This window comes from Streptomyces telluris (genome assembly GCF_024519335.1).
Classification (GTDB): domain Bacteria; phylum Actinomycetota; class Actinomycetes; order Streptomycetales; family Streptomycetaceae; genus Streptomyces; species Streptomyces telluris.
On record NZ_JANIID010000002.1, the window covers coordinates 229,664 to 287,334 of the forward strand.

Annotated in this window: 43 protein-coding genes, 1 pseudogene and 1 riboswitch (2 of these 45 running past the window's edge); of the genes and pseudogenes, 20 read left to right on the forward strand and 24 right to left on the reverse strand. The window is 72.8% G+C overall.

From position 1 onward, the window contains the following. On the reverse strand, positions 1 to 315 hold the beginning of the coding sequence (mnmA, locus tag NQU55_RS03070; protein ID WP_168092078.1) for a tRNA 2-thiouridine(34) synthase MnmA. Its footprint begins 843 nt before the window's first position; the window shows 315 of its 1,158 coding nt (coding positions 1–315); its start codon is at positions 313 to 315; its stop codon lies beyond the left edge, outside the window. 478 nt (positions 316 to 793) lie between these two features. Here mnmA and NQU55_RS03075 point away from each other — a divergent pair, with 478 nt between their 5' ends. Next, positions 794 to 1,453 (forward strand): N-acetylmuramoyl-L-alanine amidase, encoded by a 660-nt coding sequence (locus tag NQU55_RS03075; protein ID WP_168092079.1) that lies wholly within the window; start codon positions 794 to 796, stop codon positions 1,451 to 1,453. On the opposite strand, the gene NQU55_RS03080 is transcribed toward NQU55_RS03075, so the two are convergent. Next, complete coding sequence (locus NQU55_RS03080; RefSeq protein WP_168092080.1) at positions 1,446 to 2,615, reverse strand: cysteine desulfurase family protein; 1,170 nt, start codon at positions 2,613 to 2,615, stop codon at positions 1,446 to 1,448. The genes NQU55_RS03075 and NQU55_RS03080 overlap by 8 nt on opposite strands. Before the next feature lie 82 nt (positions 2,616 to 2,697). Next, a complete protein-coding gene (locus NQU55_RS03085; protein WP_168092081.1) occupies positions 2,698 to 3,672 on the reverse strand; it encodes a helix-turn-helix transcriptional regulator in 975 nt (324 codons plus the stop codon). 106 nt (positions 3,673 to 3,778) lie between these two features. Between NQU55_RS03085 and NQU55_RS03090 the strand changes: the two genes are divergently transcribed. After that, positions 3,779 to 4,369, forward strand: a complete 591-nt coding sequence (locus NQU55_RS03090; RefSeq protein WP_168092082.1) for a TIGR03086 family metal-binding protein — start codon at positions 3,779 to 3,781, stop codon at positions 4,367 to 4,369. A gap of 114 nt (positions 4,370 to 4,483) precedes the next feature. Here the strand turns inward: NQU55_RS03090 and NQU55_RS03095 are convergent, their stop codons facing one another. From NQU55_RS03095 to NQU55_RS03135, 9 genes are all read right to left on the reverse strand, one after another. Continuing rightward, positions 4,484 to 5,317, reverse strand: coding sequence for a thioesterase family protein (locus tag NQU55_RS03095; protein WP_168092083.1), 834 nt, complete (start codon positions 5,315 to 5,317; stop codon positions 4,484 to 4,486). Positions 5,318 to 5,395: 78 nt separating this feature from the next. Then, positions 5,396 to 6,055 carry a trimeric intracellular cation channel family protein gene (locus NQU55_RS03100; RefSeq protein WP_168092084.1) on the reverse strand — a complete coding sequence of 220 codons (660 nt, stop codon included), beginning with the start codon at positions 6,053 to 6,055 and terminating at the stop codon, positions 5,396 to 5,398. A 38-nt stretch (positions 6,056 to 6,093) separates the two neighbouring features. Then, positions 6,094 to 7,125 (reverse strand): ABC transporter ATP-binding protein, encoded by a 1,032-nt coding sequence (locus NQU55_RS03105; RefSeq protein ID WP_168092085.1) that lies wholly within the window; start codon positions 7,123 to 7,125, stop codon positions 6,094 to 6,096. 11 nt (positions 7,126 to 7,136) lie between these two features. Next, a complete protein-coding gene (locus NQU55_RS03110; protein WP_168092086.1) occupies positions 7,137 to 8,240 on the reverse strand; it encodes an ABC transporter ATP-binding protein in 1,104 nt (367 codons plus the stop codon). After that, positions 8,237 to 9,235 (reverse strand): ABC transporter permease subunit, encoded by a 999-nt coding sequence (locus tag NQU55_RS03115; protein ID WP_168092087.1) that lies wholly within the window; start codon positions 9,233 to 9,235, stop codon positions 8,237 to 8,239. The genes NQU55_RS03110 and NQU55_RS03115 overlap by 4 nt, the downstream gene beginning before the upstream one ends. A 128-nt stretch (positions 9,236 to 9,363) precedes the next feature. Beyond that, positions 9,364 to 11,136, reverse strand: a complete 1,773-nt coding sequence (locus NQU55_RS03120; protein WP_168092088.1) for an ABC transporter substrate-binding protein — start codon at positions 11,134 to 11,136, stop codon at positions 9,364 to 9,366. Between the two features lie 133 nt (positions 11,137 to 11,269). Next, positions 11,270 to 12,268, reverse strand: coding sequence for an ABC transporter permease (locus tag NQU55_RS03125; RefSeq protein ID WP_256789622.1), 999 nt, complete (start codon positions 12,266 to 12,268; stop codon positions 11,270 to 11,272). 280 nt (positions 12,269 to 12,548) lie between these two features. Beyond that, on the reverse strand, positions 12,549 to 13,316 hold the full coding sequence (locus tag NQU55_RS03130; RefSeq protein ID WP_168095494.1) for an enhanced serine sensitivity protein SseB C-terminal domain-containing protein: 768 nt from the start codon (positions 13,314 to 13,316) through the stop codon (positions 12,549 to 12,551). 142 nt (positions 13,317 to 13,458) lie between these two features. After that, the gene (locus tag NQU55_RS03135) at positions 13,459 to 14,256 is read right to left on the reverse strand and encodes an enhanced serine sensitivity protein SseB (protein ID WP_168095493.1); all 798 of its coding nucleotides are present in this window, start codon (positions 14,254 to 14,256) and stop codon (positions 13,459 to 13,461) included. A 288-nt stretch (positions 14,257 to 14,544) separates the two neighbouring features. Between NQU55_RS03135 and NQU55_RS03140 the strand changes: the two genes are divergently transcribed. Next, a complete protein-coding gene (locus tag NQU55_RS03140; RefSeq protein ID WP_168095492.1) occupies positions 14,545 to 15,093 on the forward strand; it encodes a hypothetical protein in 549 nt (182 codons plus the stop codon). Between the two features lie 16 nt (positions 15,094 to 15,109). Here NQU55_RS03140 and NQU55_RS03145 read toward each other — a convergent pair whose 3' ends face one another. Next, positions 15,110 to 15,820: an AAA family ATPase gene (locus tag NQU55_RS03145; RefSeq protein ID WP_168095491.1), complete on the reverse strand. Its 711-nt coding sequence runs from the start codon at positions 15,818 to 15,820 to the stop codon at positions 15,110 to 15,112. A 165-nt stretch (positions 15,821 to 15,985) separates the two neighbouring features. After that, positions 15,986 to 16,093, forward strand: a riboswitch (glycine riboswitch). 150 nt (positions 16,094 to 16,243) lie between these two features. Between NQU55_RS03145 and gcvT the strand changes: the two genes are divergently transcribed. The 4 genes from gcvT to NQU55_RS03165 all read left to right on the forward strand — a co-directional run bounded on the left by gcvT (position 16,244) and on the right by NQU55_RS03165 (position 20,682). Then, entirely contained in the window at positions 16,244 to 17,359 is a 1,116-nt protein-coding gene (gene gcvT / locus NQU55_RS03150; protein ID WP_168095490.1) for a glycine cleavage system aminomethyltransferase GcvT, read from the forward strand. A 100-nt stretch (positions 17,360 to 17,459) separates the two neighbouring features. Then, entirely contained in the window at positions 17,460 to 17,840 is a 381-nt protein-coding gene (gene gcvH / locus NQU55_RS03155; protein ID WP_168095489.1) for a glycine cleavage system protein GcvH, read from the forward strand. A gap of 45 nt (positions 17,841 to 17,885) precedes the next feature. After that, a complete protein-coding gene (gene glyA / locus NQU55_RS03160) occupies positions 17,886 to 19,148 on the forward strand; it encodes a serine hydroxymethyltransferase (RefSeq protein ID WP_168092862.1) in 1,263 nt (420 codons plus the stop codon). 151 nt (positions 19,149 to 19,299) lie between these two features. Then, entirely contained in the window at positions 19,300 to 20,682 is a 1,383-nt protein-coding gene (locus tag NQU55_RS03165; RefSeq protein WP_168092863.1) for an L-serine ammonia-lyase, read from the forward strand. 83 nt (positions 20,683 to 20,765) lie between these two features. Here NQU55_RS03165 and NQU55_RS03170 read toward each other — a convergent pair whose 3' ends face one another. Continuing rightward, positions 20,766 to 21,623, reverse strand: a complete 858-nt coding sequence (locus NQU55_RS03170) for an SCO4651 family lipoprotein (RefSeq protein WP_168092864.1) — start codon at positions 21,621 to 21,623, stop codon at positions 20,766 to 20,768. A 174-nt stretch (positions 21,624 to 21,797) separates the two neighbouring features. On the opposite strand from NQU55_RS03170, the gene NQU55_RS03175 reads away from it, so the two are divergent. Continuing rightward, the gene (locus NQU55_RS03175; protein ID WP_168092865.1) at positions 21,798 to 22,355 is read left to right on the forward strand and encodes a ricin-type beta-trefoil lectin domain protein; all 558 of its coding nucleotides are present in this window, start codon (positions 21,798 to 21,800) and stop codon (positions 22,353 to 22,355) included. Here the strand turns inward: NQU55_RS03175 and cutA are convergent. After that, complete coding sequence (gene cutA, locus NQU55_RS03180; RefSeq protein ID WP_168092866.1) at positions 22,342 to 22,677, reverse strand: divalent-cation tolerance protein CutA; 336 nt, start codon at positions 22,675 to 22,677, stop codon at positions 22,342 to 22,344. The two genes, NQU55_RS03175 and cutA, sit on opposite strands and share 14 nt — an antisense overlap. Before the next feature lie 78 nt (positions 22,678 to 22,755). Here cutA and NQU55_RS03185 point away from each other — a divergent pair, with 78 nt between their 5' ends. After that, positions 22,756 to 23,067 (forward strand): hypothetical protein, encoded by a 312-nt coding sequence (locus tag NQU55_RS03185; protein WP_168092867.1) that lies wholly within the window; start codon positions 22,756 to 22,758, stop codon positions 23,065 to 23,067. A 62-nt stretch (positions 23,068 to 23,129) separates the two neighbouring features. On the opposite strand, the gene NQU55_RS03190 is transcribed toward NQU55_RS03185, so the two are convergent. The 4 genes from NQU55_RS03190 to NQU55_RS03205 all read right to left on the reverse strand — a co-directional run bounded on the left by NQU55_RS03190 (position 23,130) and on the right by NQU55_RS03205 (position 26,603). Beyond that, complete coding sequence (locus NQU55_RS03190) at positions 23,130 to 23,345, reverse strand: EF-hand domain-containing protein (protein ID WP_058046371.1); 216 nt, start codon at positions 23,343 to 23,345, stop codon at positions 23,130 to 23,132. Between the two features lie 384 nt (positions 23,346 to 23,729). Further along, positions 23,730 to 24,338 carry an ATP-binding protein gene (locus tag NQU55_RS03195; RefSeq protein ID WP_372504622.1) on the reverse strand — a complete coding sequence of 203 codons (609 nt, stop codon included), beginning with the start codon at positions 24,336 to 24,338 and terminating at the stop codon, positions 23,730 to 23,732. Between the two features lie 206 nt (positions 24,339 to 24,544). Beyond that, positions 24,545 to 25,312, reverse strand: coding sequence for an enoyl-CoA hydratase/isomerase family protein (locus NQU55_RS03200; RefSeq protein ID WP_168092869.1), 768 nt, complete (start codon positions 25,310 to 25,312; stop codon positions 24,545 to 24,547). 118 nt (positions 25,313 to 25,430) lie between these two features. Continuing rightward, entirely contained in the window at positions 25,431 to 26,603 is a 1,173-nt protein-coding gene (locus NQU55_RS03205; protein WP_168092874.1) for a L,D-transpeptidase, read from the reverse strand. Positions 26,604 to 27,077: 474 nt separating this feature from the next. Here NQU55_RS03205 and glgX point away from each other — a divergent pair, with 474 nt between their 5' ends. From glgX to NQU55_RS03225, 4 genes are all read left to right on the forward strand, one after another. Next, on the forward strand, positions 27,078 to 29,483 hold the full coding sequence (gene glgX / locus NQU55_RS03210; RefSeq protein WP_168092870.1) for a glycogen debranching protein GlgX: 2,406 nt from the start codon (positions 27,078 to 27,080) through the stop codon (positions 29,481 to 29,483). Positions 29,484 to 29,517: 34 nt separating this feature from the next. Continuing rightward, complete coding sequence (locus NQU55_RS03215) at positions 29,518 to 31,419, forward strand: ABC transporter ATP-binding protein (protein ID WP_168092871.1); 1,902 nt, start codon at positions 29,518 to 29,520, stop codon at positions 31,417 to 31,419. Continuing rightward, on the forward strand, positions 31,416 to 33,281 hold the full coding sequence (locus tag NQU55_RS03220) for an ABC transporter ATP-binding protein (protein WP_168092872.1): 1,866 nt from the start codon (positions 31,416 to 31,418) through the stop codon (positions 33,279 to 33,281). The genes NQU55_RS03215 and NQU55_RS03220 overlap by 4 nt, the downstream gene beginning before the upstream one ends. A 417-nt stretch (positions 33,282 to 33,698) precedes the next feature. Then, positions 33,699 to 35,993: a M4 family metallopeptidase gene (locus tag NQU55_RS03225; RefSeq protein ID WP_256789635.1), complete on the forward strand. Its 2,295-nt coding sequence runs from the start codon at positions 33,699 to 33,701 to the stop codon at positions 35,991 to 35,993. A 168-nt stretch (positions 35,994 to 36,161) separates the two neighbouring features. Here the strand turns inward: NQU55_RS03225 and glgP are convergent, their stop codons facing one another. Then, positions 36,162 to 38,789 (reverse strand): alpha-glucan family phosphorylase, encoded by a 2,628-nt coding sequence (glgP, locus tag NQU55_RS03230; protein WP_168093003.1) that lies wholly within the window; start codon positions 38,787 to 38,789, stop codon positions 36,162 to 36,164. 717 nt (positions 38,790 to 39,506) lie between these two features. Between glgP and NQU55_RS03235 the strand changes: the two genes are divergently transcribed. The 4 genes from NQU55_RS03235 (at position 39,507) to glgB (ending at position 47,796) form a co-directional block, all read left to right on the forward strand. Beyond that, a complete protein-coding gene (locus tag NQU55_RS03235; RefSeq protein ID WP_206329339.1) occupies positions 39,507 to 41,504 on the forward strand; it encodes an alpha-1,4-glucan--maltose-1-phosphate maltosyltransferase in 1,998 nt (665 codons plus the stop codon). Beyond that, positions 41,501 to 43,234 carry a maltose alpha-D-glucosyltransferase gene (gene treS / locus NQU55_RS03240; protein WP_168093005.1) on the forward strand — a complete coding sequence of 578 codons (1,734 nt, stop codon included), beginning with the start codon at positions 41,501 to 41,503 and terminating at the stop codon, positions 43,232 to 43,234. The genes NQU55_RS03235 and treS overlap by 4 nt, the downstream gene beginning before the upstream one ends. 322 nt (positions 43,235 to 43,556) lie before the next feature. Beyond that, positions 43,557 to 45,158, forward strand: coding sequence for a maltokinase N-terminal cap-like domain-containing protein (locus NQU55_RS03245; RefSeq protein ID WP_168093006.1), 1,602 nt, complete (start codon positions 43,557 to 43,559; stop codon positions 45,156 to 45,158). Between the two features lie 148 nt (positions 45,159 to 45,306). Further along, complete coding sequence (gene glgB / locus NQU55_RS03250) at positions 45,307 to 47,796, forward strand: 1,4-alpha-glucan branching enzyme (RefSeq protein ID WP_256789639.1); 2,490 nt, start codon at positions 45,307 to 45,309, stop codon at positions 47,794 to 47,796. 135 nt (positions 47,797 to 47,931) lie between these two features. Here the strand turns inward: glgB and NQU55_RS03255 are convergent, their stop codons facing one another. Further along, on the reverse strand, positions 47,932 to 49,596 hold the full coding sequence (locus NQU55_RS03255) for an MFS transporter (RefSeq protein ID WP_168093007.1): 1,665 nt from the start codon (positions 49,594 to 49,596) through the stop codon (positions 47,932 to 47,934). A 256-nt stretch (positions 49,597 to 49,852) separates the two neighbouring features. On the opposite strand from NQU55_RS03255, the gene NQU55_RS03260 reads away from it, so the two are divergent. Then, positions 49,853 to 50,455, forward strand: a complete 603-nt coding sequence (locus tag NQU55_RS03260) for a TetR/AcrR family transcriptional regulator (RefSeq protein WP_168093008.1) — start codon at positions 49,853 to 49,855, stop codon at positions 50,453 to 50,455. Here NQU55_RS03260 and NQU55_RS03265 read toward each other — a convergent pair. From NQU55_RS03265 to NQU55_RS03275, 3 genes and pseudogenes are all read right to left on the reverse strand, one after another. Next, entirely contained in the window at positions 50,388 to 52,505 is a 2,118-nt protein-coding gene (locus tag NQU55_RS03265; RefSeq protein ID WP_168093009.1) for a coiled-coil domain-containing protein, read from the reverse strand. The two genes, NQU55_RS03260 and NQU55_RS03265, sit on opposite strands and share 68 nt — an antisense overlap. A 1,290-nt stretch (positions 52,506 to 53,795) precedes the next feature. Next, positions 53,796 to 53,868: pseudogene (locus tag NQU55_RS03270) on the reverse strand (VOC family protein); the annotation flags it as partial. A gap of 82 nt (positions 53,869 to 53,950) precedes the next feature. Next, positions 53,951 to 55,390 (reverse strand): cation:dicarboxylate symporter family transporter, encoded by a 1,440-nt coding sequence (locus NQU55_RS03275; protein ID WP_256789642.1) that lies wholly within the window; start codon positions 55,388 to 55,390, stop codon positions 53,951 to 53,953. 225 nt (positions 55,391 to 55,615) lie between these two features. Between NQU55_RS03275 and NQU55_RS03280 the strand changes: the two genes are divergently transcribed. Both NQU55_RS03280 and NQU55_RS03285 read left to right on the forward strand, forming a co-directional pair. Then, positions 55,616 to 57,346 (forward strand): sensor histidine kinase, encoded by a 1,731-nt coding sequence (locus NQU55_RS03280; protein ID WP_168093151.1) that lies wholly within the window; start codon positions 55,616 to 55,618, stop codon positions 57,344 to 57,346. Further along, on the forward strand, positions 57,343 to 57,671 hold the 5' end (the start) of the coding sequence (locus NQU55_RS03285; RefSeq protein WP_168093150.1) for a response regulator. The gene runs 370 nt beyond the window's last position; 329 of the gene's 699 nt are visible here — the first part of the coding sequence; the start codon lies at positions 57,343 to 57,345; its stop codon lies off the right edge, out of view. Before NQU55_RS03280 ends, NQU55_RS03285 begins: the two co-directional genes overlap by 4 nt.

Genomic DNA, 57,671 nt, shown 5'->3' on the forward strand with positions numbered 1-57,671 from the left:
GTACTCGGCGACGAAGTCCTCGACGACGTCCTCGCGGAAGCGCTCCGCCAGGTCCCAGCAGTAGAAGGGGATGCCGATGACGTCCGCGGCGCGGCGGGCGTCGCGGGAGTCCTCGATGGTGCAGCAGCCGCGCGCGCCCGTCCGGAAGGACTGCGGGTTCGCGGACAGCGCGAGGTGCACGCCGGTCACGTCGTGCCCGGCCTCGGCGGCGCGGGCCGCGGCGACGGCGGAGTCGACACCGCCGGACATGGCGGCGAGCACGCGGAGCCCCTTGCGGGGGGCGCGGAGGTCGGGGGCACCGGGAAAGTCAGTCATAGCCCTACCAGGGTACGGGGACGGCTCGCGCCGTGGCTCCCGGGTTTGTGCGGGACCGTCACGGCGGGACGGACAGCGCCCGGCGGGCCCGGGGACCGACGGCGCCCGCCCGGCAGAGGACGGATCGGCAGGGGACGGATCGGCACCGCCGGACCGCGCCGTCCCGCTTGCCCACCGTCGCGGCGGAAGATCCTGCCGGGCCCCGCACCCAACGCAGTCCGCCGGCGCCCGGCCGGCATGAGGCCGCTCGGCACCGCCGGACCGCGCCATCCCGCTTGCCCGCCGTCGCGGCGGGAGATCTTGCCGGGACCGGCGCTCTCCTTCCGCCGCAGCGGCGGAGCACCCCCACAGCGCTGCCCGGCGGTGACCGGTGCGCGCAAGGGCGGACAAGGGCGGACAGGGCCGGGAACCAGCCAGGGGCTCGTACGCGTTTTCGGGTGCGGACGGGCAGGCAGGTACGCCGGAGGCGGGGGCGCGGGTGGAAGCGGACGGGGAGCGGGCGCCGGGGGTCTCGCGGCGGCGGCTGCTGATCGGAGGTGCGGGCACCCTCGTGGTCGCCGGCGCCGCGGGGTACGCAGGCCGCGACGGGATCAGGCGCTGGTGGTGGCGGGCCTCCGGCAAGGAGAGGCCGCGGACGGACGGCGCCGTCGACCACCCGGGCGCCGAGTGGGTCGCCGCGTCGTCGGCGAACTGGCGCCGTGCCGAGCGGCCGGACGACTACGCCGTCGACCGCATCGTCGTGCACGTCGTCCAGGGCGGGTACGGCGATGCCCTCCGCGTCTTCCGCGACCCCCTGCACGAGGCCGCCGCGCACTACGTCGTGCGCAAGGACGGGCACGTCGCCCAGACCGTCCGCGAGCTGGACGTGGCCTTCCACGCCGGGAACCGCCGGTTCAACGAGCGCAGCATCGGCATCGAGCACGAGGGCTACGTGGACCGGCCCCGCGGCTTCACGGACGCCATGTACGCCTCGTCCGCCCGCCTCGCGGCCGGGATCTGCGCCCGCTACCGGATCCCCGTGGACCGCACGCACATCGTCGCCCACTCCGAGGTCCCGGGGACCGACCACACCGACCCCGGGCCCCACTGGGACTGGGAGCGGTACCTGCGGCTCGTACGGGAGGCCCCGGTCAGCTGAGGCCCGCCGAGCGGGCCCGCTCGACCACCGGGCCGATGGCCTGCGCGACGGCCGCGACGTCCGCCTCCGTGGAGGTGTGGCCCAGCGAGAAGCGCAGGGTGCCGCGGGCCAGGTCCGCGTCGGTGCCCGTGGCGAGGACGACGTGGCTCGGCTGGGCCACGCCCGCCGTGCACGCGGAGCCCGTGGAGCACTCGATGCCCTGCGCGTCCAGGAGCAGCAGCAGGGAGTCGCCCTCGCAGCCGGGGAAGGAGAAGTGGGCGTTGGCGGGGAGCCGGCCGGCGGGGTCGGGGTCGCCGCCGAGGACGGCGTCCGGGACGGCCTCGCGGACGGACGCGATCAGGCTGTCGCGCAGCGCGCCGACCTCGCGCGCGAAGTCCGCGCGCCGTGCGGCGGCGAGCTCGCCCGCGACGGCGAAGGCGGCGACGGCGGGCACGTCGAGCGTCCCGGAGCGCACGTGGCGCTCCTGGCCGCCGCCGTGGAGCAGCGGCACGGGCGCGTACCGGCGGCCCAGGAGGAGCGCGCCGATGCCGTACGGGCCGCCGATCTTGTGTCCGCTGACGGTCATCGCGGCCAGCCCGGACGCGGCGAAGTCGACGTCGAGCTGGCCGACGGCCTGCACGGCGTCCGCGTGCAGCGGGACGTCGAACTCGGCCGCGGCGGCGGCGAGTTCGTGCACCGGCATGACGGTGCCGATCTCGTTGTTGGCCCACATGACGGTGGCCAGGGCCACGTCGGCGGGGTTGCGGGCGAGGGCCTCGCGCAGGGCGTCGGCGTGCACCCGGCCGTAGGAGTCGACGGGCAGGTACTCGACGGTGGCGCCCTCGTGCTCGCCGAGCCAGTGCACGGCGTCGAGGACGGCGTGGTGCTCGACGGGGCTGGCGAGGATGCGCGTGCGGGCGGGGTCGGCGGCCCGGCGGGCCCAGTACAGGCCCTTGACGGCGAGGTTGTCGGCTTCCGTGCCGCCCGCGGTGAACACCATTTCGCTGGGGCGCGCGCCGAGCGCCGCGGCGAGGGACTCGCGGGCTTCCTCGACGGTGCGGCGCGCCCGCCGGCCGGCGGCGTGCAGCGAGGAGGCGTTTCCGGTGAGGGCGAGCTGGGCGGTCATCGCCTGCACCGCCTCCGGGAGCATCGGGGTGGTGGCGGCGTGGTCGAGGTAGGCCATGGTGGGACGATTCTACGAGGCGCGGCCGGGCGCCGTACGGGGCGTTCCGGCCCTCGGGCCGCGGCCCGTCCGCTGGGCGCCGTCAGGGCGCCGCGGCGCGGCCCCCGTACAGCTCAGCAGTCGCCGCCGCGACCCGTGCGAGCTCCGCCCGGACCTCCTGCGGGGAGAGGACCTCGACGTCGGGGCCGAAGGAGAGCAGGGAGCGGGCGGCGGGGAGTTCGGGCAGGCGGAGTTCGACGACGGCGGGGTCGTCCGCGGAGGGCGGGGAGGCCAGGAAGGGGCCGAGGATGCGCAGGAACATGTCCAGCCGCGAGCGCCGCACCGTGGCGGTCACCCGCAGGTCCGCCGGGCGCTGTTCGACCTCGCGCCGCAGCACCTCCCACACGTCGGCGAGCTCCACACCCGCACGGCGGCGCACCGCGTCCGCGGTGACGGTCACGGCGGCCATGCGGTCGGCGCGGAAGAGCCGGGGCCGGGCCCGCCGGTCGGCGACGAGGTACCAGACGCCGGCCTTGGCGACGAGGCCGTAGGGGTCGACGGTGTACGTGCGGAGCTGTTCCTGTCCTCCGTGGCGGTAGCGCAGGCGCAGCCGCCGGTCGGTGAAGACGGCGGCCTGCAGCTCGCCGGCGTCGGCGCCCTCGTGGCCTCCCCCGGGGCCGCTCAGCCAGCGGACGGGGTCGACGAGGATGCGGCGGCTGGTGGCCTCGGCGGCGGGGCGGTGCGGGGCGGGCAGGGCGGCCATGACCTTGCGCAGGGCGGAGCCGAGGGCGCCGTCGAGGCCGAGGTCGGCGTGGGTGTTCCCGGTCGCGAGGACGAACAGGGCGCGGGCCTCGTCGGAGGTGAGGCCGGTGACGTCCGTCCGGTAGCCGGGGAGCAGGGCGATGCCGCCGTGGCGGCCGCGCTCGGCGTAGACGGGCACGCCTGCGGCGGACAGGGATTCGACGTCGCGGTAGACGGTGCGGACGGACACCTCCAGCCGGTCGGCCAGTTCGCGGGCGGGCACGCGGCCGCGGGTCTGGAGGAACAGCAGGATCGACAGCAGGCGGTCGGATTTCACGGGATCAAGGATGCCGCGGAGTCCGCAGGAAAACCTGACGGAGGTTGTCAGGTTATGGCGGGATGCTCTGCGTGTTCCCGAACCGACGTATCTCCTGGAGTCGCACATGACCGGCACGGCCGCCCTCACCGACCCCCGCCCCCTGATGGACCGCGCCGTCGCCCAGGTGGCGGCCCTCGTCGCCGCCGTGCCCGCGGAGCGGCTGGGCGATCCGACCCCGTGCGCGGAGTTCGACGTACGGGCCCTGCTGGGCCACCTCGTGGCCGGCGTGAACGACGGCGCGCAACTGGGCGAGAAGGGCTCGGTGGAGTGGAGCAAGCCGCCCACGGGCATCGCGGACGACGGCTGGGGCCGGGCCTACGACGAGGGGCGGGCCCGGCTCGCGGCGGCCTGGGCGGACGACGCGAAGCTGGCCCGGCTGGTGAGCGTGGAGTGGGGGACGTTCCCGGGGGCCGTGTACCTGACGTCCGGGATGGTGCTGGAGAGCGTCACGCACGCCTGGGACCTGTCGCACGCGCTGGGGCACCCGCTCCCGCTGGACCAGGAGCTGGCCGAGCTCGCGCTGGGCTGGGCGCAGCAGTTCCTGCCGGCGGACCGGCGGGGTCCGGAGGTCCCGTTCGGTCCGGTGCGGCCCGCGCCCGAGGGCGCGGACGCGTACGCGCGGCTGGCGGCGTGGCTGGGGCGGGAGGTGGCGTAGCCCCGCGCCCGGGGCGTGGCTCCGGGCCCGGGGCGTGGCTCCGGGCCCGGGGCGTGGCGCTCCGGGCCCGGGGCGTGGCGCTCCGGGCCCGCGGCACCCGGTGGGTGCGGCCCGTCAGTGCCGCGGGGCCACCGCCAGCTGCCGGGACTGGGCGACGAGGCGGTCCTCGCTGTCCCAGACCTCCGCGTCCTCCTCCAGGTAGCCGCCCGCGAGGTTGCGCGTGGTGACGGCGATGCGGACGGGGCCGGGGGCGGGCCGGCAGCGGATGTGGGCGGTCAGCTCGACGGTGGGCACCCAGCCGGTCATGCCCAGCTCGAAGGTGGTCGGCGGCAGGGCGTCGACCGCGAGCAGCAGCGCCAGGGGGTCGAGGGGGCGGCCGTCCGCCAGACCGAACCAGGCGCGCATCTCGCCGCGCCCGCCGGGCCGCCCGACCGCCCAGCCCGCGGTGGCGGGGTCGAGGCGGATGTCGAGGCGGGCGGCGATCTCGGCGAGGGGGTGGGAGGCGTCGTTGTGCTCCTTGCCGAGGCACTGCTCGTACGGGGGCATGGCGGGCGGCTTGGCCGTGGTGCGGACGTCGTCGCTGAGGGCGCCGAGGTCGCCGTAGGTGGCGAGGACGCGGATGCGCTCGGTCTCGCTGCCGTCGGCGGCGGTCTGCACGAGGGAGGCCTGGCCGGTGGAGAGCGCGCGGCCGGTGCGCACGGTCTCGGTGCGGATGGCCGCGGGGCCGGGCCGGGTGACGGACAGGTAGTGCGCGGTGACGGTGAAGGGGTCGGGGTGGGGCAGGTGCGCGCCGAGGCCCCGGCCGAGCAGGGCGAGGAGGTAGCCGCCGTTGACGGCGCCGCCGATGCTCCATCCTTCGGGGAGCCGCACGTCGTGGACGCCGGGGGCGCGGAGGGTCAGTGCGCTGTCGCGGTCGAATTCGCTGTCACCGATGGTTGCCTGTGCCATGGCGGCCACGCTACACCCGGAAGTTACTCATCGGTAGGCTCTGGGTGAAGCGTCAACAACCCGGGTGGGGCCGCGCCGTCACACCTCTTCCGACGCAGCGCTCCGGCGGTGCCACGCGCGCGGCGCCCGCCAGTGGTAGTGCATCGCGAACAGCCGCAGCACGAACGCGGTCACCACGGGCAGCGCGTACGTCGCGCCGTCGAGCGCCTCGAAGCGGAGCAGCACCGCGGCCAGCGCGGCCCCGACCATCGCCGGCACCGCGTACAGGTCGCGGTCCCAGCGCAGCAGCGACGGCACCTCGTGCGCGAGTATGTCGCGCAGCACGCCGCCGCCGACCGCCGTGGCGAGCCCCAGCGTGGCGGCGAAGACCAGGCCGAGCCCGTGCCCGTACGCCTTGACCGTGCCGGTGACGCAGAACAGCCCGAGCCCCGCGGCGTCGAAGACCCCGACCGCCTTGGTGATCCGCTCGACCTCCGGGTGCAGGAAGAACACGATCACCGTGGCGATCAGCGGCGTGAGGAAGTAGCCGAGGTCGGTGAAGGCCGCGGGCGGCACGGCCCCGATGATCACGTCCCGGATCAGCCCGCCGCCCAGCGCCGTGACCTCCGCCAGGACCGCCATGCCGAAGACGTCGAAGTTCTTCCGGACGGCGAGCAGGGCGCCGGAGATCGCGAATACGAAGATTCCGGCGATGTCCAGCGAATGCTGGACGGAGGGGCTGAACAGGTCGGTGAGCACCAGACATTCTTACTCAGCCCGAGGCCCGTTCCGGACGCTCAGCCCGCCGGGGCCCCTTGCGGCGCGTTCTCCGGGTGGTGGCAGGCCACCTGGTGCCCCGGCTCCAGCGCCACCAGCGGCGGCTCCTGCGTCGTGCAGACCTCCGTCGCCTTCCAGCACCGGGTGTGGAAACGGCAACCGGACGGCGGCGAGATCGGCGAGGGCACGTCTCCCTTGAGCAGGATGCGTTCGCGCTTGGTGCGCCGCTTGGGGTCGGGCACGGGCACGGCGGACAGCAGCGCCTTGGTGTACGGGTGCATCGGCTTGGTGTAGAGCGACGTGCGGTCGGTGAGCTCCACGAGCTTGCCGAGGTACATCACGGCGATGCGGTCCGAGACGTGGCGGATGACCGACAGGTCGTGCGCGATGATCACGTACGTCAGGTTGAGCTCGTCCTGGAGGTCGTCGAGCAGGTTGACCACCTGGGCCTGGATCGACACGTCCAGCGCGGAGACCGGCTCGTCCGCGACGACGAGCTTCGGCTTGAGCGCGAGGGCGCGCGCGATGCCGATGCGCTGCCGCTGGCCGCCGGAGAACTCGTGCGGGTAGCGGTTGTAGTGCTCCGGGTTGAGCCCCACCAGCTCCAGCAGCCGCTGCACCTCCTTCTTCACCCCGCCCTCGGGGGTGATGCCCTGCAGTTTGAAGGGCGCGCCGACGATGGTGCCGACGGTGTGCCGCGGGTTCAGCGAGGAGTACGGGTCCTGGAAGATCATCTGGATGTCGCGGCGCAGCGGGCGCATCCCCGCCACGCCCAGGTGGCTGATGTCCTTGCCCTGGAACGCCACCCGGCCGCCCGTCGGCTCCAGCAGCCGGGTGATCAGCCGCCCCATGGTGGACTTGCCGCAGCCGGACTCCCCCACCACGCCCAGGGTCTCCCCCGTGCGGACGTCGAAGGTGAGGCCGTCCACGGCCTGCACCGCGCCGACCTGGCGGCGCAGCAGCCCCTTGGTGATCGGGAAGTGCTTGACCAGGCCCTCGACCGTGAGGAGGGCCGCGGGCCCGTCGTTCGCCTGCTGCGCGGGAATGGTCATCTCGTGGTCCTTCACAGCTTCGGCGCGATCTCTTCGGTCCAGATGCGGGTCCGCTCCTCCGCGGGCAGGTGACAGGCGGACCAGTGCCCGCCGCTCCCGGAGACGGCTGCCGCGCCGCCGGACACCGGGCGCAGTTCGGGCCGCTCCGTGCGGGTGACGCCGCCGGCGGGCACGTCGGCGTACGGGCAGCGCGGGTTGAAGGCGCAGCCGGACGGCACGTTGATCAGGCTGGGCGGGGAGCCCTTGACCGGGATCAGCCGCTCGGTCTGCTCGCGGTCGATGCGCGGCATGGAGCCGAGCAGGCCCCAGGTGTAGGGGTGCTGGGGCTCGTAGAAGACCTTCTCGGCGGGACCGCGCTCCACGCAGCGGCCGCCGTACATCACGAGGATGTCGTCGGCCAGCTCGGCGACGACGCCGAGGTCGTGGGTGATGACGATGACCGCCGAGCCGAACTCCTTCTGCAGGTCGCGGATGAGGTCGAGGATCTGCGCCTGCACGGTCACGTCCAGGGCGGTGGTCGGCTCGTCCGCGATGAGCAGCTCGGGGTTGTTGACGAGCGCCATGGCGATCATGGCGCGCTGGCGCATGCCGCCGGAGAACTGGTGGGGGTAGTCGTCCACCCTGCGGTCCGGCTGCGGGATGCCGACCCGGTCCAGCAGCTCGACGGCGCGCTTGCGGGCGGCCTTCTTGTCCGCGCCGCTGTTGTGCACCAGGTACGCCTCGGTGATCTGGTGGCCGATCGTGAAGTACGGGTGCATGGCCGACAGCGGGTCCTGGAAGATCATCGCCATCTCGCGGCCGCGCAGCCGCCGCACCTCGTCGGGGTCGGCGGTCATCAGCTCCTTGCCGTCCAGCCAGATCTCGCCGGAGATGCGGGCCTTGCCGCGCCCGTACTGGCCGACGGTGTGCAGGCCCATGATGCCGAGCGAGGTGACCGACTTGCCCGACCCGGACTCCCCGACGATGCCGAGCGTCCTGCCCTTCTCCAGCCGGAAGGAGAGCCCGTCGACGGACTTGACCAGCCCGTCGTCGGTGGGGAAGTGGATGCGCAGGTCGCGCACGTCGAGGAAGGCGGCGGGGGTCTGCCCCGGGTGCGGGGCGGGGTCGGTGGTCACGAGAGCCTCACTCGGGGGTCGATCACGGCGTACAGGAGGTCCACGACCAGGTTGGCGAAGACGACGGCGGAGGCGGTGATCAGCGTGACGCCGAGGATCATCGGCAGGTCGCGCTCGTTGATCGCCGCGACCGCGGCCTGTCCCAGGCCGGGCAGGCTGAAGGCCGTCTCGGTGAGGATGGCGCCGCCGACCAGCGCCCCGAGGTCCATGCCGAGCACGGTGAGGATCGGGGTCATGGTGGAGCGCATCGCGTGCTTGCCGATGACGACGGGTTCGGCGAGGCCCTTGGCGCGGGCCGTGCGGATGTAGTCCTCGCCGAGGACCTCCAGCATGGTGGCCCGGGTCAGCCGGGCGTACATGGCCGCGTAGAGGAAGGCGAGGGTCACCCAGGGCAGGATCAGGCCGCCGAACCAGCCGCCGGGGTCGTCCGCGAACGAGGTGTACTCGCCCCCGACCCAGCCGAGCTTGTACTTGAAGACCGCGAGCGAGAGCAGGGCCGTGAAGTAGATCGGCAGGGAGACGCCGCTCAGGGCCACGGTCATGGCGGTGCGGTCCCAGACGGTGCCGCGCTTGAGGGCGGAGACGACGCCGGTCAGGACGCCGCCGGTGACCCACAGCAGGCAGGCGCCGCCGGCGAGCGAGAGGGTGACGGGGAGCCGGCTGGTCAGCTCGGGCCAGATGGGGCTCTCGTGGCGGAACGAGTAGCCGAAGCAGGGCGCCGGGCAGTGGATGGAGTCGCCCGTGCTGACGTAGTCCCGGCCGGCGAAGAGCCCGGTGACGAAGTTCCAGAACTGTTCGAGGATCGGCTTCCCGAGCCCCAGCTTCTGCCGGATGCCCTCGATGGCCGCCGGGTCCGCCTGTTTGCCGACGTACATCAGCGCGGGGTCGGACCCGGTGAACTTCGGGATCGCGAAGAAGATGCCGAAGGTCACCAGGATGACCACGAGCAGCATCACGATGACGGCGAAGAGCCGCCTGACGATGTAAGCGAACACTGCGGTCGGCCCGGCGGCGGCCCGGCGGCGCCCCCCTGGGGAAGAGGGGGGCGTCCCCGGTCGTCGCGCTCGGCCCTCACCTGCCCTTCGTGCCTAGCGGCGGGTGCGCCGGCGGAGCGGACGGACTGTCACTTGACGACGCCCAGCGAGGCGTAGTCGTAGCGGCCGTTGTAGGCGTCGGCCGTGTAGACGTTGGTCAGCCGGGAGCTGCGCCAGATGATGTTCTTCTCGTAGGTGAAGGGCAGGTACCAGGCGCCTTCCATGACCTTCTTGTTGGCCTCCTGGTAGACCTTCCCGGCCTTCTCGGCGTCGGTCTCGGCGATGCCCTCGTCCAGCAGCTTGTTGACCGCCGGGTCGTCGAGCTCGGGGTAGTTCTGGTTGCCGCTCTGCTGGATGAAGCGGCCGTCCACGATCGGCTGCAGGAAGCCCTGGCCGCTGGGGAAGTCGGCGCCCCAGCCCATGATGATGATGCCGTAGCCCTTGGCCTTGACGTTCTTGGGCGAACCGATGATGCCGGTGGACTGCGCGCCGTCGTACTTGTCGATCTGCGCGTCGATGCCGACGGCCTTCAGGGACGCCTGCAGCGACTCGGCGGAGGCGACCTCCTGCATCTTGTTGTTGCGCACCGCGATGGTCGTCTTGAAGCCGTCCGGCTTGCCGCAGGCCTTCAGCTCCTCCTTGGCCTTGGCCACGTCGGGCTTGCCCTGCTTCATGTTGTACGGGTCGTAGCCGGGGTCGAAGCCCTTGACGGCCGGCGGCATCATGCTGATGCCGATGTCGCCGCCCGCCTGGGGGCCGCCGCGCGCGGTCTGCAGCGAGGTGTGGTCGGCACCGTAGATGACGGCCTTGCGGCAGTGCTCGTTGTCGAACGGGGCGACGGTCTTGGGGAACGCCGCGTAGCGGATGAAGCCGGTCTGCGGGTTGTCGACGTTGCCCTTCTTCTCCTTCAGGGCCTTCTGCCGGCCCGCCGAACCCATGCCGGTGGCGTTGATGTCGAGGTCGTAGTCGCCCTTGAGCAGCCGGTTGTCCATGTCGTCGGCGTTGGTGATCAGCGTGACCGAGATCTTGTCCGGCAGGGCCTTGCGGACCGGGTCGGACTCCTTGTTCCACTTGTCGTTGCGGACCAGCTCCAGCCCCTTGTTCGGGCTGTACGAGACGAACTTGTACGGCCCGCTGGAGAACGGCTTCTGGCCGTACCGCTCGGCGGTGTCCTTGTCCGGGCGGACCGGCGCCGCGGCGGGCAGGGCGAGCATCTGCAGGAAGTCGCCGTTGGGCTTGGGCAGCTTGAAGACGATCGTCTTCTCGTCCGGCGTCTCGATCGCCTTCAGGCCCAGTTTGTCCTTGCTCTCGTCCTTGTACGGACCCTTGTACGTCTTGTCCGGGTCCAGGACCTGCATCAGCCAGGTGGGGCCGCCGGAGATCTTGTCGGTGGCCCAGGTGCGCTCGATGCCGTACTTGATGTGCTGGGCGGTGACCGGCTGGCCGTCCTCCCAGGTCAGGCCCGGCCTGAGGGTGAAGGTGTAGGTTTTCTTGTCGGCTGAGATCTTGCCGGTGTCGGTGGCCATGTCCGCCACCATCGTGGAGCTCTCGGCGCCGGGCGCGGGCTTCGAGGTGACCAGGGTCCGCGTGTAGTAGCGGGCGAAGTCCCACATGAATCCGTAGTAACCGCGCTGCGGGTCCCAGGAGTCGGCGTCCTGCGTGCCGATGAACTTGAGCTCGCCGCCCTTCTTGTCCGAGGCCGTGGCGAGCTTGCCGACGGCGGCGTTGAAGCCCGCGCCCTTGCCGTCCGTGCTGCTGCTCTCGCTCCCGCCGCCGCCACAGGCCGCGGTGGTGACCAGGGCCGCGACCACGAGGGCCGCCCCGGCGGCCGGCCTCCGCCTCGAAGTTCTCTGTGTTCTCAAGGTGTCGCGACCTCCGTGTTCGTCGCCGTCCGGGGAAGCGGGCGGCGGGTTTGCGGACAGAGCCTCCTGACGGACCGACAGGGGCGGTGGGACACGTGCGAGCCGGCGGAGCGGAGCCGCCGGGGGCGGGGCGCTAGCGCGAACCCTTGGGATCCAGCGCGTCCCGTACGCCGTCACCGAAGAGGTTGAAGGCGAGGACGGTGACGAAGATGGCGAGACCCGGGATGATCATGAAGATCGGGTCCGCCTCGTAGTGGTCGACGGCTCTGGCGAGCATTTCGCCCCACGATGCCGTGGGGGGCTTGACTCCGGTACCGAGGAAGCTGAGGGCGGCCTCGGTGAGGACGTTGGTGGGGATCATCAGCGTGGTGTACACGGTGATCGGCGCCACCAGGTTGGGCAGCAGCTCGCGGAAGAGGATGTAGCCGCGGCCCGCGCCGAGGCTGCGCGCCGCCTCGACGTACTCCCGCTCCCTCAGCGAGAGGGTCTGGCCGCGCACGATCCGTCCGATGTAGGGCCAGCCGAAGAAGCCGATCACCGCGATCAGCACGCCCATGCGCACGCCGGAACCGGTCAGCCCCCAGAGGGAGTCGGGGACCACCGACACCAGCGCGATGATGAACAGCAGCTGCGGGAAGGCCAGCAGCAGGTCCATCACCCGGCTGATCACCGCGTCGACCCAGCCGCCGAAGAAGCCGGCGACGATGCCGAACACCGTGCCGATGACGACGGCGACGACGGCCGAGAGGAAGGCCACGAGCAGCGAGACCCGGGCCCCGTAGACGATGCGGCTGAAGACGTCGCGCCCGTTCGTGGGTTCGACGCCCAGCAGGAAGTCCGAACTGATGCCGCCCCAGTCCCCCTTGGGGGTGCTGAACAGCGGGTCGATCTGGTCCTCGTGGAATTCGTTGGGCGGATGGCCCAGCATGCTCACGATCACCGGCGCGAGAATGGCCACCAGGATGAGCAGCAGGACGACGACACCGCCGGCCAGCGCGAACTTGTCCCGCTTGAGCCGTATCCAGGCGATCCGCCAGGGGGAACGACCCTCGATGGCCTTGGCCGGAACGCCGGCGGCGACGTCGACCGCCGCGGTCTCCGCCGCGCCCGTGTCGTGCAGTGGTGCCGTCATCGTCTGAGGGACCCCTCTCGGCCGGTGCCGACCGGCCCAACGCCCGCCGCGCGTGCGGCTGGTTCACATCACTGGTGCGAAAGGTGCGATGGTGCGGGAAGTTCACGCAGAGCAGACCGTGCACAGGACGTACGCGGGACCGTACGCAGGACCGGGAGTCCTTGTGGCGGGAGTCTTCAACGCCCCCGCGATCACCCGCCAGACCCGGTCGGCAAAGGATGCGCAACCGTGATGTGTGGAGAGGAGTTCCGTTATACGGACAACTGCGGCCCGTCGGCGGTCAGTAGACGCCGGCCTGAGGGGGCTGCGGAGGGTATCCGTAGCCCGTCGGCGCGGCCTGCGAGCCGCCCGCCGGCGCACCGCCGTAGGCGTCGCGGTCGTAGAACGGGCGGGCGTTGGCCCGCATCCACATGGCGACCGGGTCGTGCTCGTCCGACATGGCCACCGTGGAGACCGGCAGCCCCTCCGGGACCGCTCCGACGGACTGCTGCATCATCAGCCGCACGGACTCCACGGACGCCTGCGAGCCGTCGTAGAGGTCCAGGCCGATGGCCAGGTACGCGGTGCCGAGCGCGGGCTGCACCCAGGCACGGCGCAGCGAGCGCACCGCGGGGGTGCGGTGGGCGTTCTGCCCGAGGAGGGCGTAGAACTGCGGGATGTCCACGCCGGGCTCGCTCACCCGCAGCGGGCCGGCCGGCAGCCGGTCCAGGCCGCCGGCGATGCGGCGCAGGTCGAGCCAGGGGATGCCGACGCCGCCGCCGGGCGCGTGCGGATTGAGCCACAGGCCCCAGCGGCCGGGGTAGAGGGCCTCGGCCACGTCCCGGCCGGAGATCACCTCGTGGGCCCGGTTCCAGCCGCTGGCGGCGAGCTCCTGCGCGGAGGTCACGCACGGCGCGTAGCCGAGCCCTTCGACCTCCATGTTGCCGTACTGGGCGTCGGGCGAGCCGGCCTGGCCGTGCCAGAGCAGCATCCAGACCCGGCCCTCGGCCAGCGAACGCAGCAGCTCCTCGTACGCGTCGTACCGGCCGGGCGCCACCTGGCGCAGCATCTGCTCCACGCCGCTCTCCGCGCCCGCGCTCACCTGGGTCCGCCTCTTCTCTCGGCCTTGACTGCTGCGACCCGGGAGCGCCGTCGCGCGCCCGTTGTCGTCCGACCAGCTTACGAGCCCGCCGGGGCGGACAGGGGAGGAGTCACAGGTCGCGGTCGTAGAACGGACGGATCCGGTCCCGCATCCAGTCGCCGACCGGGTCCCGCGCCACGTCCAGGAAGACCAGCTGGACGGGCCAGGGCACGGGCGCGGAGCCGAGGGCGCGGCCCACGGCGGACAGCGCCGCGGACCGGCTGCCGGGGTCCGGCAGGTCGAGCTCGATGCCGACGAACAGCGCCGGATCTGCCCCCTCGACGCTCGCGAGGGCGCGCCGCGCCGTCCGGACGACCCCGGTGGCGGCGAACTCCGGCCCGGCGGCCGCCAGGAAGTCCGTGGGCTCGTCCTGCCAGTCGGGCTCGAAGAGCCGCACGCGGCCGCCGGTGGCATCGCCGTCCAGGGCGGTGCGCCCGGCCCGGCACAGCTCGGCGACGGCGGGCGGCGGCAGCGGGGCGCCCACGGAGCCCTCGGGGTTGACGACGATGCCCACCTGCGGGGGCAGCCCGCGGGCGAACTCGACGGCCGGGGCGACGGCGTAGGGCATCCGCTCGCCGGCGACCCTCAGGAACTCCCCCTCGGAGCTGAAGACGGGCACGAAGGCCTGGCCGCCGAGCTCCAGCGTGGGCAGGTCGAGATCGGCGCTGTCCGGACCGCCGCCGGACGGAAGCGGAACCCATACGTGGCTGCGGCCCAGGGCCTCCACGATGCGCAGGCCCGCGCCGGGCGCGCCCACCGAGGCGGCGAGCACCTCTTCGAGTTCATTGGCGGGCCAGCCGGGCGGGGCGGCCGCGGGCGCGCCGCCGCCGGGGGCCGGACTCCAGCCGTACTGCCCGGGGATGCTCATCTCGTCCAACTCGTCCAATGCCGCCCAACCACTCTCGACGAAGCCGCACATGCACCCTAACGGCTGTACCCCCGCAGGCTCCTCCCGGCTGCCGAAATCGCCGGTGATGTCCCAGGTCAGGGCGGGCCGTACGGGAGTCCGTCCCCTTCCGTCACAGCACTGGCCGCAGCCACCGGGTTGCACAGGGACACCGCAGGTCACACGGTGATCGGGCAGCTGCCCTGCAGCGCCACCGGCTCCGCCGCCCCGCCGGCCGGCCGGGTCCTCGCACCGAAGGGAACCCCCAGCATGCGTGTCAACAAATTCGCCGCCTCGGCGATAGCCGTCGCCGCCTGCGGCTCCGTGGCCGTCGGCGTCGCGGGCCCCTCCCTGGCCGCCGTGAACGCACCGGACCCCGACATGTCCGTCGTGCTCCCGGCCACCGGAACGAAGTCCGCGCCCGGCGTGCACCAGCAGCTCGACGCGGTGGGGCAGCTGGGGGAGGCGCTCACGCTGGTCTCCCGGATCGGCAAGGAGGCGCAGTCCAGGACGCCGGACGCCGACGCGCTCAAGGAGATGCAGCAGCGGCTGCGGTCGTCGGCGAACCGGCTCGCGGACTCCCTGCGGAAGTCCCCGCCCTCCTCGGGGCGCCCGGCGGTGGCTCCGCCGGACGACGTCCACGACCTGCTGAAGAAGCTGCAGAAGGCGATCGAGAAGCTGATCGGCGCGGCCACGAAGAACGACGCGGAAGGCGTCCAGTCGGCGATCACGGAGGCCCTCGCCGTCGTGAAGGACCTCCTGGCGAAACTCCCCCTGACGGAAGACGGCTCGACCCTGCCGGCGCCCCTGCCGCTGTAGGCGGCGCCGGGCCCGCCTACTCGAAGGTGATCCTCCGCAGCGCGTCCACCGCCCCGCGGTCCAGCAGGACCACCGAGGCGACCCCGGCCGGCAGGCGCCCCGGGCGGTCCGTGAGCAGCGGGTCCGGGACCGGCGGCTGCGACACCGACGCGAGCAGCCGGGCCATCGCCCGCCGGTGCCGGCGGAAGGCGTACGGCGAGACGCCGCGGCCCCGCGCCGCCTGGCCGGCCAGCGCGGTGCCCGGCGGCACGTCGAGGAGGAGCAGGTGGGCCGCGCCACCCCGGCGCCGTGCGTCACGCGCGACCCAGCGGCGGACCCAGCCGCGCTGCCCGCAGTCGTGCACGACGGCGCTCGCGGTGGAGCGCAGGGCGCGGCGCAGCGCCGCGTAGTGCGCGAGCCGGGCGAAGGGCCGGTAGATCGCGTACGGCAGCCAGCCGGGTGCGTGCCGCTCCAGGCGCTCCCGGGTGTCCTGGGAGTCGACGCACCAGACGACGCCGTCCTGCGCGTCCAGCACGGACACGGCCCGCCGGATGAGCGTGGACTTCCCGCTCCCGGGCAGCCCGGAGACGATCAGCACGTCCCCCGCGGGGAAGCGCAGCTCCCCGCGGCCCGCTCCGGAGCGCAGGTCGAGGACCCCCGCCCGGGGCCGCGCCGCGCCGCCGTCCGCCGCGGCCGCGCCGTGCGCCCGCGCGGGCCCGGCCGTCCCTGCCGTCGGTGCTGTTCCCATCCGTTCCGCCCCTCCCCCGGGCCCGGTCACCGCCCGTCACCGCCCCCTACCCACAGAACGTAAAAGAAAGGTAATCGAATTCGGGGGCCGCCAGGCAGTCCGTAACGCGCCCGTACGTGCAATGATGTGCGCGCCAACTGCGTATCCAACTGCATACCGGCCGCTCGAATCCGCGCGGGAGAGTCCCAGGCTGCACGCCACGCCGTGTGCGCTGGGCGCCGAAGGAGCAAGTTCCTCCCTTGAATCTCTCAGGCCCCGTACCGCGCGGACGAGGCAGATCTGAAAAGCGGGCCGCACCGTGCGCGGCTCCACCCAAGGTGCAAGCCGGACCCCCCGCGTGTCGCGGCGGCTCCCGGTGAACCTCTCAGGTTCCGATGACAGATGGGGAGGACGTCCTCACTGCCATGTCCGGGAGCCCACACCATGACCGACACCCCTCGCCGCACAGCCCTCGACGCCCTGCACCGCGAGCTCGGCGCGACCATGACCGACTTCGCGGGCTGGGACATGCCGCTGCGCTACGGCAGCGAGCGCGACGAGCACGTCGCGGTCCGCACCCGCGCCGGTCTGTTCGACCTCTCGCACATGGGTGAGATCACCGTGACCGGCCCGCAGGCCGCAGCCCTGCTGGACTTCGCCCTCGTGGGCAACATAGGGAGCGTCGCCGTCGGCCGCGCCCGCTACACGATGATCTGCCGCGAGGACGGCGGCATCCTCGACGACCTGATCGTCTACCGCCTCGCCGACGCGGAGTACATGGTCGTCGCCAACGCCTCCAACGCGCAGACCGTGCTGGACGCGCTGACCGAGCGCGCCGCCGGCTTCGACGCGGCCGTCCGCGACGACCGCGACGCCTACGCCCTCCTCGCCGTCCAGGGCCCGGCCTCGCCGGCCATCCTGAAGTCCCTGACGGACGCCGACCTGGACGGCCTGAAGTACTACGCGGGCCTGCCGGGCACCGTCGCGGGCGTCCCTGCCCTGATCGCCCGCACCGGCTACACCGGCGAGGACGGCTTCGAGCTGTTCGTCGCCCCGGGCGACGCCGTGAAGCTGTGGCAGGCCCTCACCGAGGCGGGCGCGGACGCCGGCCTCGTCCCCTGCGGCCTCTCCTGCCGCGACACGCTGCGCCTGGAGGCGGGCATGCCGCTGTACGGGCACGAGCTGACGACCGCGACCACCCCGTTCGACGCGGGCCTGGGCCGGGTTGTGAAGTTCGAGAAGGAGGGCGACTTCGTGGGCCGCGCCGCGCTGCAGGCGGCCGCGGAGCGCGCCGAGGCGCAGCCGCCGCGCAAGCTGGTCGGCCTGATCGCCGAGGGCCGCCGCGTGCCGCGCGCCGGCTTCCCGGTGGTGGCCGGCGGCGAGGTCGTCGGCGAGGTCACCTCCGGCGCCCCCTCCCCCACGCTCGGCAAGCCGATCGCCATCGCCTACGTGGACGCGGCGCACGCCGCCCCCGGCACGCAGGGCGTGGGCGTGGACATCCGCGGCAGCCACGAGGCCTACGAGGTCGTGGCCCTGCCCTTCTACAAGCGGCAGCGTTGATCTTCCCCGCGGCTCGCCCGGGCGCTTCCCTGCCCTCTCTCATCTCCCTCTGTCAAGACCCGTTGCACAAGCACTCACGCGCATCCAGGAGAATCTAGCCATGAGCAACCCCCAGCAGCTGCGCTACAGCAAGGAGCACGAGTGGCTGTCGGCCGTCGACGCGGACGGCGTGGCCACGGTCGGCATCACCGAGTTCGCCGCCAATGCGCTCGGTGACGTCGTCTACGCCCAGCTCCCGGCCGTCGGTGACACCGTCACCGCGGGCGAGACCTGCGGCGAGCTGGAGTCGACCAAGTCGGTCAGCGACCTGTACTCCCCGGTGACCGGCGAGGTCACCGCGGCCAACCAGGACGTCGTGGACGACCCCTCGCTGGTGAACTCCGCCCCCTTCGAGGGCGGCTGGCTGTTCAAGGTGAAGATCACGGACGAGCCGGCGGACCTCCTCTCCGCCGCCGAGTACGACGGCTTCACCGCAGGCTGACCCCACCCCTCGCCCTCCCTCGCCCAGGAAGTCCAGGAAGAACTCATGTCTCTGCTGAACAGCTCCCTCCATGAGCTCGACCCCGACGTCGCCGCCGCTGTCGACGCCGAACTCCACCGCCAGCAGTCCACCCTCGAGATGATCGCCTCGGAGAACTTCGCTCCGGTCGCGGTCATGGAGGCCCAGGGCTCGGTCCTCACCAACAAGTACGCCGAGGGCTACCCCGGCCGCCGCTACTACGGTGGCTGCGAGCACGTCGATGTCGTCGAGCAGATCGCCATCGACCGGATCAAGGCGCTCTTCGGTGCCGAGCACGCGAACGTCCAGCCGCACTCCGGTGCGCAGGCCAACGCCGCCGCGATGTTCGCGCTGCTCAAGCCGGGCGACACCATCCTGGGTCTGAACCTCGCCCACGGCGGGCACCTGACCCACGGCATGAAGATCAACTTCTCCGGCAAGCTCTACAACGTGGTCGCCTACCACGTCGACGAGCAGACCAACCTGGTCGACATGGAGGAGGTCGAGCGCCTCGCCAAGGAGCACCGCCCGAAGCTGATCGTCGCCGGCTGGTCCGCGTACCCGCGCCAGCTGGACTTCGCCGCCTTCCGCCGGATCGCCGACGAGGTCGGCGCGTACCTGATGGTCGACATGGCCCACTTCGCGGGCCTCGTCGCCGCCGGTCTGCACCCCTCCCCGGTGCCGCACGCGCACGTCGTGACGACCACCACGCACAAGACCCTCGGCGGTCCCCGCGGCGGTGTGATCCTCTCCACTGCCGAGCTGGCCAAGAAGATCAACTCCGCTGTCTTCCCCGGTCAGCAGGGTGGCCCGCTGGAGCACGTGATCGCCGCGAAGGCCGTCTCCTTCAAGGTCGCCGCCAGCGAGGAGTTCAAGGAGCGCCAGCAGCGTACGCTGGAGGGCGCGAAGATCCTGGCCGAGCGCCTGGTGCAGGCGGACGTCGCCGAGGCGGGCGTGTCCGTCCTCTCCGGCGGTACGGACGTGCACCTGGTGCTGGTGGACCTGCGCAACTCCGAGCTGGACGGCCAGCAGGCCGAGGACCGCCTCCACGAGGTCGGGATCACGGTCAACCGGAACGCCATCCCGAACGACCCGCGGCCGCCGATGGTCACCTCGGGTCTGCGGATCGGCACCCCGGCGCTGGCCACCCGCGGCTTCCAGGCGGAGGACTTCCGTGAGGTCGCCGACATCATCGCCGAGGCGCTGAAGCCGGTCTACGACGCGGAGGCCCTGCGCGGCCGCGTCACGGCCCTGGCGGACAAGCACCCGCTGTACCCCGGCCTGAAGTAACACATCTGCATCCGTTTTACGCATCGGTACGGGGCACCGGGCACACTGAACAGTGAGCGCTCGGTGCCCCGCACCACGCGCCCCCGTACCACCGTGGGCGCCCCCCTCAGCACGACCCGTACCACCTCCAAGCAGACAGGGAGCAGCCACCGTGGCCATCTCCGTTTTCGATCTCTTCTCGATCGGCATAGGCCCGTCCAGCTCCCACACGGTGGGTCCCATGCGGGCCGCGCTGATGTTCACGCGACGGCTGAAGAACGAGGGCCTCCTGGCCCACACCGCCTCCGTCCGGGCCGAGCTCTTCGGCTCGCTCGGCGCCACCGGCCACGGCCACGGGACCCCCAAGGCCGTCCTGCTCGGCCTGGAGGGCTACTCCCCGCGCACCGTCGACGTCGAGCTCGCCGACGCCGAGGTCGAGCGCATCCGCGAGTCCAAGCGCCTGCGGCTGCTCGGCGCGGAGATCGGCAGCACCCACGAGATCGACTTCGACGAGTCGACCCAGCTGATCCTGCACCGCCGCCGCTCCCTGCCGTACCACGCCAACGGCATGACCCTCTTCGCCTACGACGAGGCCGGCGCCCCCCTGCTGGAGAAGACCTACTACTCGGTCGGCGGCGGCTTCGTCGTGGACGAGGACGCGGTCGGCGAGGACCGCATCAAGCTCGACGACACCGTGCTGAAGTACCCCTTCCGCACCGGTGACGAGCTGCTGCGCATGTCCCGCGAGTCGGGCCTGTCGATCTCCGCGATGATGATGGAGAACGAGAAGGCCTGGCGCACGGAGACGGAGATCCGCGAGGGCCTCCTGGAGATCTGGCGCGTGATGCAGGCGTGCGTGTCGCGCGGCATGGCCCGCGAGGGCATCCTGCCGGGCGGCCTGAAGGTCCGCCGCCGCGCCGCGAACACCGCCCGCCAGCTGCGTGCCGAGGGCGACCCGCAGGCCCGCGCCATGGAGTGGATCACGATCTACGCCATGGCCGTCAACGAGGAGAACGCCGCGGGCGGCCGCGTCGTGACCGCGCCGACCAACGGCGCCGCCGGCATCATCCCGGCCGTCCTGCACTACTACATGAACTTCGTGCCCGGCGCGGACGAGGACGGCATCGTCCGCTTCCTGCTCGCCGCGGGCGCCATCGGCCTGCTCTTCAAGGAGAACGCCTCGATCTCCGGCGCCGAGGTCGGCTGCCAGGGCGAGGTCGGCTCCGCCTGCTCCATGGCCTCCGGCGGCCTCGCCGAGGTGCTGGGCGGCTCCGCCGAGCAGGTGGAGAACGCCGCGGAGATCGGCATGGAGCACAACCTCGGCCTGACCTGCGACCCGGTCGGCGGCCTGGTCCAGATCCCGTGCATCGAGCGCAACGGCATGGCCGCCGCCAAGGCGGTCACCGCGGCCCGCATGGCCCTGCGCGGCGACGGCCGGCACCACGTCTCCCTCGACAAGGTCATCAAGACCATGAAGGAGACGGGCGCGGACATGAGCGTGAAGTACAAGGAGACGGCGCGCGGCGGTCTGGCCGTCAACATCATCGAGTGCTGACGCACCGCTGAGCCCCACCGCTCCACGAAAGGCGCCCCCGCCCCGGCCGATGCCGGGCGGGGGCGCCTCTCTCGTGCGGGAAGCTACTGCTGCCGCTTCTTCATCTCGTGCTCCAGGACCTCCTTCTCGGTCGCCGTCTCGGCGGCCGGAGGGGGCTTGATGCCCAGGTCCGCGCCCCAGTCGCGGTACTCGTCGGCCCGGCGGAACTCGCCCTTGGAGCCCTTGCCCGACTCCTCGGTCTTCGCGACCACGCCGTCCACGTCCACCCAGACGACGAGCTCGACCTGCTGCACGCCGTCGGTCTCGTAGCCGTTCACGACGAAGTCGCGGTCCTTGTCCGTGATCGCGTCACCCTTGTAGGCGGCGAGCTCGGAGACGACGACCGTGCCCTGGAAGCGGGCCGCGCGGCGGCCGCCGACCGTCTCGACGCCCGTGTTCTTCACGTCCTTGGACGTGGCGAGCGCCGACGTCATCCGGACGAAGAGCTCCGACGACGGGTCCTTGCTCTTGTCGGCGCCCTCGACGCTGAACGTCCACCACTTCTTGCCGGCGATCTTCTCCCCGTTGAAGTACATCTTGTCGTTCACGGTGATGACGTGGTTGACGCCGTCCGGGTACTCCGCCGTCTTCGGGCCCACGTCCTTCATCACGGACGCGTGGGGCTTCGCCTGGAAGGCCCCCTCGGTGACGTACTCGCCGTCCTTGTCCTTGCGCGTGCCCTTGGTGCGGTACGTGTTCTCCCGCGCCCCCTTGGCCGCGGCCGCCTTGAGCGTGCCGGCCGGCTCCGCCGCCTTGAGCGCCTTGTCCGCGCCGTTGTCGCTCTTCCCGCCGCCGGAGCCCGCGGGCTCGTCCGTGCCGCCGCCCGTGCCGCCGCACGCCGCCAGGCTCAGAGCGAGAGCGACCCCCGTCGCGGCCACGACGCTCTTACGTATCGCCTTCAAGTGCCTTACTGTCCTTTGTCCGCACTTCATAAAGTTTCGGTGAGGATATCCCGGCCGATCATGGGTTGCGAGCGGAAATGACCATGACCGGAAACAGTGTGTCAGCACGCCGGTGCCGTCAGTAATGTCAACGCCCTCGTTCCGTTACCACCCCTTGATCGAGGAGCTCTCGCCATGCGCCATTCCCTCCGCGCCACCGCAGCGATCCTCGGCGCCGTCGCCGCCCTCGGCGTCACGGCTCCCCTGGCCGGCGCCGACGCCGGGACCACGCCCGGCGCGCCCGCGGGCGCCGTGCGCATCCACAACGGCGCGCACGGCGGCTGCCTGACCGCCGAAGGACCGGGCTACCGCGACCCGCGCGGCACGCTGCGCCCCTGGCTGGTGGCGCTGCAGCCGTGCCGGGAGTCCGAGCGGGTCGCCCAGACCTGGGTCTACAGCTCGGCCACGCACCAGTTCTCGTCGCAGGCGCAGCCTTACCGCTGCATCGGAAGACAGGGCTCGCTGCTCGTCACCGTGCCGTGCGACGCGGACGCGGCGGGGCAGCGCTTCCGCACCGAGCCGGCCGGCTCGGGCGGGCGGCAGAAGGTCGTCGCGGAGGCGGACGGCCGCATCTGGGAGCAGGCCGCGCACCGCACCGGCTCGTCGCGCGACGCGACGGGCGAGGGGGTGCGGACGGTCCGCGACACGGGCTCGGCGGGCGCCGAGCGGAGCTGGATGCTCAGCCGCGGCTGACGCGCGTCTCCGTCCGGAGCCAGGAGAGGTACGCGTCACTGCCCGCCGTGACGGGGGTGGCGACGATCTCCGGGGTCTCGTAGGTGTGCGCGCCCTTGATGTGGGCCTCCAGCTCGCCGTAGCGGTCCGCGGCGGTCTTGTAGAGGACGCGCCACTCGGTGTCGCTGTGCACCTCGTCCCGCCACCGGTAGACGCTGGTGACCGGGCCGTCGATCTGGGCGCAGGCGGCGAGCCGCGCCTCGACGGCGGTGGTGGCGAGGTGCCTGGCGCGCTCTTCGCTGTCGGTCGTCGTCATCACGGCGATGTACTGGGCCTCCGGCATGGCGCGACCGTACCGCAGGGGGCGTGCGCGACGGGCGGCGGGACGGGGTTGTCAGTGGCGGCCGTTACGCTCACCAGCATGAGTTACGCAGACCTGCGCGAACTCCAGAGCGCGCTCACCACCGCCTCGGACATCGCCTTCTCCCTCGACGCCTCCGCACCCGCGCCCCATGAGGCCGAGCAGCTGGTGGACGCCCTGCGCAGGGCGCTGACCGCGGCGAGCGCCCTGGGCGGCGGCCTTGCGGCCACGGGCTGCTCGGAGCACCCGAAGGGCCCCGTGGACCCGCTGTACGGGGACAAGACCGATCCCCTGCCGCCGGGCTGGGGCCGGTGCCTGCTGTGCAACGACCGGCGGCGCCGGGCCGGGGCGCAGCGGCGCGGCTGGCGCTGACCCGGGCCGCGACGGCGCGGCCCGGGCCGGCCTTCCCCCGGGGGTCGGCCGTTCCGTGCGGGTCAGCCCTTGTTGACGGAGTTCCAGAACTCCTCGAAGGACAGCAGGCGGTCGCCGTTGCCGTCCTTGGAGTCGATGATCGACTGGGCGACGGTCTCGGTGACGAAGTGGTCGCCGAGCTGCGCCATGGCCTTCTTGTACTCGGCGGCCGTGATGAAGCCGTCCCCGTCGATGTCGAACTTGGCGAACGTCTCGCGCGCGCTCTCCATGTCAGCCATGTGAGCCTCCCCTTTGGTGTGCTGGTATGACCGGCACAGATTAGCCGCCCTTTTGATCAGGCCGATCACGGCCGGATCTCACTCTGTGTAATTTCGCATAAAAATAAGCGCACCTGCTGATCCATTCGAAGAATTCAAGGCACGTGGCCCACCTCACCTTTGATTACAGAGAGAAATGGGCAGCCTTGCCCGAATTGAACAAATAGCCGTTTTGGCTGGAACGCACCCCGTCTGCCATAGTCGGAAGCCACGACCCTCATTGACCCGAGCCAGGTCGTCATCCGCCGCGGAACACACCCCAATCTCCGCGGCGCCCGAAGAGGCCCCCGGCCCGTCGCATGCCGACGGATGGGGGCCTCTTCGTTGTCCCGGCAGTGCCGCGTATCAGCGGTCGGCGACCCGCATCTCGAACCAGGTGGTCTTGCCGCGCGCCAGCAGGTCCACCCCCCAGCGGTCCGAGAGCTTGTCGACGAGGAAGAGCCCCCGGCCCGTGACGTCGAGCTCGTGCACGGGCATCAGGCAGGGCAGCCCCCGGGAGGGGTCGCGGACCTCTATGCGCAGCCAGCCCCGCCGGCGCAGCATCCGCAGGCCGAAGTAGCGCGCGCCGGTGTGGCGGACGGCGTTGCCCACGAGCTCGGAGACCAGCAGGACGGCGTGCTCGGTGAGTTGGCCCGAGAGGCCCCACTGGCGCAGGACCACGGACTGGGTCAGCCGGCGGGCCGCGACGGCCGACTCGGGGCGGGAGGGCAGGCGCACCTCGCCCTGTGTGGGGTTGCCGAACAGATCGAGCGCTTTGAGCGCCAGCTCATCCTCCACGGTCGGCGACCAGCGCACAGCGGCCGTGCCGGCCCGCTGCCGTGGCTGCTCCGTTCCCTCCAGGCCCGCCATGCCCCCATCATGGCCGCCGCAAGCACGCCCGGGGCTGGAACGTAGGGATTCACCTGACCGGAATGAACCCCTCCAAGCCAGTGCGGCGACATATGCCAAGGGCAGGGGATCGACCCGGAAACCCATACTGACCTGCGGCGACCACAGGGGCGCGAAGATCGCCCGAAACAACCGGAACAGCGGTTCGCCGCGGTCGCGTACTGCGCGTAATTCCCCCACAAGAGGCACCCCGGGTGGACACCGGCACGACCGCGCGTCAACGCCGGGGGCGGCGGCGGCCCGCTCCGGGACCGCCGCCAACCGGCCGCACGTCAGACGAACTTGGCCTTGCCCGGCCCGTCCTCGACGAAGCTGCGCATGCCGATCTCCCGGTCCTCGGTCGCGAACAGGCCCGCAAACCAGTTCCGTTCGATGGCCAGGCCCGTGTCGATGTCGGTCTCCAGACCGGCGTCCACGGACTCCTTCGCGGCGCGCAGCGCGAGCGCGGGGCCGGCGGCGAGCCGGGCGGCCCACGCGTGCGCCTGCTCGTACACCTCGGCGGCGGGCACGACGCGGTCGACCAGGCCGAGCGCGAGCGCCTCGTCGGCCTTGACCATGCGGCCGGTGAAGATGAGGTCCTTGGCCTTGGACGGGCCGATCAGCCGGGCCAGGCGCTGGGTGCCGCCCGCGCCGGGGATCAGGCCGAGCAGGATCTCGGGCTGGCCGAGCTTGGCGTTGTCGGCGGCGATGCGGAAGTCGGCGCACAGCGCCAGCTCGCAGCCGCCGCCGAGGGCGTAGCCGGTGACGGCGGCGACGACGGGCTTGGGGATGCGGGCGACGGCGGTGAAGGAGTCCTGCAGGCCGCGGGAGCGCGCCACCATCGCGGCGTGGTCCATCTTCTGCATCTCCTTGATGTCCGCCCCGGCGGCGAACACCTTCTCCCCGCCCCACAGCACGACGGCCCGCACGTCCTCGCGGCGGGTCGCCTCCTCGGCGAGCTCGCGGATCCGGTCCTGGGCGGCGATGTCGAGCGCGTTCATCGGCGGACGGTCCAGGCGGATGGTTCCGACGCCCTCGGCAACCTCAAGATGCACAGTCATGGCACCAGGTTAGTGACACGGGGGTTCGGCGGCTCCCCCCGATTGGGCCCGGAACGCCGAGCGGCCCGGAACACTCGGTCGCGAGTGTTCCGGGCCGCGGGGCGCGTGCGAAGGACCGTCAGCCGGCCTGGGGGGTGCTCTTGCCCCACTCGGACCACGGCAGGTTCCAGCCGTTGAGGCCGTTGTCCGGCTTGATCGTCTTGTCGTCGGAGTTCTTCACGACCACGACGTCGCCGATGAGGGAGTTCTTGTAGAACCAGGCCGCCGGCGTGTTCGGGTCGCCGCCGCCGCGCTGGTCCTCCAGGCCCACGCAGCCGTGGCTCGCGTTCTCCGCGCCGAAGGTCGAGGAGCCGGACCAGTAGTTGCCGTGCAGGAAGGTGCCGGAGGTGGACAGGCGCATCGCGTGCGGCACGTCCGGGATGTCGTACTCGCCCTTGCCGTCGGCCTTGGTGAAGCCGACGGTGGCGCCGTTCATGCGCGTCACGTCGTGCTTCTCGCTGATGACCATCTGGCCGTTGTAGGTGGGGCTGGCGGGGGACCCGGCGGATATCGGGATGGTCCTCACGACCTTGCCGTCCCGCTCGACCGTCATCTGGTGGGACTTGGCGTCGACCGTGCTGACCTGGCTGCGGCCGATCGTGAACTTCAGGGTCTTGTTCTGCGAGCCGTAGACGCCCTCGCGGCCCTGGACGCCGTCGAGGTTCAGGTGGACCGTCACCTTGGTACCGGCCGCCCAGTACTTCTCGGGGCGGATGTCGAGGCGGTCGTTGCCGAACCAGTGCGCCTTGACCGGAACGGACGGCTCAGCGGTCACCTTGACGGCCCGCTCGACGGCCTTGGGGTTGGTGATGCCCCGGCTGAAATTGATCGATACGGGCATGCCCACGCCGACCGTGCTGCCGTCCTCCGGCGTGAAGTAGCCGACGAAGGTGTTCTGCGGGGTGAGCGTCGTGAACGACGCGTGCTTGGCCGACGGGCGGCCGTCGTCGTCCTCGGCCAGGGCGTCGACCGTGTACTTGCTGGATGCACCGAGGTGGGCGGTGGGCTCCCAGGCCGCACCGTCGCCGGTGATCTTGCCGTCGATCGTACGGCCCTTGGCGTCGGCGACCTTGACGGAGGTCAGCTTGCCCTTCTGGGCGGTCACCTTGAGCGCACCGGACGTCGCGACGTCCTTCGAGCCGTCCTCCGGCGCGATGGAGACGACGGCCTCCGACGGGCCGTCCGGCACCTTCTTGGCGCCGCCCTTCTTCCCGTCGTCGTCACCGCCGCCACAGGCCGTGACCAGCAGCATCAGCGCGCCGAGAAGCAGCGCGAACAGACCTCTGCGCCGGGCTGCGCGCCCTCTCGGTATCAGCTGCACGTTCACAATCGGTTGTCTCCCCTCGCACGGCCCGCGGCCACGCGGCGCCCCCGAAAGCGCGGCTCACGCGCTGGCGATAGATAACCACAGGGCTCCTGCGCCCCCGTCCCGTGGAATGTCACCGTTCGGTCCCAAATGGGAACGGTGGTACGAGACATGCGGCGAGGGTGATCCCCGTGGCTGAAGGTGAGCATCATAATCCGGCCACCCGCGTGCTCCGGCCCGGGGGCGGCCCCCTGCCCGCAGGCGGGCAGAGCGCCCGCGCCGCCCGGTCCGGCGCCCGATCATCCGTGTGAGCGCACGCGTGGTTCTGGGCAGAACTGGGGGCAAGGACGGAACCGCCGCCGCCCGGCACGGGACGCCGGGCGCCCGGCGCGCTGCCCGCGAGCCGCCGGAGGCGAAGACGTGTCGAGCGCACCCGAGCAAGAGGCGGAGCGGGGGGACGAGTTCGGCGGCCGCCGGACCCGGCACCCCGGGGACGACCGCACGGCCGGACGGCCCGCGGGGGCCCCGGGCGCCGCCGTCAACGGACGCCCCCGCCCGGACCCGGCCCTGCGGCCGCTGCCCGGCGCCACGGTGTGGCCCGGCAGCCCCGAGCCGCTCGGCGCCCGCTTCAGGACCGCCGCCGACGGCACGGCGGGGACGAACTTCGCCCTGTGGGCCGGCGGGGCGGAGGCCGTCGAGCTGTGCCTGTTCGACGGCGGAGGGGACGGCGGCCCGGACGGCCCGCCGCAGGGCGAGACGCGGCTGCCGCTGACCGAGCTGACGCACGAGATATGGCACGGCTTCGTGCCCGGGGTGCTGCCCGGCCGCCGCTACGGCTACCGCGTCCACGGCCGCTGGGACCCCTGGACGGGCGCCCGCTGGAACCCCGCCAAGCTCCTGCTGGACCCCTACGCCCGGGCCGTCGACGGCGACTTCTCCCTGCCCCCCGAGGTCTACGGGCACGTGCGGGACTGGCCCCAGCAGCACGTCGCCGACACCGTCCGCGACGAGCGCGACTCGGCCCCGTACGTCCCCAAGGGCGTGGTCGTCGCGGACGGCGACGACTGGGCGGACGACCACCGGCCCAAGACGCCCTGGCCCGACTCCGTCATCTACGAGCTGCACGTGCGCGGCTTCACCAAGCGCCATCCGGGCGTCCCCGAGGAGCTGCGCGGCACGTACGCCGGGCTCGCGCACCCCGCGGCCGTCGAGCACCTGGTGCGGCTCGGGGTGACGGCCGTGGAGCTGCTCCCGGTGCACCAGTTCGCGCACGAGGACCACCTGCTGCGGCGGGGCCTGCGCAACTACTGGGGCTACAACTCCATCGGCTACTTCGCCCCGCACGCCGCCTACGCCGCGTCCGGGACCGACGGCCGCCAGGTGGGCGAGTTCAAGCGCATGGTGCGCGCCCTGCACGCGGCGGGCCTGGAGGTCATCCTCGACGTGGTCTACAACCACACCGCCGAGGGCGGCGAGCTGGGCCCCACGCTGTCCCTGAAGGGCATCGACAACCGCCGCTACTACCGGCTCCAGGGCGACCAGCGCCGCTACGCCGACTACACCGGCTGCGGCAACACCCTGCACGTCGTCCAGCCGAACGTCCTGCGGCTGATCACCGACTCCCTGCGCTACTGGGTGACGGAGATGGGCGTCGACGGCTTCCGCTTCGACCTGGCGGCGGCGCTCGCCCGCTCCATGCACGACGTCGACATGCTCTCGCCGTTCCTCGCCGTCATCGCCCAGGACCCCGTGCTGCGCCGCGTCAAGCTCATAGCCGAGCCGTGGGACGTGGGCTCGGGCGGCTACCAGGTCGGCTCCTTCCCGCCGCTGTGGACCGAGTGGAACGACCGCTACCGCGATGCCGTCCGCGACTTCTGGCGCGGCGCCCTGCCCGACGTGCGCGACCTCGGCTACCGCCTCTCCGGCTCCAGCGACCTCTACGCCTGGGGCGGCCGCCGCCCCTACGCCTCCGTCAACTTCGTCACGGCCCACGACGGCTTCACCCTGCGCGACCTGGTCAGCTACGAGCACAAGCACAACGAGGCCAACGGCGAGGGCAACCGCGACGGAACCGACGGCAACCGCTCGTGGAACTGCGGTGCGGAGGGCCCCACGGACGACCCCGCGGTGCGGGCCCTGCGGCGGCGCCAGCTGCGCAACCTGCTGACCACGCTGCTGCTGTCGACGGGCGTGCCGATGCTCGTCGCGGGCGACGAGATGGGCCGCACCCAGGGCGGCAACAACAACGCCTACTGCCAGGACAACGAGACCAGCTGGACCGACTGGTCGCTGCTGGAGGAGCCGGGCTGGCGGGCCCTCGCGGACCTGTGCTGCCGGCTCCTCGCGCTGCGCCGCGCCCACCCCGTCCTGCGCAGCCGCTCCTTCTTCTCGGGCCGCCCGCAGAGCGCGGACGGGCTGCGGGACCTGGCCTGGTTCACGGCCGGGGGCACGGAGATGACACAGGCCGACTGGTACGCGCCGGCGGCCACGCTCGGGATGTACCTCTCGGGCCGGGACATCCCCCAGCGCGGGCAGCAGGGCGAGCCGGTCACGGACGACAGCTTCCTGGCCGTGCTGCACGCGGGCCCGGCCGACGCGGAGTTCACCCTGCCGGGCCCGCCGTGGGCCGACGGCTACGAACTGCTCGTGGACACCGCGCGGGAGGAGCAGGGGGCCGCGCCGGGCGACCTGCGGACGGCGGGTGCGCGCATCACGGCGGGAGCGCGCTCGGTGCTCCTGTGGCGGGTGACGAGGGAGCGGGCGGAAGCCGGACCGGAGGCTCCAATTCCGCTGCCTCGTAAGGCCCTGGGCACAAAAACCGAGTGAGCGGTGTCAGTGGTGAACCGTAGTCTCGGTCGTGATGACCGAGACCCCTGAAGCCCCGAGCCCGCCCGAGAGACGGTCCGCCGTCCGTTCCCTGCTGCGCCTGTGGCCCTACGTACGGCCGGTGCGCAGGACGATGATCGCCGGCGCCGCCGTGACCGTCGTCGCGTCCTGCGCCAGCCTGGTCATTCCGCTCGCGCTCAAGTGGATCGTGGACGGCCCGGTCGCCGGCAAGGACCCCTCGGGGGTGTGGCTGGGCGGCGCGCTGGTGCTCGTGCTCGGCGTGGTGGAGGCCTCGCTCTTCGCGCTGCGCCGCTTCCTCGTGGCGCGTCCGCTGGCGCAGGTCGAGGCGGACATGCGGGCGGACCTCTACGGGCACCTGCAGCGGCTGCCGGTCTCCTTCCACGACCGCTGGCCCTCGGGGCAGTTGCTCTCGCGCGGCACGACGGACCTGATGCTGCTGCGCATCTTCCTGGCCTTCCCACTGACGTTCATGCTGGTCAACGGCGTGACGATTCTGGTGGGCTTCGTCGTCCTGCTGGTGCAGCAGTGGATGCTGGGGCTGGTGCTGCTCGCCCCGGTGGTGCCGCTGGTGATCCTCTGCACGTATTTCGAGGAGCGCTACTCCCGGGCCGCGCGCACCGCGCAGGACCAGTCCGGCGATCTCGCGACGGTCGTCGAGGAGAGCGTCCTCGGCATCCGCATCATCAAGGGCTTCGGCCGGCACCGCGGCCAGGAGCGGGCCTTCGACGCCCTCTCCGGCCGGCTGCGCGGCACCGAACTGCGCAAGGCGCACCTGCTGGGGATGCTCTGGGCGGTCATCATGAGCCTGCCGGAGCTGGCCATCGGCGCGGCGCTCGTCCTCGGCGTGCTGCAGGTCGCCGACGGCGACCTCTCGGCCGGCACGCTGGTGGCGTTCCTGTCGACGGCGCTGGCGCTGCGCTGGCCGGTGGAGTCCTTCGGCTTCCTGATCGCGATCGCCAACGAGTCGGCCACGGCCGCCGACCGCTACTTCGAGGTCATGGACGTCCCCGTCCCCGCCGACCGGACCACCACCTCGGCCTCCGCCTCCACCTCCGCCACCTCAGCCACCTCAGCCACCACCGTCGGCGGCAAGAGCGGCGCCGTGCCCTCCCCGCGCCCGGCGGGCGAGGGCGGCGGGCTGCGCCTGGAGGGTGTCGGTTTCCGCTACCCGGACGCCCCCGCGGACGCCCCGCCCGTCCTGCACGGCGTCGATCTGCACATCCGTCCCGGCGAGACGATGGCCCTCGTCGGCACCACGGGCAGCGGCAAGACCACCCTGACCGCCCTCATCCCCCGCCTCCACGAGGCGACGTCCGGCCGGATCACCCTGGACGGCGAGGACATCGCCGTCATGCCGCGCGAGCGCCTGCGCGAGCTGGTCTCCGTGGCCTTCGAGGACCCGACGCTGTTCTCCGCGAGCGTCGGGGAGAACGTCCTGATGGGCGCCGGCGCGGGCCGGGAGGCCGATCTGGCCCGCGCCCTGGAGGTCGCCCAGGCCGGCTTCGTGCACGCCCTCCCCGAGGGCACCCGCACCCAGGTCGGCGAGCAGGGCCTGAGCCTGTCCGGCGGGCAGCGCCAGCGGCTCGCGCTGGCCCGCGCCGTCGTCGGCGACCCGCGCTTCCTCATCCTGGACGACCCGCTCTCCGCGCTCGACGTGCACACCGAGGCCCTGGTCGAGGCGGCCCTGCGCGAGGTGCTGGCCGGCACGACCGCCCTCGTCGTCGCCCACCGCCCCTCCACGGTCCTGCTGGCCGACCGCGTCGCCCTGCTCTCCGGAGGACGCGTCACCGCCGTCGGCACCCACCACGAACTGCTGCGCACCAGCCGGGAGTACGCCTCGCTCATGGCGGGCGACGAGGACCGGAGTGCCGCGGCCGACCGGACGTACGCACGGCACGAGGGAGGCCGGCGATGACCACCACCGCACCCGATCGCACCGCAGCCGACGACGAGCGGACCGGCCCCGCGGCGGGCGCCGCGGAGGACGGCGACGCCTTCGACAAGGACGTCCTGCCCGCCCCCAAGGGCGCCTCGCGCGCCCTGCTGCGCTCGCTGCTCGCCCCGGCGCGCGGCCGCGTCCGGCTCACCGTCCTCGTCATGCTGCTCCAGCAGGCGGCCGTCCAGGCGGGGCCGCTCCTCGTGGCGTTCGCCATCGACCGGGCCGTGCCGGCCGCCCGCCGCGACGACTACGGCCCGCTGATCGCCGTCGGCACCGCGTACGTGGTGAGCGCCCTGGCCGCGGGCCTGCTGCAGTACGTCTTCATCCGGCTGTCGGCGCGCATCGGCCAGAACGTGCTCCTCGACCTGCGCGGCCGGATCTTCCGCCACGCCCAGTCCCTCAGCGTCGACTTCCACGAGCGCTACACCTCCGGGCGCCTCATCTCCCGCGCGACCACCGACGTCGAGTCGATCCGCGAGCTGATCAACGACGGGCTGCAGGAGCTCATCGGGGTCTGCCTGGCCGTCGTGTACATCTCGGCCACCCTGCTCTACCTGGACTGGGGCATCGGCGCCGCCGCCGTCCTGTCCTTCGTCCCGCTGCAGCTGCTGATGCGCTCCTACCGGCGGCGCGCGCACGCGGTCTACCACGAGCGCTCCACGGCCATCGCCTCGGTGATCGTGAAGTTCACCGAGACCATGAACGGCATCCGCCCGGTCCAGGCCTTCCGCCGGGAGCGCGCCAACGCCGCGCACTTCGCGGAGCTCAACGACCGGCACCGGCACGCGAACACCCGGGCGCTGCTGGAGATGGCCCGCTACGTCTTCCTCTCCCGCCTCGTGGCCAACGTGGTGCTGGCCGCCGTCGTCCTCTGGGGCGCCTACCGGGTGGCCGGGGACGGGCTGGAGCTGGGCGTGCTCGCGGCGGCGGTGCTCTACCTGCGGCGGCTGTACGACCCGATCGACCAGCTGGCGATGTTCCTCAACTCCTACCAGTCGGCCGCGGCCTCGCTGGAGAAGATCGCGGGCCTGCTCGCCCAGCGGCCCGGCGTGCCCGAGCCCGCCGAGCCGCGCACGCTGCCGGAGCGGCGGGCGGGGCTGCCCGGCCGCGAGGTCGTCTTCGAGGGGGTGCGCTTCGCCTACCGCACGGGCGGCGAGGTGCTGCCCCGCTTCGACCTGACGCTGCACGCCGGGCAGACGGTCGCGGTGGTCGGCTCGACGGGGGCCGGCAAGTCCACCCTCGCCAAGCTCCTGGCCCGCTTCTACGACCCCACCGAGGGCCGGGTGCTCCTCGACGGGGTGCCGCTGGACACGCTCGCCGTGCCGGAGCTGCGGCGCGGGGTGGTCATGGTGACGCAGGAGGCCTTCCTGTTCTCCGGCACCGTCGCGGAGAACATCGCCATCGGCCGCCCCGGGGCCGGCCGGGAGGAGATCGAGCGGGCGGCGAAGGCGATCGGCGCCCACGACTTCATCACGGCCCTGCCGGAGGGCTACGACACCGACGTGCGCAAGCGCGGCGGCCGGATCTCGGCCGGGCAGCGCCAGCTGGTGGCCTTCGCACGCGCCCTGCTCGCCGACCCGGCGGTGCTCATCCTGGACGAGGCCACGTCCTCGCTCGACATCCCGGGCGAGCAGGCGGTGCAGCGGGCGATGGCCACGGTGCTGCGCGGCCGTACGGCGGTGGTCATCGCGCACCGGCTGTCGACGGTCGAGATCGCGGACCGCGTCCTGGTGATGGCCGACGGCCGCGTCGTGGAGGACGGCTCCCCGGCCGGGCTGATCGCAGGCACGGGCCGCTTCGCGGACCTGCACCGGGCCTGGCGGGACAGCCTGGCCTGACGGCCCGGGTGCGTGGCGGCGGCGGCAGGCCCCGCCACGCACCGGTATGCGGACCTCGTTCTTTCGTCAACGGACGGATTCCGGCCAACTTGCTTCCGGACTCCTGACACGTACATGCCTGCGGTGGCACTCTTCCCTCCACTGACGCGCGGCTCCCCCACGGCACGGCCGCCGGGCGTCGGCCTCGCTCCACCGGCACGTTGCATCGTCTGCTGTCCCCCGAGGCCCCACGCCTCCCACCCCCGTCCCGCGGCACCGACCGGCAGCACCCGGCGGCCACCGCACACGGGGAAGCGCAGCGCTCCACAACGTTTCACCGCACCCGCCGGATTCATCGGACCGGACCCGTCGGACGGGATCCATCGGCCCCCAGCTCCACCTGTTCTGCCTGATCTGCCCCTCGCAGAAGGAGTCAGCGTGAGACCCACCCCCCAGAAGAGAGCCGTCGCCGCCGGTGCACTGGTCGCCGTCTCGGCGATGCTCGCCGTCGGCACCCAGACCGGGACCGCGGCCGCCCGCACCGACGACGGAGCGGGCAGCGCTCCGCGCAAGGTCGTCGCCAAGGCCGACCCGGGCGCCATGCCCCTGAAGCTCACTCCCTCGCAGCGCGCCGAGCTGATCCGCCAGGCCGACGCGACGAAGACGGAGACCGCGCGGACCCTGGGCCTCGGCGCCAAGGAGAAGCTGGTCGTCAAGGACGTCGTCAAGGACGTCAACGGCACGACCCACACCCGCTACGAGCGGACGTACGAGGGCCTGCCGGTGCTCGGCGGCGACCTCGTCGTGGACGCGACCAAGGGCGGCTCCGTCAAGAGCGTCGCCAAGGCGACCAAGGCCCGGATGGCGATCGCGACGACCACCCCGTCCTTCTCGGCGGCCGCCGCCGAGAAGGAGGCCGTGAAGGCCGCGGGCGCGCAGGGCTCCAAGGCCGGCAAGGCCGACCGGGCGCCCCGCAAGGTGATCTGGGCCGCGAGCGGCAAGCCCGTCCTCGCCTACGAGACCGTCGTCGGCGGCCTCCAGGAGGACGGCACGCCCAACGAGCTGCACGTCATCACCGACGCGCGGACGGGCAAGAAGCTCTTCGAGTTCCAGGGCGTCAAGCAGGGCACCGGCAACAGCAAGTACAGCGGCCAGGTGACCATCGGCACCTCGCAGTCGGGCGGCTCCTACCAGCTCAACGACGCCTCGCGCGGCGGCCACAAGACCTACAACCTCAACCGCGGCTCCTCCGGCACCGGCACCCTCTTCACCGACGCCGACGACGTCTGGGGCAACGGCACCACGAGCGACGCGGCCACCGCCGGCGTGGACGCGCACTACGGCGCCCAGCTGACGTGGGACTACTACAAGAACGTGCACGGGCGCAGCGGCATCCGCGGTGACGGCGTGGGCGCGTACAGCCGGGTGCACTACGGCAACAACTACGTCAACGCCTTCTGGTCGGACGACTGCTTCTGCATGACCTACGGCGACGGCTCCGGCAACGCCAAGCCGCTGACCTCGATCGACGTGGCCGCGCACGAGATGACGCACGGCGTCACCTCGGCCACCGCCAACCTCACCTACGCGGGCGAGTCCGGCGGCCTCAACGAGGCCACCTCCGACATCTTCGCCGCCGCCGTGGAGTTCTGGGCGAACAACCCCAACGACGTGGGCGACTACCTCGTCGGCGAGAAGATCGACATCAACGGCAACGGCTCCCCGTTGCGCTACATGGACAAGCCCAGCAAGGACACCCGCTCCAAGGACGCCTGGTACTCGGGCATCGGCAGCATCGACGTGCACTACTCGTCGGGCCCCGCCAACCACTGGTTCTACCTCGCCTCCGAGGGCAGCGGCGCAAAGGTGATCAACGGCGTCTCCTACGACTCGCCGACCTCCGACAACCTGCCCGTGACCGGCATCGGCCGGGACAACGCCGCGAAGATCTGGTTCAAGGCGCTGACCGGGCGCATGCAGTCGAACACCAACTACGCCGGTGCGCGCGACGCGACGCTGTGGGCCGCCGGCGAGCTCTTCGGCGTGGGCAGCGAGACGTACAACAACGTGGCCAACGCGTGGGCGGCCGTCAACGTCGGCAGCCGGGCGACCCCCGGGACCGGGGTCAGCATCACCGCACCCGGTGACCAGACGAGCATCGTCAACACCGCCGTCTCCCTGCAGATCAAGGCCACCAGCAGCAACTCCGGTGCCCTGAGCTACTCGGCCACCGGCCTGCCCGCGGGCCTGTCGATCAACGCCTCCACCGGTCTGATCTCCGGCACGCCGACCGCCACCGGCACCAGCAACGTCACCGTCACCGTCAAGGACTCGGCCGGCAAGTCCTCGAGCGCGTCCTTCAAGTGGACCGTGAACACCACGGGCGGCGGCAGCGTCTTCGAGAACAACACCCCCGTCGCCATCCCGGACGCGGGCGATGCCGTGACCTCGCCGGTCGTCGTGACCCGCAGCGGCAACGGCTCCTCCGCCCTCAAGGTGGACGTGAACATCACCCACACCTACCGCGGTGACCTGCGGATCGACCTGGTCGCGCCGGACGGCAAGACGTGGCGGCTGAAGGACTCGGACGCCTGGGACTCCGCGGCGGACGTGAAGGCCAGCTACACGGTCGACGCGTCGGGCGTCTCCGCGACCGGCACGTGGAAGCTGCAGGTGCAGGACGTGTACTCGGCGGACAGCGGCCAGATCACCAGCTGGAAGCTGACCTTCTGATCGTTCTCTGCGGGCCGTACGTGGCCGGTCGCGCCCACGCGGCGGAGCCGCAGATCGGCACTGCCCCGCGCCCCTTGAGGGGCGCGCCACCTGAACCGGGCGCCGTCCGGGGTGAGCATGACTCCCCCGGACGGCGCCCCACGCACGTACGCACGGGGCGACCGCGCGTCAGCGCAACAGCACCCCCGCCGCCTCGCCCGTCGCCTCCGACGGCAGCGTCACCAGGCCCATCTCCGCGCCGCTGGACAGCAGCCGGTGCGAGGGCAGGATGCGGACGGTGTAGCCGAAGGGGCCCGTGCGGTCGAGGGTGAGCGGCCCCTCGTACAGGCGGCGGCCGTCCAGGGCGGGGCCGCCGGCCGGCTTGAGGGGGAACGTGGCGGTCTGGCTCAGCCGGTCGGCCGGGTCGACCCGGCCGGCCACGGCCTGCACCTCCACGTCGGCCGGGTCCAGCGGGCCGAGCGTGACGCTCACCCGCAGGCAGACCGTGGAGCCCAGGGTCGCGGTGCCGTTGAGTGCGGTGTCGGCGACGGCCTCCACGTGGTCGACGGCCACGCCGGGCCACCCGGCCCGCACCCGGGCCTTCCAGGCGGCCAGTTCGCTCGCCGCGGCGGGGGTGAGGGCCCGCTGGGCCTCGGCGGCGGGGGCGTAGAGCCGCTCGACGTACTCGCGCACCATGCGCCCGGCGAGGACCTTCGGGCCGAGCGTGGTCAGCGTGCGCCGCACCATCTCGATCCAGCGGCCGGGGAGCCCGCTCTGCGTCCGGTCGTAGAAGCGCGGGGCCACCCGCCGCTCCAGCAGGTCGTAGAGGGCGGCCGCCTCCAGGTCGTCGCGCCGGTTGTCGTCCATGGCGGCGCCGTCGGCGGTGGGGATCGCCCAGCCGAAGTCGGGCTCGTACCACTCGTCCCACCAGCCGTCGAGCACCGAGAGGTTGAGACAGCCGTTGAGGGCGGCCTTCATCCCCGAGGTGCCGCAGGCCTCCAGCGGGCGCAGCGGGTTGTTGAGCCAGACGTCGCAGCCGGGGTAGAGCCGCTGGGCCATGGCCATGCCGTAGTCGGGCAGGAAGACCAGGCGCCGGCGCACGCGCGGGTCGTCGGCGAAGCGCACGAGCTCCTGCACGAGGCGCTTGCCGCTGTCGTCGGCGGGGTGGGCCTTGCCGGCGACGACGATCTGCACGGGCCGCTCGGGGTGCAGGAGGAGGTCCATGAGGCGGTCGCGGTCGCGGAGCATGAGGGTGAGGCGCTTGTAGGAGGGCACGCGGCGGGCGAAGCCGATGGTGAGGACGCCGGGGTCGAGGACGCCGTCGATCCAGCCGAGCTCGGCGGTGCCGGCGCCGCGCTCGCGCCAGGCGGCGCGCAGCCGCTCGCGCACCTCCTCGACCAGCTGTTCGCGCAGGGTGCGGCGCAGCTCCCAGATGTCGGCGTCGGGGATGTCGGCGACGGCGTCCCAGCGCGGGGAGCCGCCGACGGCCAGGGCGTCCTCGGCGCGCCCGGCGCCGACCCGGCGGGCGCCCAGGCGCATCACCTCGGGGGCGACCCAGGTGGGGGCGTGGACGCCGTTGGTGACGGAGTCGATGGGCACTTCCTCGGCGTCGAAGCCCGGCCACAGGCCGGCGAACATCTGCCGGCTGACCTGCCCGTGGAGGGTGGAGACGCCGTTGGCGCGCTGGGCGAGCCGCAGGCCCATGACGGCCATGTTGAAGAGGTTGGGCTCGCCGCCGGGGTAGGTCTCCAGGCCCAGTTCGAGGACGCGCTCGACGTCGATGCCGGGCAGTTCGCCGGCGGCGCCGAAGTGGCGGGCGACCAGCTCGCGGTCGAAGCGGTCGATGCCGGCGGGCACGGGGGTGTGGGTGGTGAAGACGGCTCCGGCGCGGGCGCACTCCAGGGCGGCGTCGAAGTCCAGCCCGCCGTCGACCAGTTCGCGGATGCGCTCCAGGCCCAGGAAGCCGGCGTGGCCCTCGTTGGTGTGGAAGACCTCGGGTTCGGGGTGGCCGGTCAGGCGGCAGTAGGTGCGCACGGCGCGGACGCCGCCGATGCCCAGGAGCATCTCCTGCAGCAGCCGGTGCTCGCCGCCCCCGCCGTAGAGCCGGTCGGTGACCTCGCGCTCGCCGGGGCCGTTCTCCTCGACGTCGGAGTCGAGGAGCAGCAGCGGCACCCGGCCGACCCGGGCCTGCCAGATGTAGGCGCGCAGGGAGCGGCCGCCGGGGAGGGCGAGGGAGACGCGGCTGGGGTTGCCGTCGGGCTCGCGCAGCATGGTGAGCGGGAGCTCGTTGGGGTCGAGCAGGGGGTAGTGCTCCTGCTGCCAGCCCTCGCGGGAGAGGGACTGGCGGAAGTAGCCGTGCCGGTAGAGCAGTCCGACGCCGATGAGGGGGACGCCGAGGTCGCTGGCGGACTTCAGGTGGTCGCCGGCGAGGATGCCGAGCCCGCCGCTGTACTGCGGGAGGGCGGCGGTGATGCCGAATTCGGGCGAGAAGTAGGCGATGGCGGCGGGCAGCCCCTCGGGCTGCTCCTGGTACCAGCGCCGGCCGGTGAGGTAGTCCTGCAGGTCGTCGGCTGCGGCGGCGAGCCGGCGGCGGAAGCGGCGGTCGTCCGCGAGGGCCGCGAGCCGCGCCGCGGGGACCGAGCCCAGCAGCCGCAGCGGGTCGCCGGCGGCGGCCCGCCAGCCCTCGGGGTCGACGGCCTGGAAGAGCTCACGGGTCTCGGGGTGCCAGGACCAGCGCAGGTTGCGCGCCAGCTCACTGAGCGGTCGTAGGGGCTCCGGCAGAACGGGGCGCACACTGAATCGACGAATGGCCTTCACCCCCACGACGGTAGCGGGGACGCCCGGGGGCTTCGTGGCGCTTCGCGGCAACTGCCTGCTCCTGGCAGGTGCAGGCGGGAAGTGCGCCCCCTGGGGCGGCGGCGGGAGCCCCGGCCGCCGCCCGGTGCGCCCGGTACGGCCGGCGGACGGGTGCATGGCCGGGAACGGCGTCCGTATGGTGGACGGTGGGGAGAAGCGGACCGTACGCGTCGGCCTCCCGGCTGATGCACCCGTACGAGGCGTAAATACGCCGCGCGTACAGCGGGAACGGCGGCGGCCGGTTACCGCTACGGCCTTCGACGGCCGGAACGGAGGGCCATTCCCCCGTCTGGCCGCCGGTTACCCGGTTTTCGCGCATTGCACACGATCGGCCCAACGGGGAGACTTCGTACGGGTGACGGCGTGCCGGCCCTCCTCCCCACCGGGTGCCACGGGAACTACGCACCGGTAGGTCCCACGGTGCGGGCATGCCCGGCCGGGACCGGTGGGAAAGCTCAAGCGGTATGCAGGGAGTCGCAGTCCGCCGCCGCCTCGTGTACGCGTACCACGCCCTCCGCACGTCTTCCGCACCCACCCGAGTGAACGCGGTCAGGAGCAGTCATGCCCGCACCCGGCCGTCCGCCGGCGGAGCAGATAGAAAGAGCAGAACTCGCCAGACCCGCCGCCCAGCCCCACCCGCACCGCCCCTCCGATCCCGTCGAACTCCCAGGTGATCCCATGATCGGTCGTATCCCCGTCCTGGACCTCGGGCCGCTCGTGGACTGCGGCCGCCGGCCGGTCAAGGCGGTCGTCGGCGAGACCTTCCAGGTCACCGCCACCGTCTTCCGCGAGGGCCACGACGCGCTCGGCGCCAACGTGGTGCTGCGCGACCCGGCGGGCCGCAGCGGCCCCTGGACCCCCATGCGCGAACTGGCGCCCGGCACCGACCGCTGGGGCGCGGACGTCACCCCCGGCTCGGAGGGCCGCTGGACGTACGCGGTGGAGGCCTGGAGCGATCCGGTGGCCACCTGGCGGCACCGGGCCTCGGTGAAGATCCCCGCCGGAATGGACGTCCAACTCGTCCTGGAGGAAGGGGCGCTGCTCTACGAGCGCGCCGCCGCCGGGGTGCCGAAGAAGGAGGGCCGCGAGGCGGTCCTGGCCGCGGTCGACGCGCTGCGCGACCCGGGCCGCCCGCCCACCGCGCGGCTCGCGGCCGCCCTCGCGCCCCCGGTCACGGCGGCGCTGGCCGAGCACCCGCTGCGCGAGCTGGTCTCCGCGAGCCGCCCCGTGCCGGTGCTGGTGGAGCGCGAACGGGCCCTGTTCGGCTCCTGGTACGAGATGTTCCCGCGCTCGGAGGGGGCGACGCCCGCGGACGGGCGCCGTCCCGCCCGCAGCGGTACGCTCCGCACCGCCGCCCGGCGGCTGCCGGCCGTCGCCGCGATGGGCTTCGACGTCGTCTACCTGCCGCCGGTGCACCCCATCGGCACCGCCTACCGCAAGGGCCCCAACAACGCGCTCACCGCGGGCCCGTACGACGTCGGCAGCCCCTGGGCGATCGGCTCGGCCGAGGGCGGTCACGACGCCCTCCACCCCGACCTCGGCACCTTCGAGGACTTCGACCACTTCGTCGCGCGCGCCCGCGAGCTGCGCATGGAGGTCGCCCTCGACTTCGCCCTGCAGTGCTCCCCGGACCACCCCTGGGTCGCCAAGCACCCCGAGTGGTTCCACCACCGCGCCGACGGCACCATCGCCTACGCCGAGAACCCGCCCAAGAAGTACCAGGACATCTATCCCCTGGCCTTCGACGAGGACTTCGACGGGCTGGTCCGCGAGAGCCTGCGGGTGCTGCGGTTCTGGATGGGGCACGGCGTACGGATCTTCCGCGTCGACAATCCGCACACCAAGCCGGTGGTGTTCTGGGAGAAGGTGATCGCCGAGATCGGCCGCACCGACCCGGACGTCGTCTTCCTCGCCGAGGCCTTCACCCGGCCCGCGATGATGCGCACGCTCGGCGCGATCGGCTTCCAGCAGTCCTACACCTATTTCACCTGGCGCAACACCAAGCAGGAGCTGACGGACTACCTCACCGAACTCTCCGGGGAGGCGGCCGCGTCCATGCGGCCCAACCTCTTCGTGAACACCCCCGACATCCTGCACGCCTATCTGCAGAACGGCGGCCGGGCCGCCTTCGAGGCGCGCGCCGTGCTCGCCGCGACGCTCTCGCCGGCGTGGGGCATGTACGCCGGATACGAGCTGTGCGAGAACGTTCCGGTGCACCCCGGGAGCGAGGAGTACCTGGACTCGGAGAAATACCAGCTGCGCCCGCGCGACTGGGACGCGGCCGAGCGCGAGGGCCGCAGCCTGGCCCCGCTGATCACCCTGCTGAACCGGCTGCGCCGGCGCCATCCCGCCCTGCGGCAACTGCGCAACTTGCGTTTCCATTACGCCGACAACGACGCCGTCATCGCCTATTCCAAGCGGGCGGGCAGCTCGTGCGTGCTCACGGTCGTCAACCTCGACCCCCACCACACCCAGGAGGCCACGGTCTCGTTGGACATGCCGGAACTCGGCCTCGCGTGGCACGAGTCCGTCCCGGTGCGCGACGAGCTCACCGGAGAGACCTATCACTGGGGCAGGGACAACTATGTGCGCCTCGAGCCGGGCCGTTCCATCGCGCCCGCGCACGTGTTCTCGCTGCGACCGTCCTCACCGATCGGAGGGTCACCCACACCATGATCGTCAATGAGCCCGTCCCCGACACGTTCGAGGACACTCCCGCCAAGGACCTGGACCCCGACTGGTTCAAGCGAGCCGTCTTCTACGAGGTGCTCGTCCGGTCCTTCCAGGACAGCGACGGCGACGGCATCGGCGACCTCAAGGGTCTGACCGCCAAGCTGGACTACCTGCAGTGGCTGGGCGTCGACTGCTTGTGGCTGCCGCCGTTCTTCCAGTCGCCGCTGCGCGACGGCGGCTACGACGTCTCCGACTACACCTCGGTGCTCCCGGAGTTCGGCGACCTGGCCGACTTCGTGGAGTTCGTGGACGCGGCGCACCAGCGCGGCATGCGCGTCATCATCGACTTTGTCATGAACCATACGAGCGATCAGCACGAGTGGTTCCAGCAGTCGCGCAGCGACCCCGAAGGCCCCTACGGCGATTACTACGTCTGGGCCGACGACGACAAGCGCTATCCGGACGCGCGGATCATCTTCGTCGACACGGAGACCTCGAACTGGACCTTCGACCCGGTCCGCAAGCAGTACTACTGGCACCGCTTCTTCTCCCACCAGCCGGACCTCAACTACGAGAACCCGGCGGTGCAGGAGGAGATCCTGGCCGCGCTGCGGTTCTGGCTGGACCTCGGCATCGACGGCTTCCGGCTGGACGCGGTGCCGTACCTCTTCGCGGAGGAGGGCACCAACTGCGAGAACCTGCCGCAGTCGCACGCCTTCCTCAAGCGCGTCCGGGCCGAGATCGACGCCCATTACCCGGACACCGTGCTGCTGGCCGAGGCCAATCAGTGGCCCGAGGACGTCGTCGACTACTTCGGGGACTACGAGACCGGCGGCAACGAATGCCACATGGCCTTCCACTTCCCCGTGATGCCACGCATCTTCATGGCCGTGCGGCGGGAATCCCGCTACCCGGTCTCGGAAATCCTGGCCAAGACACCGGCCATCCCGTCGCGCTGCCAGTGGGGCATCTTCCTGCGCAACCACGACGAGCTGACGCTGGAGATGGTCACCGACGAAGAGCGCGACTACATGTACGCGGAGTACGCCAAGGACCCGCGGATGCGCGCCAACATCGGCATCCGCCGCCGGCTGGCCCCGCTGCTCGACAACGACCGCAATCAGATCGAGCTGTTCACCGCGCTGCTGTTCTCCCTGCCCGGCTCGCCGATCCTCTACTACGGCGACGAGATCGGCATGGGCGACAACATCTGGCTCGGCGACCGCGACGGCGTGCGCACCCCGATGCAGTGGACGCCCGACCGCAACGCCGGCTTCTCCTCGTGCGATCCGGGCCGGCTGTACCTGCCGACCATCATGGACCCGGTCTACGGCTACCAGGTCACCAACGTCGAGGCCGCGATGAGCAGCCCCTCGTCGCTGCTGCACTGGACCCGCCGGATGATCGAGATCCGTAAGCAGAACCCGGCCTTCGGGCTCGGCTCGTACACCGAGCTCACCTCCAGCAACCCCGCCGTGCTCGCGTTCCTGCGCGAGGTGCGGCTGCCGGGGCAGCGGGAGGACGACCTCGTGCTCTGCGTGAACAACTTCTCCCGCTTCGCACAGCCGACCGAGCTCGACCTCCGGGCGTTCAGCGGCCGGCATCCCGTCGAGCTGATCGGCGGGGTGCGCTTCCCCGCCATCGGCGAACTGCCCTATCTGCTGACCCTGGCCGGTCACGGCTTCTACTGGTTCCGGCTCCGCCGTGCCGCGCCGCCGCCGGCCGGCCACTGAGGGCGCTCCCGTGCGCGCCGGCGCCCGCCGGCCCGTCGCGCACGGGCGGTTTTCCCCCGCGAAGCCTGGGCACCCTCACTACTACGCACGGGCCGGGCCGAACGGATCGCTTCCGTTTCGGGACCGCCGCGGGGCCGCTGCCCGGCCGCCGCACGCCCGCACCAGGGGCCGCAGGCGCCGACCGAACGGACGATCCTCGCCCGACACCCCCCGCCTCCGGCGGGGGACCCCAGCACCGCGCACCGGTCAATGCCGCAATCCGGGACCGCGATCCGGGACACTTTGCCCCATATGCCGTGCCCCGGGGAAAGGACGCGACGCCATGTCGGACGCTGCACCGTCCCGCCGGGGCACCGGACGCCGGGACACCGGACGGAAGGGGGGCGCCCCCGGTCCGCTGCTGTCCTCGGTCCGCGCCGCCCCCGCGGCCCACGCGCCCGGCCAGGAGGCCGCCGACGCGGGGCTGCTGGGCTCGCTGGTGCCCCTGCTCTCCGAGTGGCTGCCGCGCCAGCGGTGGTTCGCGGGCAAGGGGCGCCCCATCACCGGCTTCACCCTCGTCGCCGCCACCGAGCTGCTGCCCCACCACACCGGCGCCACCGTGCCCGGCCTGCTCCACGTGCTCGTCCGCGCCCAGCAGCCCGGCGCCCCCGCCGGCAGCCGGCCCGCGGACGGCCCGGCGTCCGCCGCCCCCGCCGCCCACGCCGGCACCGACGACTGCTACCAGCTCCTGCTCGGCGTCCACGACGTCCTGCCGCCGCACCTGGCGCCCGCGCTCATCGGCCGCCCCGTCGGCGGCCCGCTGCACGGCCGCGCCGTCTACGAGGGCCTGGCCGACCCCCGGCTGGCCAGCCTGCTGCTGGAGCGGCTGCGGCTGCCCGGCCGGCTCGGGCCGCTGCGCTTCAGCCGCGAGGAGGGCGTCGTGATCGGCGCCGGGCTCGCCCCCCGCCTCATCGGCGCCGAACAGTCCAACTCCTCGGTCGTCTACGGCGAAACGTATATCCTCAAGCTCTTCCGCCGCGTCTGCCCCGGCACCAACCCCGACCTCGAACTCCCCCGCGCCCTCGCCGGCACCGGCTGCGCCCGGGTGCCCGCCCCCGCCGCCTGGTTCGAGGCCGTCGTGCCCGGCGCGGGCACCGAACCCATGACGCTCGGCGTGCTCCAGCCCTACCTGCCCGGCTCCGCCGACGGCTGGCAGCTGGCCCTCAGCGCCCTCGCCGTCCGCGCCGACTTCACCGCCTCCGCCCGCGCCCTCGGCCACGCCACCGCCGAAGTGCACGGCGCGCTCGCCGAGGCGCTGCCCACGGTGGTGCTGCGCCGCCCCCAGCTCGAACACCTCGCCGCCGCCATGACCCGCCGCCTGGACGCCGCCGCCGACGCCGTCCCGGCGCTGCGCCCGTTCCGGGCCGCCCTGCGGGGCGCCTACGACGACCTGGCCGCGCTCGGCCGCGCCGGGCGCACGTGGCGCGCCCAGCGCATCCACGGCGACCTCCACCTCGGGCAGGCGCTGCGCACCGCCGAGGACGGGCGCTGGGCCCTGATCGACTTCGAGGGCGAGCCGGCCCGGCCCCTGGCCGAGCGCTCCCGGCCGCAGCCCACCGCCCGCGACGTCGCCGGCATGCTGCGCTCCTTCGACTACGCGGCGGCGGTCGGCCGGGCCGGCGGCACCAGCTGGTCGGAGCGCGCCCGCGCCGCGTTCTGCGAGGGCTACGGCTCGGTGCACGGCGATCCGCGCGAGGACCCGCAGCTGCTGCGCGCCCACGAGACGGACAAGGCCGTCTACGAAGTCCTCTACGAGGCCCGGCACCGCCCGGACTGGCTCCCGGTCCCGATGGCGGCCATCCGCCGGCTGGCGGAGCCGGCGGGGGGCGCGGACGGCCCGCAGGACGACCGCCCGGCCCGGCCGCAGAGGGAGCAGACCCCGTGACGCCGCAGGCCCGAGGGGCACCCGTCCGGCCCGAAGCGGTCCGGCACCGGGCCGCCCGGCATCAGGTCGCACGGCCCCGCCGGGACGCACACATCACCGATACCGCTCCCGGCGCCGCCGGCCGGGAGGCTCCGAGGAGGACCGCACCGTGACCGCTCGACCGCCGTCCCGTCGTTCGCCCCACGAGCCCGAACCCGGAGCGCCCGGTGGTGCGCGGGGGGTCCCGGCCACGTTCCTGCCGGGGCGGGGCGCGAAGGCGGAGCGGGAGCCCGAGCCCGGCCCGGTGCCGGGCCCGCAGCCCGAACCGCAACACGAACCTCAGCCCGAACCGGAGGGCGCACCGAAGACCGCACCGAAGACCGCACCGAAGACCGCACCGGAGGCCGCACCGCGCGAGCCCGCAGCCGCGCGGCGCGCGAAGCGCACAGGCCCCGCGCGGCGCGGGGTGCGTCCCGCCGAGCCGCTGGACACGCAGGAGCGCGAGCGGCTGCTGCACGGCGCGCACCACGACCCGCACGGCCTGCTGGGAGCGCACCCGGTGCCCGGCGGAGTGGTGTTCCGCACCCTGCGCCCCTTCGCACGCTCCGTGGCGGTCAGCGCGAAGGGCCTGCGGGTGGAGCTGTACGACGAGGGGGACGGCCTCTTCGCGGCGGTGCTGCCCCTCAGCGAGCTCCCCGACTACCGGCTGCTGGTGAGCTACGAGGGCACGGAGCTGGAGGTCCTCGACCCGTACCGCTTCCTGCCCGCCCTCGGCGACCTCGACCTGCACCTGATCCACGAGGGCCGCCACGAGCAGCTGTGGCAGGCGCTCGGCGCCACGCCGATGGTGCACGAGGAGGTGGCGGGCACCCGGTTCACGGTGTGGGCGCCGAACGCCCTGGGCGTACGGGTCGTCGGCGACTTCAACTACTGGGACGGCGCCGGCCACCCCATGCGGTCGCTGGGCGCGTCCGGGGTGTGGGAGCTGTTCCTGCCCGGCATCGGCGAGGGGGCGCTGTACAAGTTCGAGATCACGCGCCCGGACGGCTCGCACACGATGCGCGCGGACCCCATGGCGCGCCGCACGGAGGCCCCGCCGGCGAACGCTTCGGTCGTGCACGCCTCGCACCACACCTGGCAGGACGCGGAGTGGATGGCGGCCCGCACGGGCAAGCCCGTCCACGAGCACCCCTTCTCGGTCTACGAGGTGCACCTGCCCTCCTGGCGCCCCGGCCTGAGCTACCGGCAGCTGGCCGCGCAGCTTCCCGCCTACGTCAAGGACCTCGGCTTCACACACGTGGAGCTGATGCCGATCGCCGAGCACCCCTTCGGCGGCTCCTGGGGCTACCAGATCACCGGCTTCTACGCCCCGACCGCCCGCCTGGGCACCCCTGACGACTTCAAGTACCTGGTGGACGCGCTGCACGCGGCCGGCATCGGGGTGCTGATGGACTGGGTGCCCGCGCACTTCCCACGCGACGACTGGGCGCTGGCCGAGTTCGACGGGCGGCCGCTGTACGAGCCCGCGGACCCGCTGCGCGCCGCGCACCCCGACTGGGGCACGCTGGAGTTCGACTACGGCCGCACGGAGGTGCGCAACTTCCTCGTGGCCAACGCGGTCTACTGGTGCGAGGAGTTCCACATCGACGGGCTCCGGGTGGACGCCGTCGCCTCCATGCTCTACCTCGACTACTCCCGCGAGGAGGGGCAGTGGACGCCGAACGTCCACGGCGGCCGGGAGAACCTGGACGCGGTGGCGTTCCTGCAGGAGATGAACGCGACCGTCTACCGCCGCTGCCCCGGCGTCGTCACCGTGGCCGAGGAGTCCACGGCCTGGGACGGCGTCACCCGCGCCACGCACCACATCGGGGCGGGCGGCTTCGGCGGCCTCGGCTTCGGCCTGAAGTGGAACATGGGCTGGATGCACGACTCCCTCGTCTACGTCTCCAAGGAGCCGGTGCACCGCAAGTACCACCACGGCGAGATGACGTTCTCGATGATCTACGCGTACAGCGAGAACTACGTGCTGCCGATCTCGCACGACGAGGTCGTCCACGGCAAGCGCGCCCTGGTGTCGAAGATGCCGGGCGACTGGTGGCAGCAGCGCGCGAACCACCGGGCCTACCTCGGCTTCATGTGGGCCCACCCCGGCAAGCAGCTGCTCTTCATGGGCCAGGAGTTCGCGCAGGGAGCCGAGTGGTCCGAGGCCCACGGCCCCGACTGGTGGCTGCTCGACCCGTCCTACTCCGCCGAGGCGGACCACCGGGGCGTACGGGACCTGGTCCGCGACCTGAACTCCGCCTACCTGGCCACGCCCGCCCTGTGGCAGCGGGACACCGTCCCCGAGGGCTTCGAGTGGGTGGTGGGCGACGCGGCGGAGGACAACGTCTTCGCCTTCCTGCGCTTCGACGCCCAGGGCGCGCCCCTGCTGGCCGTCAGCAACTTCTCCCCCGTCGTGCGGCACGGCTACGCCCTGGGCGTGCCCGGCCGGTTCACGGCGTGGCAGGAGATCCTCAACACGGACGCCGCCCGCTACGGCGGCAGCGGCGTCACCACCCCCGACCCGGTCAAGACGGAGGCCACCCGCCACCACGGCCGCCCGGCGAGCATCACGGTGACGCTGCCACCGCTGGCGACGGTGTGGTGGCGGGCGGTGTGAGCCCGGTCCGGGCGGTGTGAGCCCGGTCCAGGCGGTGTGAGCCCGGTCCGGGCGGTGCGAGGCCCGCCCCGCGGCGCGACGGAGCCCCGGACCCTCAGGGGTCCGGGGCTCGCCCCAGGCACGGGAAGGGGGCCCTCAGGCCGCCGCCGTCTCCTTCTCGGCCTCGGCCGCCGCCGCGGCCTCCGGCCTGCTCTTCTCACGGCCCGGCAGCAGGAGGGCGACCAGCACCGTACCCACGCCGAGGACGACCGCGCCGACGACGCTGGTGTGGGCGACCGCGTCCGCGAACGACTTGTGCACGGCCTCGACCACGGTCTGCGCCTGCTGCGCCCCGAGGGCGGCGGCCTTCTCCGGACCGGCCTTCGGCGCCGCGCCGGCCGCGACCTGCTTGCCGACCTCCTTGGCCACGGCCAGACCCGCGCCGACCGAGTCCTGCGCGACGGCGAGCGCCTTCTCCGGCAGCCTGGGACCGCCGGCCTCGGCGGCCTTCGCGGCGGCGTCACCGAGGTTGGAGGAGTAGGTCTTGGCGAGCACGGTGCCGAGGATGGCGATGCCCAGGGATCCGCCCATCTCGATCGAGGTGCTGTTGACGGCGCCGCCGACACCCAGCTGGTCCTCCGGGAAGGAGCCCATGATGGCGTTGGTGCACGGCGACAGGGACAGGCCGATGGCCAGGCCCAGGATGATCAGCGGCAGGACGAAGTCGTCGTAGGTGGAGGACTCGTCGACACGGGCGAGCAGCGCGATGGCGACCGTGCCGACGGTCATGCCGCACGTCACGGTGACCTTCATGCCCACCTTGGGGGTGAGGACCGCGGTCAGCGCACCGCCCGCGAACACCGCTCCGGCCAGCGGCAGCATCCGCACGCCGGTGTCCAGCGGCGAGTAGCCGAGGACGAACTGCAGGTGCTGGGTGAGGTAGTAGAACGCGCCGAAGACGGCGAGGAAGAACAGCGCGACGGCCATGGTCGAGCCGGCGAACGCGCGCCGGGTGAAGCGGCGGACGTCCAGGACCGGGTGCGGGTGGCGCAGCTCCCAGAGGACGAAGAGGACCAGGCCGACGCCGGCGACGATTGCGGCGGCGATCGCCTTGCCGCCCCAGCCGAAGTGCGGGCCCTCGATGATCATGTAGATGAGCGAGCCGACCCACACGACGGACAGCAGGCCGCCCACGTAGTCGATCTTGTCTACCCCGGTGGCCCTGGACGGGGGGACGAGCGCCAGCGCGCCGATGATGCCGAGGAAGGCGATCGGCACGTTGATGAGGAAGGTGGAGGCCCAGCCGTGGTCCTCCAGCAGCGCACCGGCCACGAGCGGGCCGACGGCGATGGCGAGGCCGGCGGTGGCCGTCCAGATGGTGATGGCCTTGGCGCGCTCCTCGCGCGGGAAGGTCGCGGCGAGCAGCGACAGCGTGGCCGGCATGATCATGGCCGCGCCGACGCCCATGACGGCGCGCGAGGCGATGACGCCGGCCGGGCTGCCGGCCATCGAGCCGGCGACGGAGGCCGCGCCGAAGACGAGAAGGCCGAGAAGGAGCGCTCCGCGGCGGCTGTACTTGTCGCCGACGGCGCCGAGGATCAGCATCAGCGCGGCGTACGGGACGGTGTAGCCGTCGATGACCCACTGCAGGTCGGAACTGCCCAGGCCGAGGTCCTGGACCATGTCGGGGGCGGCGACCGTCAGGGACGTGTTGGCCATGACGATGATCAGCAGGCTGAGGCAGAGCACGCCCAGTGCGGCCCAGCGCCTCTTGTAGGGACCGTCCATCTCGTCGACCGGTGTCGACATCGCGAGGCCCATCGGTCACCCCTTCCTCTCTTGCACAGCTCGTGCGCAGATCTCACACAGCTTTTGCACATCGTTGTGCAATTACACAGCAGTGTGCAAGTTACGGGACGGCGTCGCCCGGTGCAAAATGAGGTGCAGGATGTCGGCCACGGAGGCTGCGCCCGAAGCCCCCTCCTCGGCAGAGACTCGACGCGGCGACTCGATGCGGCGACTTGACGCAGAGATCCCGACGCAGAGACTCCACGGACAGAGAACAGAGAAGAGACCAATGGCCGGCAGAGCGGACGCCAATCGCCGCCGCATCATGGACATCGCGCTCACGGAGCTGCTGCGCGACCCGGACGCGAGCATGGACCAGATCGCCCGGGCGGCAGGCGTCGTCCGGCGCACGGTCTACGGCCACTTCCCCAGCCGCGAGGCGCTGATGAGCGCCCTCGTCGACGACGCCGCGAACGCGGTGGAACTCGCCCAGGCCGAAGCCCTGCGCGACGTCGACGACCCCGCCAAGGCCCTGGCCCGCTCCATGCTCGCCGCCTGGGAGATCGCCGACGGCTACCGCCTGCTGATCTCCATGGCCCAGCGCAGCGTCACCGTCGAAGGCATCCACCGCCGCCTGGAACCGGTGCGCCGCGAGTGCGCGGCCATGCTCCAACGCGGCCTGGACGAGGGCCGCTTCGCCTCCCCGCTGCCGGCGATCGCCCTGGCGTACGTACGGGAGCAGGTTCTCTTCGGCCTCATGCAGGCCGTCAACGACGGCGTCCTCGCCCCGGCGGACGCCGGCCGTTCGGCCGCCGTGACCGCGCTCACCGCGGCGGGAGTCCCCGCGGTGGAGGCTGAGGAGCTGGTGGCCGGCCTGACAGCAGCGCCATAGAGCCGGGCGGTGCCACGTGCGCCACCGGCAGCCTTCCGCCGCCACGATCGCCGTCGCCGTCGTGGCCGGAACCGGAGCTGCTGCTCCGGCCGGGGCGGCGGATGACAGGGCCCTTGCTACGGCTGGGGCCGGCGCTGGTGCTGACGCCGGGGCTCTTGCTGACGCCGGGGCTCTTGCTGACGCCCGGGCTCTTACTGATGCCCGGGCTCTTACTGCAGCAAGGGCTTGAGCCGGGGCTACGGCTCCGGCCCGGAATGACCACGATGCTGCGGCTCGGGCCGATGCTGGGGCCCGGACCAGGCTGAGAGCTCGTCACTCCACCGGGGCGGGAACTGCCGCCGGTGACAGGGCCGGGGACCTCGCTGCTGCGGCCGGGACCGGGGCCGAAACTCACCCGAGGGCCGCTCGCCCCGCCCGAAGGGACGCCGGAGGACGGGCTGCCGCCCGCCACGGTCCCCGAGGAACCCGGCTGCGGTCCCGGCTGCGGCCCCGGGGACGGATCGCCGCCCCCGGCGACCGCCGCCCGCACCGCAGCGATCACGACCACGACAGCCACCAGCCCGGCGAGCCGGAGCAGCGCGCGCCGGAGCACGTTCGGCCGGGCAGCCGGGCCGGGACCATCGCCCGGGTCCGGCCCGGAGACCTCCACGTAGGCGAGGTTCGCCCTGGTCAGCTCCGCCCCGGCGGTGTCGCCCAGGGCCACCCGCAGTTGCAACGCGTGCCGCAGCCGGGCGGCGGCCTCCTCGGGCCGGTCCTCGGCGTAGGCCACGGTGCCCAGCTGATGGGAGAACAGCGCCTCCGAGGCCCGGTCGCCGACCCGCCGGGCCGCGCCCTCGCCCTGCTCCAGCACCTCCTTCCACTGCTGCCAGCGCCGGCCGGCGAACAACGCGGCCTCGGCGACCTTCGCCAGCCGGATCACGGCCCGCCACTCCGCCCGCTCGGCGGCGAACCCGAGCAGCCCGACGACGCCCTCCACGCCTGCGAGCGCGTCCGTGAGCCCGTTCACTCCTCCGTCGAGGGCCCCGTCCAGCCAATCGGCGAGCCCGTTGACGGTCGCGCTCAACGAGACCGCGTCGAGCAGCAGGCCCCGGACGCTGTCCTCCAGGCACACCGGCAGCCCGAAGCGGTCCTCCTCCGGGCGCTCGACGAGCCCCCGCTCGTGCAGGGCCAGCAGGGCCTGCGCCGCGTAGGCGATGTCACCGGCGGCCGACACCCAGTTGCCCGGGACCAGGGCCCCGGCCACGATCGCCAGCACCGCGAGGGCCTTGCGCTCCGGCCCCGACAGCCGTCCCGCACTCATCCGGTCCAGCTCGCGCACGCCCCGCGCGGCGCACTCCGCCACCGCCTCGACCGGATATCCGGCCCGCACCAGCGCCGCGGCCTGCCGGACCGACAGCGGCCGGCCCCGTACGGCCTCCAGCAGCCGCCGCACGACGGGCAGTTCGGCGTCCCGCACGGTGCGGCCCAGGGACCCGGCGAAGAGCTCGAACGCCGCGTCCTGCGGCAGCCCCGGCAGCAGTCGTGACGCCGCCGCGCCACCGCCCAGCACCGGCTGCGCCCCGCCCACGAGCAGGACGCAGCCGGGCAGGGCGTCCGCCAGCCGACGCGGGACGGGCGAACCCGGTGGCACCTCATCGAGCACGATCAGCGGCCGTGCGTGCTGTATGAGCTGCCGGCAGACCGCCCCGGAATGCTTCACCGGTTCCGCCCCCGCGGACACGTACAACTCGTCCACGAGCAGCTGGAGAACGTCCTCCAGCGGACTCCGGCCCACGCGCACGAACGCACTGCGCCTCTCGCCCGAGGCGATGTTCCGGAGCAGACTGCTCTTCCCGAACCCGCAGGGCCCGTGGAACTCCACCGACCGCCCGTCCATGATCTCCCTCCAGGCGGCGGCCCGCACCTCTTCCCGGCCCAGCAGCACGGGCGCCGGAGCGGTGCACCGGTCCCGCAGCCCGGGATCGCGGAGAACCAGCTCCGAACGCTGGAGCCGGGTACCGCTGCGGGAAGCGAGAGTGATACGGGAACTGCCGTAGAGAACGCTGTACACATATCCCCCTGGGCAGGACGAAGGACGCACCGTCGAACGGCAGCGTCTGCCCCGCACGCACCCGCGTCCAGAACCGGCACGCCCCATGCACCCACGCGCCCCCTTGGATGCACTACGCGCCCTCACGGAGCGCGGATTCGCAACGCGGCGTACGACGCGGTGACGGCCTCCGGGGGGTGGTGGGGTGGGGGCTGGTGGGGGGGTGGTGGGGGCTAGGTTCCGTGGGTTGGGTGCGGGTTAGAACAGGCTGGCAGCGGGGGGAGAGGTGGGGGGCGCGGGTCCGGCTCGTTGGCTGTGCGGCCGGTGGGGTGTTGGCCGCCGTACTCGCGCCGTCACGGATGCACGTGCGTGAGGAGACCGGTCTGTCCGGTTGTGGCTGAGGGGGAGCTGGCTGCTGCCGCGATGTGGCCGGGCCCGTCGTGGGCGCTTCGCTCGGTTTCCCGCCGTTGTGGTTGCTCGTCCGGCTGCAGGATGCATGTGGGTACGGAAACCACCCGGCGTGGGGTGCAGGGCGGCGGATAAGCGGGCCCGGGACGGCGGCCGGGCACCTCAGCGGCCGCACGAGGGTGCTCCTGTCACAGACGGGCCCACTCGGGGACGGCCAGCCGCCCGGGGCGGCGGACAACCGGGCCGAGTCGCAGACTGCAGGCCACCTCCAGCCCCACCGGCCCTCTCCCGTCACAGGGGCCCATATCCGGGGGCAGCCAGCCACCCGCCGCGGCGGATAAATGGACCGAGCTGCAGACTGCAGTCCACCTTCAGTCCCGCCGGGCCTCTCCTGTCACAGACACCACGCGCAGGGGCAGTCCGCCACCCTCCGCGGCGGATAGGCGGGCCCGCTCGCAGGCCGCAAGCCACCCGCCGTCTCACCACGCGTCCTCCGTCACAGCAGCCCCCACTCAGGGACACTCGCCCGCTCTGCCACGACGGTGGCGAGCTGAGCGAAGCGCCCACGACGGCAGGAACCACATCGCGGCAGCTGCCAGCTCCCCCTCAGCCACAGACGGAGCGTCCGGTCTCCTCACGCAGCCGCATCCGCGACGGCAGGAGTACGGCGGCCCACCTCCCACCGGCCGCACAGCCAACACACCGAACCCAAGCCCCCCACCCCTCCCCCCGCTGCCAGCCTGCCTTGACCCAAACCCCCACCCACCCGGCAGCCGGACATCCACCGCCCCTCAGCACGGGTCGTAGCCGCCCCCCCGGCAGGCGCCACACGGGTCACACCCCACCCGCCGTTGCCTTGCCCTTGCCTTGCCCTCGCCCCGTTCACCCCGCGCAGAACTCATTGGCCCGCCACGTGGCGTGGCCTTCCGGCGAGGGCTCGGGGACGTACCCCAGCCCCCGTCCAGAAGGCCACCATCCGCTGCGGGTCGGCGCAGTCGATCGTCAGGCCGTCAGGCCGTCAGGCCGCCGGACCGCCCAGCCACCCAACCGCCCAACCATCAAGCCGGCACCCCCGCCGCCCCCTTCGGTTCCGGCAGCGTTCCCCCGCCCTCATGGCCGCCGCCCCCGTCGCTGCCCCCGTCGCCGTCGCCGTCCCCGGCCCCGTGCCCGCCCCCGTGCCCGTCGCCGCTCAGCGTCGTCTCGTCGAACGGGATCCGACCGGCGAGCACTTCGCCCACCCGCTCCTTGTCGATCTCCTTGGTCCACGTGCCGACGAGGACCGTCGCCACCGCGTTGCCCGCGAAGTTCGTCAGTGCCCGCGCTTCGCTCATGAAGCGGTCGATGCCGACGATCAGGCCGACGCCGTCGACGAGTTCGGGGCGGTGGGATTGGAGGCCGCCCGCGAGCGTGGCGAGGCCCGCGCCGGTGACGCCGGCCGCGCCCTTGGACGCGACGATCATGAACAGGAGGAGCGAGATCTGCTGGCCGAGCGCCAGCGGTTCGCCCATCGCCTCCGCGATGAACAGCGACGACATCGTGAGGTAGATGGCCGTGCCGTCGAGGTTGAAGGAGTAGCCGGTGGGCACGGTGATGCCGACGACGGGCTTGCTGACGCCCAGGTGTTCCATCTTGGCGATCAGGCGCGGCAGGGCGGACTCCGACGACGACGTCGACAGGATCAGCAGGAACTCGCGGCCCAGGTACTTCAGCAGCGTGAAGATGTTCACCTTGGCCACCAGCCGCAGGAGCGTGCCGAGCACCACGATGACGAAGAGCACGCAGGTGACGTAGAAGCCGATCATGATGACGGCGAGGGACTTCAGGGCGTCGGTGCCCGTGGCGCCGACGACTGCCGCGATGGCGCCGAAGGCGCCCACGGGGGCCGCCCACATGATCATGGCGAGGATGCGGAAGACCAGCTTCTGGATGTGTCCGATGCCGCGCAGGACGGGCTCGCCCGCCGTGCCCATCGCCTGCAGGGCGAAGCCCGCGAGGAGGGCGACGAGCAGGGTCTGCAGCACCTGGCCGCCGGTGAAGGCGGAGACCATGGTGGTCGGGATGATGCCGAGCAAGAACTGCGTCGTGGACTCGCTCCCGCCCTTGGCCTGCGCCTCGCCCGCGTGGCGGACCGCGTCCGTCAGGTGGAGCCCGCTGCCGGGCTCCAGGAGGTTGCCCACCACGAGGCCGATGGCCAGCGCGACGGTGGACATGACCATGAAGTAGCCGAGGGCGAGGCCGCCGACCGCGCCGACCTTCGCGGCCTTCCGCACGGAGCCGATGCCCAGCACGATCGTGCAGAAGATGACCGGCGAGATCATCATCTTGATCAGGTTCACGAAGCCGGTGCCGAGCGGCTTGAGCTCGACCGCGACGCCCGGCGCCGCGAAGCCGACGGCGATGCCGGCGAGCACGGCCGCGATCACGGCCAGGTAGAGGTAGTGGGTCCGGTCCGGCCGCCGGGGCGGCTTCGCGGCCTGTGGTGCTGCCTGTGCCGTCACGGGGTCTCCTCGTCGTCGCGGCTCTGGGCGCACTGCACCGGTCCCGGCGGGCAAGCGGACGCGAGCGAGTGCGAGCGAGCGGATGCGGGCGGGTGCAGGGCAACAGTCTGGGGGCGCCCCGCTCTCCCGACGAGTGGGGCTCCGGTGACTATGCACGGCTCTGTGACCGTGGTCACCCTTATGTGCATTACGTTCACGGGCGCGGCCCGGTGCACACTGTCCGCCATGCGCAGACCCCGCATCCGCCGCCCCCGCAGCCTGGCCGGCCAGCTCTTCGCGATGCAGATCGTGCTGGTCGCCCTCGTGGTGGCCGGCTGCGCGGCCTTCGCGTACGTCGCGGACCGCGGCCAGGCCGAGGAGGCGGCGCGGCGCGAGGTGACGGCGGCGGCGGTCGCCGTGGCCGCCTCCGCGTCGGTGCGGGACGCGGTGCGCTCGGCCGACCCGCCCTTCGTCCTCCAGGCGTACGCCGACCGCGTGCGCACCGACACCGGCGTCGACTTCGTGACGATCATGAGCCCGGACGGCATCCGCTGGACGCACCCGGACCCGGAGCGCATAGGCGAGCGCTTCCTGGGCCACACGGGGCCCGCCCTGGAGGGCCGGATCTTCTCGGAGACGTACACGGGCACGCTCGGGCCGTCGGTCCGCGTGGTGGTGCCCGTCATGGACGGCGACCGGGTCACCGGGCTGGTGAGCGCGGGCATCACCGTCGACGCGATCAGCGCCGAGATACGCCGCCAGGTGCCGGCCCTGCTCGGCGTGGCCCTGGGCGCGCTCGCCCTGGGCGGGGCGGGGACGTACCTGCTCAACGCACGGCTGCGCCGCCACACCCACGGCATGAACGCCACCGAGCTGAGCCGGATGCACGACTACCACGAGGCCACGCTCCACGCGGTGCGCGAGGGGCTGCTGATGCTGGACGGGCAGCACCGCATCGCCCTCATCAACGACGGCGGACGTGAACTCCTCGGCCTCACCGGGGAGGTGATCGGCCGCCGGGTCGACGCCCTCGGCCTGCCGCCCGGCCTCACGGACGCCCTGCTGGCCCCCGGGCCGCGCGTCGACGAGGTCCACGCGTCCGCCGACCGCATCGTCGTCCTCAACACCTCGCCGGTCTCCGGGGGCGAGCGCCACGGCACCGTGGTGACCCTGCGCGACCACACCGAACTCCAGGCGCTCTCCGGCGAGCTGGACTCCGTGCGGGGCTTCGCGGAGGCCCTGCGCTCCCAGGCGCACGAGGCGGCCAACCGGCTGCACGCGGTGGTCTCGCTGATCGAGCTGGGGCGCGCGGACGAGGCCGTCGAGTTCGTCACCGCCGAGCTGGAGCTCGCCCAGGCCCTGACCGACGAGGTGGTCGGCGCCGTCGCGGAGCCCGTCCTCGCGGCCCTGCTGCTCGGCAAGGCCGCGCAGGCCAACGAGCGCGGCGTGGAGCTCGTCCTGACCCCCGACACGCACGTCGACGACGGCCTGCTGCCGGACCACCTGCCGGCCCGCGACCTCGTCACCGTCCTGGGCAACCTGGTCGACAACGCAGTGGACGCGGCCGCCGAGGAGGCCAACCGCAGCGTGGCGGAGGTCCGGCACGCGCAGGTCACCGTCACCCTGCGCGCCGACTCCGGCGACCTGCTGCTGCGCGTCGGGGACACCGGGGCGGGAGTGGCGCCCGAGGCGATGGAGGAGGTGTTCCGGCGCGGCTGGTCGACCAAGTCGCCCGGCAGCGCGCCGCACGGCCGCGGCCTCGGCCTCGCGCTCGTCCGGCAGGCCGTGCGCCGCAACGGGGGTACGGTCTCCGTCACCGGGGCACCGGGCGGCGGCGCGGAGTTCACCGTCCGGCTCCCCCTGTGCGCGGCCGCGGCCCGGACGCCCGCGGCGCCCCCCACGCCCTCGTCACCCCCGTCATCCCCGCCATCCCCGCCGTCCGCAACGCCCGCCCCACGGACCGGAGTGCCCTCATGAGCAGACCCGCAGCCGCCCGGCCCATCCGCGTCCTCGTCGTCGAGGACGACCCCGTGGCCGCCGACGCCCACGCCCTCTACGCCGGCCGCGTGCCCGGCTTCACGGTGGCCGGGATCGCCCATTCCCTGGGCGACGCCTCGCACTTCCTCAAGCGGACGCCCGTCGACCTGCTGCTGCTCGACCTCTTCCTCCCCGACGGGCACGGCCTGCAGCTGCTGCGTTCGCTGCGCACCGCCGGGCACACCGCCGACGTCATCGCCGTCACGTCGGCGCGCGATCTGACGGTCGTCCGCGAAGGGGTCTCCCTCGGCGTCGTGCAGTACGT

Excerpts from the sequence above, each read along its gene's own strand:
- NQU55_RS03255 (WP_168093007.1), bottom strand. The coding sequence starts at position 49,596 with ATGGGCCTCGCGATGTCGACACCGGTCGACGAGATGGACGGTCCCTAC.
- NQU55_RS03095 (WP_168092083.1), bottom strand. The coding sequence starts at position 5,317 with ATGGCACAGGCAACCATCGGTGACAGCGAATTCGACCGCGACAGCGCA.
- NQU55_RS03215 (WP_168092871.1), top strand. The coding sequence starts at position 29,518 with ATGACCGAGACCCCTGAAGCCCCGAGCCCGCCCGAGAGACGGTCCGCC.
- NQU55_RS03185 (WP_168092867.1), top strand. The coding sequence starts at position 22,756 with ATGAGTTACGCAGACCTGCGCGAACTCCAGAGCGCGCTCACCACCGCC.
- gcvT (WP_168095490.1), top strand. The coding sequence starts at position 16,244 with ATGACCGACACCCCTCGCCGCACAGCCCTCGACGCCCTGCACCGCGAG.
- NQU55_RS03200 (WP_168092869.1), bottom strand. The coding sequence starts at position 25,312 with ATGACTGTGCATCTTGAGGTTGCCGAGGGCGTCGGAACCATCCGCCTG.
- NQU55_RS03280 (WP_168093151.1), top strand. The coding sequence starts at position 55,616 with ATGCGCAGACCCCGCATCCGCCGCCCCCGCAGCCTGGCCGGCCAGCTC.
- NQU55_RS03080 (WP_168092080.1), bottom strand. The coding sequence starts at position 2,615 with ATGGCCTACCTCGACCACGCCGCCACCACCCCGATGCTCCCGGAGGCG.
- NQU55_RS03145 (WP_168095491.1), bottom strand. The coding sequence starts at position 15,820 with ATGGGAACAGCACCGACGGCAGGGACGGCCGGGCCCGCGCGGGCGCAC.
- NQU55_RS03175 (WP_168092865.1), top strand. The coding sequence starts at position 21,798 with ATGCGCCATTCCCTCCGCGCCACCGCAGCGATCCTCGGCGCCGTCGCC.
- NQU55_RS03090 (WP_168092082.1), top strand. The coding sequence starts at position 3,779 with ATGACCGGCACGGCCGCCCTCACCGACCCCCGCCCCCTGATGGACCGC.
- NQU55_RS03245 (WP_168093006.1), top strand. The coding sequence starts at position 43,557 with ATGTCGGACGCTGCACCGTCCCGCCGGGGCACCGGACGCCGGGACACC.
- gcvH (WP_168095489.1), top strand. The coding sequence starts at position 17,460 with ATGAGCAACCCCCAGCAGCTGCGCTACAGCAAGGAGCACGAGTGGCTG.
- NQU55_RS03205 (WP_168092874.1), bottom strand. The coding sequence starts at position 26,603 with ATGCTGCTGGTCACGGCCTGTGGCGGCGGTGACGACGACGGGAAGAAG.
- glyA (WP_168092862.1), top strand. The coding sequence starts at position 17,886 with ATGTCTCTGCTGAACAGCTCCCTCCATGAGCTCGACCCCGACGTCGCC.
- NQU55_RS03125 (WP_256789622.1), bottom strand. The coding sequence starts at position 12,268 with ATGACGGCACCACTGCACGACACGGGCGCGGCGGAGACCGCGGCGGTC.
- NQU55_RS03135 (WP_168095493.1), bottom strand. The coding sequence starts at position 14,256 with ATGAGCATCCCCGGGCAGTACGGCTGGAGTCCGGCCCCCGGCGGCGGC.
- NQU55_RS03105 (WP_168092085.1), bottom strand. The coding sequence starts at position 7,125 with ATGACCATTCCCGCGCAGCAGGCGAACGACGGGCCCGCGGCCCTCCTC.
- NQU55_RS03130 (WP_168095494.1), bottom strand. The coding sequence starts at position 13,316 with ATGCTGCGCCAGGTGGCGCCCGGCCGGTACGACGCGTACGAGGAGCTG.
- treS (WP_168093005.1), top strand. The coding sequence starts at position 41,501 with ATGATCGTCAATGAGCCCGTCCCCGACACGTTCGAGGACACTCCCGCC.
- NQU55_RS03220 (WP_168092872.1), top strand. The coding sequence starts at position 31,416 with ATGACCACCACCGCACCCGATCGCACCGCAGCCGACGACGAGCGGACC.
- cutA (WP_168092866.1), bottom strand. The coding sequence starts at position 22,677 with ATGCCGGAGGCCCAGTACATCGCCGTGATGACGACGACCGACAGCGAA.
- NQU55_RS03235 (WP_206329339.1), top strand. The coding sequence starts at position 39,507 with ATGATCGGTCGTATCCCCGTCCTGGACCTCGGGCCGCTCGTGGACTGC.
- NQU55_RS03260 (WP_168093008.1), top strand. The coding sequence starts at position 49,853 with ATGGCCGGCAGAGCGGACGCCAATCGCCGCCGCATCATGGACATCGCG.
- NQU55_RS03190 (WP_058046371.1), bottom strand. The coding sequence starts at position 23,345 with ATGGCTGACATGGAGAGCGCGCGCGAGACGTTCGCCAAGTTCGACATC.
- NQU55_RS03140 (WP_168095492.1), top strand. The coding sequence starts at position 14,545 with ATGCGTGTCAACAAATTCGCCGCCTCGGCGATAGCCGTCGCCGCCTGC.